General features: G+C 72.1%; 49 protein-coding genes and 1 riboswitch (2 of these 50 only partly in view). Of the genes, 17 read left to right on the top strand and 32 right to left on the bottom strand.

What is annotated here, in order from left to right; all coding sequences use genetic code 11:
• The 3 genes from ACZ4E1_RS31845 to ACZ4E1_RS31835 form a co-directional block, all read right to left on the bottom strand.
• Positions 1-1,468, bottom strand: the 5' portion of a protein-coding gene (locus tag ACZ4E1_RS31845; RefSeq protein ID WP_467546016.1) for an ABC transporter substrate-binding protein. It extends 86 nt beyond the left edge of the window; 1,468 of the gene's 1,554 nt are visible here — the first part of the coding sequence; the start codon lies at positions 1,466-1,468; the stop codon falls past the left edge of the window.
• Positions 1,469-1,695: 227 nt separating this feature from the next.
• Positions 1,696-3,015 (bottom strand): metallophosphoesterase, encoded by a 1,320-nt coding sequence (locus ACZ4E1_RS31840; RefSeq protein WP_467546014.1) that lies wholly within the window; start codon positions 3,013-3,015, stop codon positions 1,696-1,698.
• Positions 3,016-3,027: 12 nt separating this feature from the next.
• Positions 3,028-3,270, bottom strand: coding sequence for an SCO4848 family membrane protein (locus tag ACZ4E1_RS31835; protein WP_223205976.1), 243 nt, complete (start codon positions 3,268-3,270; stop codon positions 3,028-3,030).
• 166 nt (positions 3,271-3,436) lie between these two features.
• On the opposite strand from ACZ4E1_RS31835, the gene ACZ4E1_RS31830 reads away from it, so the two are divergent.
• Positions 3,437-4,738: a D-alanyl-D-alanine carboxypeptidase family protein gene (locus tag ACZ4E1_RS31830; RefSeq protein WP_467546011.1), complete on the top strand. Its 1,302-nt coding sequence runs from the start codon at positions 3,437-3,439 to the stop codon at positions 4,736-4,738.
• A 235-nt stretch (positions 4,739-4,973) separates the two neighbouring features.
• Here ACZ4E1_RS31830 and ACZ4E1_RS31825 read toward each other — a convergent pair whose 3' ends face one another.
• The 4 genes from ACZ4E1_RS31825 to ACZ4E1_RS31810 form a co-directional block, all read right to left on the bottom strand.
• A complete protein-coding gene (locus tag ACZ4E1_RS31825; RefSeq protein ID WP_467546009.1) occupies positions 4,974-5,882 on the bottom strand; it encodes a YihY/virulence factor BrkB family protein in 909 nt (302 codons plus the stop codon).
• Entirely contained in the window at positions 5,870-6,373 is a 504-nt protein-coding gene (locus tag ACZ4E1_RS31820; RefSeq protein WP_467546083.1) for a GtrA family protein, read from the bottom strand. Before ACZ4E1_RS31820 ends, ACZ4E1_RS31825 begins: the two co-directional genes overlap by 13 nt.
• Positions 6,374-6,538: 165 nt before the next feature.
• On the bottom strand, positions 6,539-7,471 hold the full coding sequence (locus tag ACZ4E1_RS31815) for a decaprenyl-phosphate phosphoribosyltransferase (protein ID WP_467546081.1): 933 nt from the start codon (positions 7,469-7,471) through the stop codon (positions 6,539-6,541).
• 206 nt (positions 7,472-7,677) lie between these two features.
• Positions 7,678-8,196: a phosphatase PAP2 family protein gene (locus ACZ4E1_RS31810; protein ID WP_467546007.1), complete on the bottom strand. Its 519-nt coding sequence runs from the start codon at positions 8,194-8,196 to the stop codon at positions 7,678-7,680.
• 178 nt (positions 8,197-8,374) lie between these two features.
• Between ACZ4E1_RS31810 and ACZ4E1_RS31805 the strand changes: the two genes are divergently transcribed.
• Together ACZ4E1_RS31805 and ACZ4E1_RS31800 are read left to right on the top strand one after the other, a co-directional pair.
• Complete coding sequence (locus ACZ4E1_RS31805) at positions 8,375-9,838, top strand: FAD-binding protein (RefSeq protein ID WP_467546079.1); 1,464 nt, start codon at positions 8,375-8,377, stop codon at positions 9,836-9,838.
• A 362-nt stretch (positions 9,839-10,200) separates the two neighbouring features.
• A complete protein-coding gene (locus ACZ4E1_RS31800; RefSeq protein WP_384621059.1) occupies positions 10,201-10,956 on the top strand; it encodes a decaprenylphospho-beta-D-erythro-pentofuranosid-2-ulose 2-reductase in 756 nt (251 codons plus the stop codon).
• A gap of 21 nt (positions 10,957-10,977) precedes the next feature.
• Here the strand turns inward: ACZ4E1_RS31800 and ACZ4E1_RS31795 are convergent, their stop codons facing one another.
• Together ACZ4E1_RS31795 and trpS are read right to left on the bottom strand one after the other, a co-directional pair.
• Entirely contained in the window at positions 10,978-11,562 is a 585-nt protein-coding gene (locus tag ACZ4E1_RS31795) for a 2'-5' RNA ligase family protein (RefSeq protein WP_467546004.1), read from the bottom strand.
• Between the two features lie 53 nt (positions 11,563-11,615).
• Complete coding sequence (gene trpS / locus ACZ4E1_RS31790; protein ID WP_467546002.1) at positions 11,616-12,629, bottom strand: tryptophan--tRNA ligase; 1,014 nt, start codon at positions 12,627-12,629, stop codon at positions 11,616-11,618.
• Between the two features lie 218 nt (positions 12,630-12,847).
• Here trpS and ACZ4E1_RS31785 point away from each other — a divergent pair, with 218 nt between their 5' ends.
• The 3 genes from ACZ4E1_RS31785 (at position 12,848) to ACZ4E1_RS31775 (ending at position 15,144) form a co-directional block, all read left to right on the top strand.
• Complete coding sequence (locus tag ACZ4E1_RS31785; RefSeq protein ID WP_467546077.1) at positions 12,848-13,447, top strand: RNA polymerase sigma factor; 600 nt, start codon at positions 12,848-12,850, stop codon at positions 13,445-13,447.
• Positions 13,428-14,258 (top strand): hypothetical protein, encoded by an 831-nt coding sequence (locus ACZ4E1_RS31780; RefSeq protein WP_467546000.1) that lies wholly within the window; start codon positions 13,428-13,430, stop codon positions 14,256-14,258. The genes ACZ4E1_RS31785 and ACZ4E1_RS31780 overlap by 20 nt, the downstream gene beginning before the upstream one ends.
• 160 nt (positions 14,259-14,418) lie before the next feature.
• Positions 14,419-15,144, top strand: a complete 726-nt coding sequence (locus ACZ4E1_RS31775) for a hypothetical protein (protein WP_467545998.1) — start codon at positions 14,419-14,421, stop codon at positions 15,142-15,144.
• Positions 15,145-15,256: 112 nt separating this feature from the next.
• Here the strand turns inward: ACZ4E1_RS31775 and ACZ4E1_RS31770 are convergent, their stop codons facing one another.
• On the bottom strand, positions 15,257-16,699 hold the full coding sequence (locus ACZ4E1_RS31770; protein ID WP_467545997.1) for a glycine hydroxymethyltransferase: 1,443 nt from the start codon (positions 16,697-16,699) through the stop codon (positions 15,257-15,259).
• Positions 16,700-16,727: 28 nt separating this feature from the next.
• Positions 16,728-16,814, bottom strand: a riboswitch (ZMP/ZTP riboswitch).
• 187 nt (positions 16,815-17,001) lie between these two features.
• Here ACZ4E1_RS31770 and rocD point away from each other — a divergent pair.
• A complete protein-coding gene (rocD, locus tag ACZ4E1_RS31765) occupies positions 17,002-18,186 on the top strand; it encodes an ornithine--oxo-acid transaminase (protein ID WP_467546075.1) in 1,185 nt (394 codons plus the stop codon).
• A gap of 117 nt (positions 18,187-18,303) precedes the next feature.
• Here the strand turns inward: rocD and ACZ4E1_RS31760 are convergent, their stop codons facing one another.
• Positions 18,304-19,500 carry a glutathionylspermidine synthase family protein gene (locus tag ACZ4E1_RS31760; RefSeq protein WP_467545995.1) on the bottom strand — a complete coding sequence of 399 codons (1,197 nt, stop codon included), beginning with the start codon at positions 19,498-19,500 and terminating at the stop codon, positions 18,304-18,306.
• A 7-nt stretch (positions 19,501-19,507) separates the two neighbouring features.
• Positions 19,508-19,885 carry a hypothetical protein gene (locus ACZ4E1_RS31755; RefSeq protein ID WP_467545993.1) on the bottom strand — a complete coding sequence of 126 codons (378 nt, stop codon included), beginning with the start codon at positions 19,883-19,885 and terminating at the stop codon, positions 19,508-19,510.
• A gap of 202 nt (positions 19,886-20,087) precedes the next feature.
• Here ACZ4E1_RS31755 and ACZ4E1_RS31750 point away from each other — a divergent pair, with 202 nt between their 5' ends.
• Positions 20,088-20,939 carry a DMT family protein gene (locus ACZ4E1_RS31750; RefSeq protein WP_467546073.1) on the top strand — a complete coding sequence of 284 codons (852 nt, stop codon included), beginning with the start codon at positions 20,088-20,090 and terminating at the stop codon, positions 20,937-20,939.
• Positions 20,940-21,207: 268 nt separating this feature from the next.
• Here the strand turns inward: ACZ4E1_RS31750 and ACZ4E1_RS31745 are convergent, their stop codons facing one another.
• Positions 21,208-22,728 carry an aminotransferase-like domain-containing protein gene (locus tag ACZ4E1_RS31745; protein ID WP_467545991.1) on the bottom strand — a complete coding sequence of 507 codons (1,521 nt, stop codon included), beginning with the start codon at positions 22,726-22,728 and terminating at the stop codon, positions 21,208-21,210.
• A gap of 46 nt (positions 22,729-22,774) precedes the next feature.
• Here ACZ4E1_RS31745 and ACZ4E1_RS31740 point away from each other — a divergent pair, with 46 nt between their 5' ends.
• Genes ACZ4E1_RS31740 through ACZ4E1_RS31730 form a run of 3 tightly spaced genes read left to right on the top strand, consistent with a single transcriptional unit; the run spans position 22,775 to position 24,575 of the window.
• Entirely contained in the window at positions 22,775-23,353 is a 579-nt protein-coding gene (locus tag ACZ4E1_RS31740) for a carboxymuconolactone decarboxylase family protein (protein WP_467545989.1), read from the top strand.
• Positions 23,350-23,799 carry a carboxymuconolactone decarboxylase family protein gene (locus ACZ4E1_RS31735; RefSeq protein ID WP_467545987.1) on the top strand — a complete coding sequence of 150 codons (450 nt, stop codon included), beginning with the start codon at positions 23,350-23,352 and terminating at the stop codon, positions 23,797-23,799. Before ACZ4E1_RS31740 ends, ACZ4E1_RS31735 begins: the two co-directional genes overlap by 4 nt.
• Entirely contained in the window at positions 23,796-24,575 is a 780-nt protein-coding gene (locus ACZ4E1_RS31730; RefSeq protein WP_467545985.1) for an isocitrate lyase/PEP mutase family protein, read from the top strand. Before ACZ4E1_RS31735 ends, ACZ4E1_RS31730 begins: the two co-directional genes overlap by 4 nt.
• A 150-nt stretch (positions 24,576-24,725) precedes the next feature.
• Here the strand turns inward: ACZ4E1_RS31730 and ACZ4E1_RS31725 are convergent, their stop codons facing one another.
• From ACZ4E1_RS31725 to ACZ4E1_RS31705, 5 genes are all read right to left on the bottom strand, one after another.
• Complete coding sequence (locus ACZ4E1_RS31725; protein ID WP_467545983.1) at positions 24,726-25,736, bottom strand: ABC transporter substrate-binding protein; 1,011 nt, start codon at positions 25,734-25,736, stop codon at positions 24,726-24,728.
• A gap of 3 nt (positions 25,737-25,739) precedes the next feature.
• Positions 25,740-27,707, bottom strand: coding sequence for an ABC transporter permease (locus tag ACZ4E1_RS31720; protein WP_467545981.1), 1,968 nt, complete (start codon positions 27,705-27,707; stop codon positions 25,740-25,742).
• Positions 27,707-29,077: a quaternary amine ABC transporter ATP-binding protein gene (locus ACZ4E1_RS31715; RefSeq protein ID WP_467545979.1), complete on the bottom strand. Its 1,371-nt coding sequence runs from the start codon at positions 29,075-29,077 to the stop codon at positions 27,707-27,709. The genes ACZ4E1_RS31720 and ACZ4E1_RS31715 overlap by 1 nt, the downstream gene beginning before the upstream one ends.
• Positions 29,077-30,621, bottom strand: coding sequence for a GMC family oxidoreductase (locus ACZ4E1_RS31710; protein ID WP_467545977.1), 1,545 nt, complete (start codon positions 30,619-30,621; stop codon positions 29,077-29,079). The genes ACZ4E1_RS31715 and ACZ4E1_RS31710 overlap by 1 nt, the downstream gene beginning before the upstream one ends.
• Positions 30,622-30,721: 100 nt before the next feature.
• Positions 30,722-32,224, bottom strand: a complete 1,503-nt coding sequence (locus tag ACZ4E1_RS31705) for an aldehyde dehydrogenase family protein (RefSeq protein WP_467545975.1) — start codon at positions 32,222-32,224, stop codon at positions 30,722-30,724.
• 232 nt (positions 32,225-32,456) lie between these two features.
• Between ACZ4E1_RS31705 and ACZ4E1_RS31700 the strand changes: the two genes are divergently transcribed.
• A complete protein-coding gene (locus ACZ4E1_RS31700) occupies positions 32,457-33,389 on the top strand; it encodes a hypothetical protein (protein WP_467545973.1) in 933 nt (310 codons plus the stop codon).
• Here ACZ4E1_RS31700 and ACZ4E1_RS31695 read toward each other — a convergent pair.
• Positions 33,380-34,312 carry a LysR family transcriptional regulator gene (locus tag ACZ4E1_RS31695; RefSeq protein ID WP_467546071.1) on the bottom strand — a complete coding sequence of 311 codons (933 nt, stop codon included), beginning with the start codon at positions 34,310-34,312 and terminating at the stop codon, positions 33,380-33,382. The two genes, ACZ4E1_RS31700 and ACZ4E1_RS31695, sit on opposite strands and share 10 nt — an antisense overlap.
• 124 nt (positions 34,313-34,436) lie before the next feature.
• On the opposite strand from ACZ4E1_RS31695, the gene ACZ4E1_RS31690 reads away from it, so the two are divergent.
• Entirely contained in the window at positions 34,437-35,366 is a 930-nt protein-coding gene (locus ACZ4E1_RS31690) for a zinc-binding dehydrogenase (protein WP_467545971.1), read from the top strand.
• Between the two features lie 66 nt (positions 35,367-35,432).
• Entirely contained in the window at positions 35,433-36,491 is a 1,059-nt protein-coding gene (locus tag ACZ4E1_RS31685; protein ID WP_467545969.1) for an alpha/beta hydrolase, read from the top strand.
• A 270-nt stretch (positions 36,492-36,761) separates the two neighbouring features.
• Here ACZ4E1_RS31685 and ACZ4E1_RS31680 read toward each other — a convergent pair whose 3' ends face one another.
• The 4 genes from ACZ4E1_RS31680 to ACZ4E1_RS31665 all read right to left on the bottom strand — a co-directional run bounded on the left by ACZ4E1_RS31680 (position 36,762) and on the right by ACZ4E1_RS31665 (position 40,743).
• Complete coding sequence (locus ACZ4E1_RS31680; protein WP_399129087.1) at positions 36,762-37,754, bottom strand: malate dehydrogenase; 993 nt, start codon at positions 37,752-37,754, stop codon at positions 36,762-36,764.
• A 366-nt stretch (positions 37,755-38,120) separates the two neighbouring features.
• Complete coding sequence (locus ACZ4E1_RS31675) at positions 38,121-39,164, bottom strand: helix-turn-helix domain-containing protein (RefSeq protein ID WP_467545967.1); 1,044 nt, start codon at positions 39,162-39,164, stop codon at positions 38,121-38,123.
• Between the two features lie 306 nt (positions 39,165-39,470).
• Positions 39,471-39,890: a DUF3017 domain-containing protein gene (locus ACZ4E1_RS31670; RefSeq protein ID WP_467545965.1), complete on the bottom strand. Its 420-nt coding sequence runs from the start codon at positions 39,888-39,890 to the stop codon at positions 39,471-39,473.
• Positions 39,880-40,743: a bifunctional methylenetetrahydrofolate dehydrogenase/methenyltetrahydrofolate cyclohydrolase gene (locus ACZ4E1_RS31665; RefSeq protein WP_188337291.1), complete on the bottom strand. Its 864-nt coding sequence runs from the start codon at positions 40,741-40,743 to the stop codon at positions 39,880-39,882. Before ACZ4E1_RS31665 ends, ACZ4E1_RS31670 begins: the two co-directional genes overlap by 11 nt.
• Positions 40,744-40,886: 143 nt before the next feature.
• Between ACZ4E1_RS31665 and ACZ4E1_RS31660 the strand changes: the two genes are divergently transcribed.
• Positions 40,887-41,552: an RDD family protein gene (locus ACZ4E1_RS31660; protein ID WP_467545963.1), complete on the top strand. Its 666-nt coding sequence runs from the start codon at positions 40,887-40,889 to the stop codon at positions 41,550-41,552.
• Positions 41,553-41,623: 71 nt separating this feature from the next.
• On the opposite strand, the gene purH is transcribed toward ACZ4E1_RS31660, so the two are convergent.
• Both purH and purN read right to left on the bottom strand, forming a co-directional pair.
• Complete coding sequence (gene purH / locus ACZ4E1_RS31655) at positions 41,624-43,198, bottom strand: bifunctional phosphoribosylaminoimidazolecarboxamide formyltransferase/IMP cyclohydrolase (protein WP_467545961.1); 1,575 nt, start codon at positions 43,196-43,198, stop codon at positions 41,624-41,626.
• A complete protein-coding gene (gene purN, locus ACZ4E1_RS31650) occupies positions 43,195-43,815 on the bottom strand; it encodes a phosphoribosylglycinamide formyltransferase (RefSeq protein WP_467545959.1) in 621 nt (206 codons plus the stop codon). Before purN ends, purH begins: the two co-directional genes overlap by 4 nt.
• A 297-nt stretch (positions 43,816-44,112) precedes the next feature.
• On the opposite strand from purN, the gene ACZ4E1_RS31645 reads away from it, so the two are divergent.
• The gene (locus tag ACZ4E1_RS31645; protein ID WP_467545957.1) at positions 44,113-44,859 is read left to right on the top strand and encodes a hypothetical protein; all 747 of its coding nucleotides are present in this window, start codon (positions 44,113-44,115) and stop codon (positions 44,857-44,859) included.
• A 100-nt stretch (positions 44,860-44,959) separates the two neighbouring features.
• On the opposite strand, the gene ACZ4E1_RS31640 is transcribed toward ACZ4E1_RS31645, so the two are convergent.
• Complete coding sequence (locus ACZ4E1_RS31640; RefSeq protein ID WP_467546070.1) at positions 44,960-46,591, bottom strand: cell division protein PerM; 1,632 nt, start codon at positions 46,589-46,591, stop codon at positions 44,960-44,962.
• A gap of 122 nt (positions 46,592-46,713) precedes the next feature.
• On the opposite strand from ACZ4E1_RS31640, the gene ACZ4E1_RS31635 reads away from it, so the two are divergent.
• Positions 46,714-47,922 (top strand): helix-turn-helix domain-containing protein, encoded by a 1,209-nt coding sequence (locus ACZ4E1_RS31635; protein WP_467545955.1) that lies wholly within the window; start codon positions 46,714-46,716, stop codon positions 47,920-47,922.
• A gap of 67 nt (positions 47,923-47,989) precedes the next feature.
• On the opposite strand, the gene sucD is transcribed toward ACZ4E1_RS31635, so the two are convergent.
• The 6 genes from sucD to ACZ4E1_RS31605 form a co-directional block, all read right to left on the bottom strand.
• On the bottom strand, positions 47,990-48,871 hold the full coding sequence (gene sucD, locus ACZ4E1_RS31630; protein ID WP_399129100.1) for a succinate--CoA ligase subunit alpha: 882 nt from the start codon (positions 48,869-48,871) through the stop codon (positions 47,990-47,992).
• A 21-nt stretch (positions 48,872-48,892) separates the two neighbouring features.
• The gene (sucC, locus tag ACZ4E1_RS31625) at positions 48,893-50,071 is read right to left on the bottom strand and encodes an ADP-forming succinate--CoA ligase subunit beta (protein WP_467545953.1); all 1,179 of its coding nucleotides are present in this window, start codon (positions 50,069-50,071) and stop codon (positions 48,893-48,895) included.
• Between the two features lie 468 nt (positions 50,072-50,539).
• Entirely contained in the window at positions 50,540-51,781 is a 1,242-nt protein-coding gene (locus tag ACZ4E1_RS31620) for a hypothetical protein (RefSeq protein WP_467545951.1), read from the bottom strand.
• A gap of 121 nt (positions 51,782-51,902) precedes the next feature.
• Complete coding sequence (locus ACZ4E1_RS31615; RefSeq protein WP_467545949.1) at positions 51,903-53,060, bottom strand: hypothetical protein; 1,158 nt, start codon at positions 53,058-53,060, stop codon at positions 51,903-51,905.
• Between the two features lie 92 nt (positions 53,061-53,152).
• Positions 53,153-54,325 carry a VWA domain-containing protein gene (locus ACZ4E1_RS31610; protein WP_467545947.1) on the bottom strand — a complete coding sequence of 391 codons (1,173 nt, stop codon included), beginning with the start codon at positions 54,323-54,325 and terminating at the stop codon, positions 53,153-53,155.
• Between the two features lie 340 nt (positions 54,326-54,665).
• Positions 54,666-55,692: the 3' end of a DUF5682 family protein gene (locus tag ACZ4E1_RS31605; RefSeq protein WP_467545946.1), read on the bottom strand. It continues 1,247 nt past the right edge of the window; 1,027 of the gene's 2,274 nt are visible here — the last part of the coding sequence; its start codon lies beyond the right edge, outside the window — the gene reads right to left on this strand; it ends in the stop codon at positions 54,666-54,668.

Below are 55,692 nucleotides of genomic sequence, written 5' to 3'. Positions count from 1 at the left end.
CGTACTCCTTGCGCTGCCACAGCGGGATCAGCGGCACGTCGTCCGCGACGTCCTCCTGGAGCGTGCGCAGGTCCCTGAGCGTGCGCCCGCGGTCCTCGTACTCCTGGCTCGCCAGGATCAGCGCGTCCACCCGCTTGCTGCTGTACCCGTTGTGCATGCCCGAGCCGGTGCGCACGAGCTGCGCCGTGAACGTGTCCGGGTCCGGGAAGTCCGGCAGCCAGCCGACCCCGTACGCGTCGAGCTTGCCCGCCGAGTACCGCTTCTGGAACTCGGCCCAGTCGTAGTACTTCGGCGTCACCTCGAACAGATCGGTCCCCCCGACCTGCCGCGCGATCTCCTCGGCCTCCGCCTTCGACGCCGCACCGCGCGAGTACGCGAACTCGAAGCGGACCGGCGTCGTCACCCCGGCCTCGGCCAGCAGCCGGCGGGCCCGCTCCACGTCCGGCTGCGGGTACGCGTCGAAGAACGCCGTCGTGTGCCCGGTGATCCCGCGCGGCACCACGGAGTACAGCGAGTCCACCGTGCCCTTGTAGGCCTTTGCGACCAGCTTGTCCCGGTCGATGAGCGAGGCCAGCGCCTGCCGGACGCGGCGCTCGTGCAGGGGCTTGCCCGCCCGCACGTTCAGCACCAGGTTGCGCGTCTCGGCGCCGTCGACCTCCGTGACCCGCTGCTTCTGGTCACCGGTCGACAGACCGGCCAGCATCGCGGGCGGCAGCTGGCGCGCGGCGACGTCCACGGCGTGGCTCTTCCACGCGGACTCGAGCGCGTCGGAGTCCTTGAAGTAGCGAAGCTCGGTGGGGTGCGTGGGGACCTTCGCGGGGCCCTTGTAGTTCTTGTTCGGCACGAGCGTGGCCCGGCTGCCGGCCTTGTACGCCTTGAGGACATAGGGGCCCGTGCCGTCGATCCGCCCGCCGGGGCGCAGCGCGTCCGCCGGGTAGATCTCCCGGTCGACGATGGCGCCCGCGCCGGTCGCGACCTTGAACGGGAACGTGGCGTCCGGCGACGACAGGTGGAACGTGACCGTCAGCCCGTTCGCCTCCACCTTGTCGAGCGTGTCGAGCAGCGAGGCCGGGCCGACCGGATCGTTGATCCTGCGCACGCGGTCGAAGGAGAACTTCACGTCCTTCGCGGTCATCGCCCGGCCGCTCGGGAACTTGACGTCCGGCTGAAGCTCGCAGCGGTACGTGCGCAGCCACTTACCGACGAAACGGCACCCCTTGGCAGCGTCCGGCTCCGGCGTGGTGCCGCCCGGCGCGAAGGTCAGCAGCGACTGGAACACATTGCTGTACAGCGCCCACGAGCCCGCGTCGTACGCGCCCGCGGGGTCCAGCGACGTGACCGCGTCCGTCGTCCCCACCCTGACGGTCTTTTCTCCGTCGCTCTTCTCCGGCAACAACTGCCAGCCGCCGAGCCCCGCCGCGACGATTACCACAACCGTCGCGATGACTCGCAGTCGAACCGCGCGCATCAAACGTCCCTCCCCAGTGACGGTTATCACTGAATCACAGTGTTTGACCTGGGGGAAGAGGGAATTTCGAGGTATCCGACGTGTGCGGGGGTCCCACCTGTTCCGAAGCGGTCCGACCGATCTCCACAGCGCGGTCTTTCCGCCTCCACAGTGTGGGCTTCCCGTGAAGCCGCACGTCAGGCTACCGCCCCTCTACGAATCCTCCTCAGTGGGCGCGGTGCCGGCTCTCAGGCCTGCTTCGACGCCAGCTCGACCACCGTGACGTCGGACGGCGCCCCGACCCGTACCGGCGGCCCCCAGGCCCCGGCGCCCCGGCTGACGTACAACTGCGTGTCCCCGTACCGCTCCAGGCCCGCCAGGGTCGGATTGGCCGCGTCCGCGATGAAGTTGCCGGGCCACAGCTGCCCGCCGTGCGTGTGTCCGGACAGCTGGAGATCGACGCCGTGCCTGACCGCCTCGTGGATCATCACGGGCTGGTGCGCGAGCAGCACGGCGGCCCGGGAACGGTCCCGGTCGCCGAGCGCCCTCGCGTAGTCGGGGCCGTCGCCGTGGTTCTCGCCCGCGATGTCGTTGACCCCGGCGAGATCGAACGCCCCCAGCTCCACCCGGGCGTTGGCCAGCGGCCGCATCCCGATCTCCCGGACGTGCTCGACCCAGGGCTCGGCGCCGGAGAAGTACTCGTGGTTGCCCGTCACGAAGTACGTCCCGTGCCGCGACCGGAACCGGGACAGCGGCGCCACCGCCGATGCGAGGTCCTCCACGCTCCCGTCGACCAGGTCACCGACGACCGCGATCAGGTCCGGCTGCGTCCCGTTCACGATCTCGACGACCCGCTCCGCGAACCCCCGGCCCAGCACGGGGCCCAGGTGGACATCGCTGACCACCGCGATCCTGAACCCGTGCGCCGCGCGCGGCAGTTTGGCCAGCGGCACGGTCACCCGCTTCACCTTCGGCCCGCGCAGCACGCCGTACGCCCCGTTCCCCACGACCCCGGCGGCGGCGACAGCCGCGGCACCCCCTACGGCCCGGGCCAGGATCAGGCGGCGGGTGGGGGCGACGCTCGGGGTGAGGGTGGGGGTGGGGGTGGGAACGGGGGTTGAGCCGGGGGTGGGGGCCGAGTCGGGAGCGCGGGCGTCGGGCTTTCCGGCAGGCACAGGCTCGGCCGCATGCTGGGCCATGACCTCAGCCACCTCGGCCGCCTCGGCCGCCTCGCCACGCCTGCCGGCCCGGCGATCGAGCAGACGCCGCAGCACGGGCCGCAGAACCTCCCCCACCAGCAAGGCCAGCACCAGGTACAGCGCGAACGCCATCCACAGGAACCCCGGCCACGCCAGCACCTGCTGCAACAGGAACGGCGCCCCCGTCCGCTCCGCGACCAACGCCGCGAACATCAGCACAGGCCCGACGGCGAACACCACCGCCCCGCCGCGCCGCACCCACCCCGGCCCCGCCGTCGTGTCCCGCACGAGGCGCCGCCAGGCGTAGTAGTGCAGCCCGCCGAGCACGCCCAGGACAAACAGGGCGATCAGCACAAAGAGAACGACCATGTCCCCGGTCGCCTACGAGGTTCGGCGCAGGGCCCGCACACCGCGGAACCCGATGACCCCGACCACCGTCCCCAAGACAAAGGAGACGACGGCCAGCGTCAGATGCACCCAGAAGTACGCGGTCGGATCCCCGGCGTCGTCGAACGCGAGGCCGCTGCCGTCCTTCCACAGGTTCTTGACGAAAGTGATCCAGATGAACCAGCTCCACACCCCGAAGGCGAGCAGGAACCAGGAGACGGGGCGGCTGAGCTTCATACCCTCAGTATCGCCAGCCGCCGCCGCGCTCCGCCGCCGGGGTGCGGAGCAGCGCGGGACCGCGGGCGGACCGGCCCCGACGCGGGACACGGCACCCGGCACAACTCCTGAGACACAGAACACCTCGGCGAAGACTTACCGACCCGCTACATGTACGTTTCCGACCGTGCCTGCCTCCCATGCGTCGTATTCGAAGAAGTCCGCGCGCGCGAACGGTCGTTTCCGTTCCACACTGCTCAATTCCGCGCTTCTGCTCACCGCCTCCGCCCTGTCCCTGACCGCGACGCTCCCGGCCGCCGCGGTGGACAAGCCGGACGACAAGTCGGGCAAGGGCTCCACCGGCCAGGCCAAGCCTCCGGCGAAGATGTCGGAGATCGGCGGCGCCCGTCTCGGCCGCCCGGGCACCCAGGTCGACCTGGGCGGCGGCGCCCCCGTCCTGCCGAAGGACCTGACGGCCAAGTCCTGGATCGTCGCGGACGCCGAGTCCGGTGACGTCCTCGCCTCGCACAACGCCCACTGGAGGCTGCCCCCGGCGAGCACCATGAAGATGCTCTTCGCCGACACGGTGCTGCCCAAGTTCCCCAAGAGCACGACCCACAAGGTCGTCCCGTCCGACCTGGCCGGCATCGGCGCCGGCTCCAGCTCCGTCGGCATCAAGGAGAACTACACCTACACCGTCCACGACCTGTGGCTCGGCGTCTTCCTCCGCTCAGGCAACGACGCCGTCCACGTCCTGTCCGCCATGAACCAGGGCGTCGGCCAGACCGTCAAGGACATGCAGGCCCACGCCGAGGAACTCCAGGCCCTCGACACCCACGTCGTCAGCCCCGACGGCTACGACGCCCCCGGTCAGACCTCCTCCGCCTACGACCTCACCCTCTTCGCCCGCTCGGGCCTGCAGAAGGCCGACTTCCGCGAGTACGCCGCCACGGCCACCGCCAAGTTCCCCCTGAAGCAGAAGAAGGGGAAGACCACCAAGCGCTTCGCGATCCAGAACACCAACCGCCTCCTCACCGGCGACCTGGGCCTCTCCCCCTACAAGGGCATCGCCGGCGTCAAGAACGGCAACACCACCAACGCCGGCGCCACCTTCACCGGCGTCGCCGAGCGCAACAACCGCGTCCTCCTCGTCACCGTCATGACCCCGCACTCCACGGAGTCCCACGCCGTCTACAAGGAGACGGCCCGCCTCCTCGACTGGGGCTTCGCCGCCGACGGCAAGGTCACCCCGGTCGGCAGCCTCGTCCCGCCCAAGAGCGCGGCCTCCACGGCCCCCGGCGCCGCAGGCACCGACGGCGACCACGGCAAGGCCGGCCCCGCCAAGCCCCAGGCCCACGCCTCGGTGGCCGACACGGAGGGCTCCAGCGGCATCGGCATCGCCCTCGCCATCTGCGGCGGCATCCTGGTCGTCCTGGCCGGAGCGGTCTTCGCAGTCCGCAAGAAGTGGCCCCTCCACCCGAAGAACTGACTCCGCCATCCTTGCGCCCCGCTCCATGCGTGACGGCCGACCCAGCCGGACGCGCCTCCCCTCCGGGCTGACGGAGGACGGGGCGGAGCGGGGTGTGTCGGTGGGTACTTCAGACGGGGTGCTTCAGGCGGGGTGTTCAGGTGGGGTCCTTCAGGCGGGGTGCCTCTGGTGGGGTGCGGACGACGGGGTGCTTCAGGTGGGCGCCGAAAGTGGGGCTGGGTGCGGGGCGCTGCCCCTACGCCCCGGCGTCCTCCTCCCCCGCGCCCTCCTCCAGCGCTTCGTCCTCCTCGGCCGCCGCCCCGCTCCTCGTAGCCGTCCACGCCGCGCAGAACAGAATCAACTTCGCCGTGAAGTTGATCCACAGCAGCAACGCGACCGGCGTACCGAACGCCCCGTACATGCTCTTCGCCGCGACGCCCCTCATATAGCCGCCGAGGAGCAGCTTGAGCAGCTCGAACCCCGCGGCCCCGATCAGCGCCGCTGTGAACAGATCCCGCCGCTCCGGCTGCACCCCGGGCAGCAAGGTCAGTACGTAGAGCAGCACCAGGAAGTCCGCCAGCACCGCCACCGCGAACGCCGCCCCCTGCAACAGCGCCCCGCCCCACCCCGCCTCGTTGATCCCGAGCTGATCCGCCGTCCAGCCGACCGCCGAGGACGCGATGGTCGATGCCGCCATGGACGCGAGCCCCGCAGCCCCGAGCCCGATCAGCACCCCGGTGTCCTTGAGCTTGACCAGGACCGGGTTCTCGTCGGTGTCCGGCAACTCCCACACGGCCCGCAGGCATTCCCTTATCGAACCGACCCATCCCACGCCCGTGAACAGAAGCAGCGCGCCAGCCACCAGCCCGACCGTCGCCGCGTTGTCGATCAACGCACCCAGATCCAACTGGTCGGAGATCCCCGGAACTTGATCGGCGATCTTCGTTTCCAACTGGTGCTGCCGCTCGGGCCCGAGCGTGCCGGCCGCGATCGCCGCCGCCACCGTGAGCAGAGGGAAGAGCGCCAGGAAGCTGATGAACGTCATCGCCGCCGCGAGTCTCGCCCAGTGCACGGCGTCCAGCCGTTCATAGGCGTGCCAGGCGTGCGTCCGCATCAGGCGGACGACCACCGGGCCGACGACGGGGAGTCTTTTCAGCCAGTCCATGATCCCAGCCTGCCCCGTTCAGCCGGTTCCATCGCATGCGGCACGACGGCACCGTCCACCGCGCCGGGTCTGGACCGGAAGACCAGAGTCCGAGTCCCCCAGAACCGCAACACCGTGGCCAGCACCATCCCCACGCCGGCCCCCGAGATCGTGTCGGCCTGAGGTGACGTGAACCCGAGCCCGTAGTGCGAGACCGCGATACACAGCAACTGAACCAACGCCCCGGCCACATTCACCGCGAAGAACACCCCGTACTGCCGCAGCCGCGACACCCCCGCAGCCGCAGCTCTTCTCCGGTAGGTCCCGAGCGCATTCCCCAGGTAGGCCACCGAGCAACCCGCCACGAACGACAACGCCTTGGCACTGATCGGACCCATCCCCACCGGCCCCCGAAGCCAGACGAACAGCCCCAGATCGGCGGCATAGGCGCAGAGACCCACCGCCGCGAACCCCACCAGCTCAGGCCCCATCGCCCGCACCCGCCCGGCCATTCCCCGCCCGAGGCCGCCCGACCGCCGATCACCACCCACCATCACGTTCCCCACCTCGCTCACCTCTCCCACATCTCCCACCTCTGTCGTCTCTCTCACCTCACCTGTGACCCACGGTGGGACTCCGGCGGCTGCTGCCCGAGCCGGCCGGGCCGGCCGGTGCCGTCACCAATCGACAACCGCGAGCGCGTACATCGCCAGCCACACCATCCCGATGACCGCCAGCGCCCGGTCCTTCAGCACCACGTCCTCGGGCTCGCCCGCCGTCCCCCGGTCCGCGAACACGGCGTATCTGAGGACGGCCAGGATGAATGCCGCCATCGACAGTTGCCGCCAAGGCAACAGGCTGCTGCGCGCCACGCCCCCCTCCTCCATCGCCCACAGGCAGTACGCGAGAACGGCGACCCCCGCCGCCAACTGCCACACGAACCGCAGGTATCCGGTCGTGTACTCGGTGAGCAGAGCCCGCGTGGCCCCGGCCTTCCCCACCATCTGGACCGCTTCCGAGTACCGCTTCGCCGAGACCATGAACAGCGCGCCGAACCCCGTGGTGATCAGAAACCAGCGCGACAGCGGAATCCCAAGCGCGAGCCCGCCGATCATGGCTCTCATCAGGAACCCGGTGGTCACCACCACCAGGTCGACGACCAGCACATGCTTGAGGCTGACGCAGTACGCCAGCTGCATGGCGACATAGGCCGTGAGCAGCACCGCGGTCATCGGATTGCAGAGCAGGGCCGCCGCGGCCGGCGCGAGAACCGCGAGCGCTCCCCCGACCGCATAGGCGACCGGCACAGAGACCCGTCCCGCGGCCACGGGCCGATTCCGCTTCACCGGGTGTGCCCGGTCGGCCTCGGCGTCCCGCGCGTCGTTGATCAGGTACACCGCGGATGCCGCCGCGGTGAACAGCCCGAAGACCATCGCGAGTTGCGTCACGGCATGCCACGAGAACAGCTCCCCGGCCGCTGCCGGCGCAGCCACCACGAGCACGTTCTTGACCCATTGCCGCGGCCGGGCCGTCCTGAGGATCCCCGAGGCCAGCCCCCGCCGCCTGGGCTCCTCGGACTCCGGCTCCACGGCCCGCGGCCGCTCGAGCAGCGCCGTGGCCGAGCCGGAACGCCGCGCCGCCCCGATCAGTGGGGTGCCGGCTCCCCGGCGCCCGTTCCCGTCCACCTCAGTGTGTTCAGCCCCCTTCCGCCCCTGCGCTTTCGGCGGGCCCTCCCGCCCGGATGTCCGGTGCCGACGCTCCCCGCCCTCGTACTGCCCCGCTTCACGCACCTGCTCCCCCGTCTCCTTGCGCTTCGTCACCTCGCCACACCCCCGTTCATCCAGCGGGCTCCCAGCCGGACCGTCAGCGCCCCCAGCGCCGCACCTGCCGCGACATCGGAGGGGTAGTGGACGCCCACGACCATCCGTGAGACACACATCGCCGCGGCCACTGGCGGAACGAACCGCGCCCCGGCCGGCCGCAACGCCCCGTACGCCACCGCTGCGGCTGCCGCCGACGCGGCGTGCGAGCTGGGGAACGAATGTCGGCCCGCCGTCCGGACCAGCGGCTCCACGCCTTCCTCCGCGCCGGGGCGCGGCCTCCGCACCACGTGCTTCACGCCCATGCTGGCCAGGTGCGCGCCCGCGGTCAGCGCGGTGCCACGCAGCCAGGCCCCACGCCGCTCCCGATCCATCGCGGCCCCTGCCAAACCGGCCGCCAGCCAGAGTGCGCCATGCTCGCCGACCCAGGACAGCGCTCGCGCGGCCGTCGCCACGCGCCGGTCCCTGCCACAGTCCCGTAGTGCCGACAGCAATCGGCGATCCATGTCGTCCATGTGGCTCACTCTGAATCCCAAAACATCAATAAACTCGGGCAATTTTGTATGACACCCGATCAATCACTCATTTCGGTGAGCAATCGCTAGATTCAGAGCAAAGCTCTCTTTATGGGGCGATACGGTCTCTTCCATGGCTGCCGACCCCGTCTCCACCCCCGTTTCCGCGTCCCCCCTCATGGCTGCACCGCCGTCCGAATCCGCATCGGCAGCCACATCCTCGGACTCGGCCCCGCGACCTCACCCCACGCCCTCGTCCTCCGCTCCCCACCCCGTACCGAGCCCCGGCTACGACTCCGTACCGGTCACCGGATGGGGCCGCACCGCCCCCACCTCAGCCCACCTCATCCGCCCCCGCTCCTACGAAGAGACCGCAGCCGCCGTCCGCGCGTGCGGAGCCCCTGGGCGCAGGGGCGGTATCGCTCGCGGCCTGGGCCGGGCCTACGGCGATGCGGCACAGAACGCGGGTGGCGCGGTGCTGGACATGACCGGCCTCGACCGCATCCACGCCATCGACGCCTCCGCCGGCACCGTGCTGTGCGACGCCGGTGTCTCGCTGCACCGGCTGATGGAAGTGCTCCTTCCTCTGGGCTGGTTCGTCCCGGTGACGCCGGGCACGCGTTACGTCACGGTCGGCGGCGCCATCGGCGCCGACATCCACGGCAAGAACCACCACGTGTCGGGTTCTTTTTCACGCCATGTACTGGCTCTGGAACTGCTCACGGCCGACGGCCAGGTCCACATCGTCGAGCAGGGAACCGAACTGTTCGACGCCACAGCCGGCGGCATGGGCCTGACCGGGATCATCCTCACCGCCACGATCCAACTACTGCCGGTCGAGACCTCGTTGATGTCGGTGGACACCGAACGCGCGGCCGACCTCGACGATCTGATGGCCCGACTGACCGCCACCGACGACCAGTACCGCTACTCGGTGGCCTGGATCGATCTCCTCGCCCGCGGTGCCTCCATGGGCCGCTCCGTACTCACCCGCGGCGACCACGCCCCGTTGGACGCCCTGCCCTCCCGCGCACGCCGCTCCCCTCTCTCCTTCCGCCCGGGCCGGCTCCCCGCGGCACCCTCCTTCCTGCCGGAGGGGCTGCTGGGCCGCACGACCGTCGGCGCCTTCAACGAACTGTGGTTCCGCAAGGCCCCCAAGTCCCGCGTCGGGGACCTCCAGAAGCTGTCGACGTTCTTCCACCCTCTCGACGGCGTCCCGCACTGGAACCGCATCTACGGGCGCAGCGGCTTCATCCAGTACCAGTTCGTCGTCGGATACGGAGCGGAGGAGTCCCTCCGCCGTATCGTGCAGCGCATCTCCGACCGGCGATGCCCCTCCTTCCTCGCAGTCCTCAAACGCTTCGGGGAAGCGGATCCGGGATGGCTCTCCTTCCCGATGCCGGGCTGGACCCTGGCCCTGGACATCCCGGCGAACCTGCCCGGCCTCGGCTCCTTCCTCGACGCACTCGACGAGGACGTGGCTGCTGCGGGCGGGCGCGTCTATCTCGCGAAGGACTCCCGCCTCAGGCCCGAGCTTCTGTCCTCCATGTATCCGCGCCTGAAGGACTTCCGCGCGCTCCGGGCCCGCCTGGACCCGCGAGGCGTTTTCCGCTCCGACCTGTCCCGGCGCCTGGAGCTGTGAGCCCCGGCGCTCGCAGGCCGGGCGCGTCCGCCGTCGTGACACGCAGGCTCACCCGCGAGCCGGCATACCGTGCGCCTTCACCGCCGAAGCCGCCCCGACCGGCGCTGCCGCCGCCCGCGACGGCCCTCAACTGCCGTACCAGAGCAACGAGATCTTTCCGACTTCCCGTCCCCATCTGACCTGCCATGTGGCTTCCCCCTCTGCCGGCGCGGGCCCTCCGCGCCGGTGTCACTTCTCATACACCGCTCGGCCCGCACAGGTTCCGGATCCGCCCCGCCGAATTCCCCCGACCGGGACACGGTCGGCCTCCGGCCCGGCGCGTCACCGCGTTCCCGGCCTCGACTCATTGGAGTTTGGATCTCATGAAGGACGCCTTCGGAACTCCCCAGTCCCTGCTCATCCTCGGCGGCACGTCCGAGATCGCGCTCGCCACGGCCCGTCGGCTCGTCACGCGCCGCACCCGTACCGTGTGGCTGGCGGGTCGCCCCTCCCCCGCACTCGACAGCGCGGCAGCCGAGCTGCGCCGGATGGGGGCCGACGCCCGAACCGTCTCGTTCGACGCCCTCGACTCGGAGGCTCACGAGGAGGTGCTCGGGAAGGTCTTCGCCGAGGGCGACATCGACATGGTGCTGCTGGCCTTCGGCATCCTCGGCGACCAGGCCCACGACGAGGGTGAACCGCTGTCGGCGGTGCGGGTCGCGCAGACCAACTACACCGGCGCCGTGTCGGCCGGGCTCATCTGCGCGCGGGCACTCCAGGCCCAGGGCCACGGCTCGCTCGTCGTCCTGTCGTCCGTCGCGGGCGAGCGTGCCCGCCGGGCCAACTTCATCTACGGATCGAGCAAGGCCGGACTCGACGCCTTCGCTCAGGGTCTGGGCGACGCACTCCACGGCACCGGCGTGCACGTCATGGTGGTGCGGCCCGGATTCGTGCGGTCGAAGATGACGGCCGGCCTGGACGAGGCCCCGATGGCGACGACGCCCGAAGCGGTCGCACTGGCCATCGAGACGGGCCTGCGACGCCGGTCGGAGACGGTCTGGGTACCGGGTGCGCTGCGCGTGATCATGTCAGCGCTGCGCCACGTACCGCGTCCGGTGTTCCGCAGGCTCCCGGTCTGACCCGGGAGTACCGGGGGCACCTCAGCTCGCGCGCAGGCGGCGCGAACGCATCGAGCGTCCGGGCGCCTGCGCGGGCAGCGACGACTTACCGAAGGTGAAATCCCGCAGGCGCCGCCACACGCCGTCGGCCCCCTGCTCGTACAGGGCGAACCCGGTGCACGGCCAGGCGGCCTCGTACTCGGCCAGCTCCGCGAACGCGCGGTCCATCGCCTCCTCGGCGATGCCGTGCGCCACGGTGACGTGGGGGTGGTACGGGAACTGCAGGTCGCGCGCGACAGGACCTGAGGCGTCGCGCACCTGCTTCTGCAGCCAGGTACAGGCCTCGGCGCCCTCGACGACCTGTACGAACACAACGGGTGACAGAGGACGGAACGTTCCCGTCCCGGACAGGCGCATCGCGAAGGGGCGCCCGGCGGACGCGACCTCCGTCAGATGCGCCTCGATCGCCGCCAGGTCCCCGCTCTCCACCTCGGTCGGCGGGAGCAGGGTGATGTGCGTGGGAATGCCGTGTGCCGCGGGGTCACCGAAGCCCGCACGCCGCTCCTGGAGCAGGCTGCCGTGAGGCTCCGGGACCGCGATCGAGACACCGATCGTTACGGTCCCCACGTCATACTCCTGTCGTCGTCTGGTGGGCGGGCGGGCGCACAGCCGGTGCGGGCTCAGTGCTTGGCGGGCAGGAAGCCGATCTTTTCGTACGCCTGGGCGAGCGTCTCGGCGGCGACGGCCCGCGCCTTCTCCGCACCCTTGGCCAGGATCGAGTCGAGCGTCTCCGGGTCGTCCAGGTACTCCTGCGTGCGGGTCCGGAACGGAGTCACGAAGTCCACCATGACCTCAGCCAGGTCCGTCTTCAGCGCACCGTACATCTTGCCCTCGTACTTCTGCTCCAGTTCCGGGATACCGGTGCCGGTGAGGGTGGAGTAGATGCTGAGCAGGTTGCTGACGCCCGGCTTGTTCTCCGCGTCGTAGCGGATGACGGTCTCGGTGTCGGTGACCGCGCTCTTGACCTTCTTCGCGGTGACCTTCGGCTCGTCGAGGAGGTTGATGAGGCCCTTCGGCGTCGACGCCGACTTGCTCATCTTGATCGACGGGTCCTGAAGGTCGTAGATCTTGGCCGTCTCCTTCAGGATGTACGGCGCCGGGATGGTGAAGGTCTCGCCGAAGCGCCCGTTGAAACGCTCGGCCAGGTCGCGCGTGAGCTCGATGTGCTGCCGCTGGTCCTCACCGACCGGCACCTGGTGGGCCTGGTAGAGAAGGATGTCCGCGACCTGCAGGATCGGGTACGTGAAGAGGCCGACCGTGGCGCGGTCCGCACCCTGCTTGGCGGACTTGTCCTTGAACTGCGTCATGCGGCTCGCCTCACCGAAACCCGTGAGGCAGTTCATGACCCAGCCGAGCTGAGCGTGCTCGGGGACGTGGCTCTGGACGAAGAGCGTGCAGCGGTCCGGATCGAGCCCTGCGGCGAGGAGCTGCGCGGCGGCGAGCCGGGTGTTCGCACGCAGTTCCGAGGGGTCCTGCGGGACAGTGATCGCGTGCAGGTCCACCACCATGTAGAAGGCGTCGTGGGACTCCTGCAGCGCCACCCACTGGCGGACCGCACCGAGGTAATTGCCGAGGTGGAACGAGCCTGCGGTGGGCTGGATTCCGGAGAGCACGCGGGGACGATCAGAGGCCATGCCCTCATTCTCTCAGGTGTCTCTCATTGCTCGGGGTCAGGTTCGCGACGTCCGGGCGTCGCGTGAGGGAATCCCCGGGTCCGGCCGGAGCGTGCCGTGACGGACCGTGAGAACTCGGGCGTTCCGAGTGGGAACCGATCACCGTCGACCGGTGTATCAAGCGTGTGAGGACACCGGGGGAAGTCCTGGAGGTGGGCCGCGTCGTCGACGAAGGTGCGGTGATCGCCCGTGTGCGCGCCGGAGAGCCGGAGGCGTACGCGGAGCTGGTTCGCGCCTTCACCGGCATCGCCCTGCGAGCAGCGAAGGCGCTGGGCGCGGGGGCCGATGCCGAGGATGTCGTACAGCAGTCCTTCTTCAAGGCGTATCGCAGCTTGGGGCGGTTCAAGGACGGCTCGGCTTTCAAGCCGTGGCTGCTGAAGATCGTCGCCAATGAGACAAGGAACACAGTGAGGTCGGCGGGTCGACAGCGGTCGGCCGCCGGCCGGGAAGCAGCGATGGTCGAGGCCGAGCCGTTGATACCGGAATCGGCCGATCCTGTGGTCGCGGCGGTCGAGGTGGAGCGCCGCGCCGAGCTGCTGGCCGCGCTGGAACTACTGAGTGAGGAGCACCGGCTGGTCGTCGTGCACCGCTATCTGCTCGAGATGGACGAGGCGGAGACGGCTCAGGCTCTGGGCTGGCCGCGTGGCACGGTCAAGTCCCGGCTCAATCGCGCGCTGCGCAAGCTGGGACAGCTGTTGCCGGCGGGCCACACGGCTCCGCGAGTCCCGGCGCCGCGGCCGGGGAAGGGAGGTGACAGGCATGAGCGAGCCTCGAGATGAACCGCCCAGGCTGCCCGAGGAGCTCCGTGCGCTGGGACGGTTCATGAACGGGCCGGACGGCGCGGGCGAGACCATGGCGGAGCGCGTGCTGGCACAGATCATCGCCGAGCAGGTGCCACCGCCTGCCACCAAAGCGCCTGGGCCTCCCGGGCCGCGTGAGCAGGCGCGTCGGACAGGGCGATGGGTACGTCGGCGGTGGCGGGTGCTGACCGCCGCCCTGTGTGGTGTGGCCACGGTCGTCGTGCTCACACCGCCGGTCCGGGCTTCGGTCTACGACTGGTTCGGCTTCGGCGGGGTCGAGGTCCACTACGATCCGCCGGTCTCACCGGCACCGGGCCCCCCTGTGCCTGGATGTGGTGCGCCGCTCGCCATGGACGAGGCCGTGGTGCGGGCGGGGTTCCGGCCCCTGGTCCCGGCCGAGCTGGGGCCTCCCGACTCGATCGCCGTGACGTACGAGCCGGCTGGTCGCCCGCTGATCAGCCTGTGCTGGCGGGAGGAGGGCGGCCGCACGGTACGTCTCGACGAGTTCCCTGCCCGTCTGGACATCGGATTCGCCGAGACCGTCGCGGGCCCTCCGGCCCTCGTGTCCGTGGGCCGGGAGACCGGGCTGTGGTTCGCACGGAAGCATGGGCCGAGTCTCCGGATGCTTGACGATCAAGGACAGCCGTGGCGTCAGGCGGAGCGCACGACCGGTCCGGCCCTGCTGTGGACCCACGGCTCGCATCTCACGCTGCGCTTGGAGGGTGTGGCATCCGAGGAGAGGGCGCTGAAGATCGCGCGCTCCACGAACGATCGGGGCGGAAGCCTGTGAGGGGGACGGGGGTGGAGCCACGGACTCGCGGCTGCCGCCGATGGCGCCGCCGGGCGGGAAGAAAAACCCGCTGGGGGCGGAACCTGGACGGCACGAGCGGTGTACCAGAAGTGAACCGGCGCGGAGGGGCCGAGCCGGTTGATCGACTGGGGGGAATCGCATGCGTACGGTACGGAATCTGGCCGCCCTGTTCACAGCTCTGGCGGCGACGCTGGGGCTGTTCCTGTGGGGCGCGGCTCAGGCCTCGGCGGGCGGGTCGACGAGCGTTCTGGTCGTGTCGCCGGAGAGCAGGGAAAGCGCGTCGCTCTATTTCAGCGACAAGAACTACAGGCGGATGGCCCGACTGCTCGGAGAGCCGGGCGAGACCGAAGAGGCCTTACCGCCGGGCCTGGGAGTCGGCGCCGGCCGGCAGCTCAACGTGACGTGGCTGCTGCACGACATCAAGCCTTGGCGCGCGGACCGCGTCTATCCGGGCACGCCGGGCAGCACGGACGTCTGGATCCACACGTCGACCGACATGAACAGCATGAACGGGGTTTGGCACACCGCCGAGAAGCCTGCTGAGCTGCGGTCTCTGATGCGCGAGCTCGGGGTGATGGGGAAACGGTCGTCGAGCGGCACCGGCTCTGGGTTGCCTGGCCCCGAGCCGTCGAAGCCTCTCGCGATGGCGAAGCCGGACACCCGGGCGACGGATTCTCCGGTATCTGCCGCCGACTCGGCCTCGGCACCGGCGGCAGCCGGCTGGTGGTGGGTGGTGCCTGGCGTGCTGGCCGGTGCCGCGTTGGCACTACTGGTCCGACCGGTGGTCGCCGGCTTGCCCCGAAGCGTGGCGGAGGTTCGTCGGCGCAGAGAGCACGGCCCACGTCAGGAACTGCGGGACATATGAAGCTCCCGTTCGCTGCCGGGCCGCCCCGGCTCGATCAGGACTGCCGACGGGCCCTGTGCACCGGGCCCGTCTCCGGACCGGCCGGAGGGAGCCCGGTGCATCGGACCTCGGATCAGGTGAGGTCGACGGTGGGGTAGAGCGGGAAGCCGGCGAGCAGGTCGGCGGCCCGGTGGGACACTTCTTCGGCGATCTTGGCGTCCAGGACGTGCTGGGCCTTGGACTTGGTGCCCTTGCTGGTGGTGCCGGGCTCGGCCGCCGCCAGCACTCGGTCCATCAGTGCGGCGATCTCGTCCATCTCGGCGGTGCCCAGACCACGCGTGGTCAGGGCAGGCGTGCCGATGCGGATCCCGGAGGTGTACCAGGCGCCGTTCGGGTCGGCGGGGATGGCGTTGCGGTTGGTGACGATGCCGGAGTCAAGGAGCGCGGACTCGGCCTGGCGGCCGGTCAGACCATAGGAGGTGGCGACATCGATCAGATTGAGGTGGTTGTCCGTACCGCCGGTGACGAGGGTGGCACCGCGACGGGTGAGGCCTTCGGCGAGAGCACGGGCGTTGTCGACGACGGACTGGGCGTAGGTGCGGAACTCGGGGCGCCGGGCCTCGGCCAGGGCGACGGCCTTGGCGGCCATGACGTGCGGCAGGGGGCCGCCGAGCACCATCGGGCAGCCCCGGTCGACCTGGTCCTTGAGGGAGTCGTCGCACAGCACCATGCCGCCGCGCGGGCCGCGCAGCGACTTGTGGGTGGTGGTGGTGACGATCTGGGCGTGCGGCACCGGGTCGAAGTCACCGGTGAGCACCTTGCCGGCGACGAGGCCGGCGAAGTGTGCCATGTCGACCATCAGGGTGGCGCCGACCTCGTCCGCGATCTCCCGCATGATGCGGAAGTTCACCAGGCGGGGGTAGGCCGAGTAACCGGCGACGATGATCAGCGGCTTGAACTCGCGGGCCTGTGCGCGCAGCGCCTCGTAGTCGATCAGGCCGGTGGCCGGGTCGGTGCCGTAGGAGCGCTGGTCGAACATCTTGCCGGAGATGTTGGGGCGGAAGCCGTGGGTGAGGTGGCCGCCCGCGTCCAGGGACATGCCGAGCATGCGCTGGTTGCCGAAGGCGTGGCGCAGCTCGGCCCAGTCGGCGTCGGTCAGGTCGTTGATCTGGCGGACGCCCGTCTTCGCCAGGAAGGGCACCTCGACACGGTCGGCGAGCACGGCCCAGAAGGCGACGAGGTTGGCGTCGATGCCGGAGTGCGGCTGGACGTAGGCGTGCTGGGCGCCGAAGAGCTCACGGGCGTGCTCGGCGGCGAGGGACTCCACGGTGTCGACGTTGCGGCAGCCGGCGTAGAAGCGGCGGCCGACGGTGCCCTCGGCGTACTTGTCGCTGAACCAGTTGCCCATGGTCAGCAGAGTGGCCGGGGACGCGTAGTTCTCGGAGGCGATCAGCTTGAGCATCTCGCGCTGGTCGGTGAGCTCCTGGCCGATGGCGTCGGCGACGCGGGGCTCCACGCCCCGGATGACGTCGAGAGCGGCGCGGTATGCGGTGGATTCAGGGGTCAGATCAGTCATCGGGCTGCCTCCGGACGCGGTCGGTTCACGGTTCGGCCCAGGCGCACGGCACATCGTTCCCGAGCCGCTCCCCGATGGTCGGTCCCATCCCAGCGCGCCAGTCACGGCCCTGGGATCACACTACCGGGCTCGCCGTCGCGCGAGGTTTCCACGTCCACCATGCGAGCGACGATAGGAAGGGGCCACATACCCGTCTCGCGCCGTAACAGCCGAAAGGCTTTCAGTGCCGTCAGAACGGAGATCCCGTGACTTCTGCGACTCCTCACCCCGCTGAAGACGCGCGGGCCGCTACGGAGCGCTACATCAGCTCCGCGGATGCCCACAGCGCGCACAACTACCACCCGCTGCCGGTCGTCGTCGCCACGGCGGACGGGGCCTGGATGACGGACGTCGAGGGGCGCCGCTACCTGGACATGCTCGCCGGATACTCGGCGCTCAATTTCGGGCACGGGAACCGCCGGCTGATCGAGGCGGCGAAGGCCCAGCTGGAGCGGGTCACGCTGACTTCGCGGGCGTTCCATCACGACCGGTTCGCGGAGTTCTGCACGGAGCTCGCCGAGCTGTGCGGCATGGAGACGGTGCTGCCGATGAACACGGGGGCGGAGGCGGTCGAGACGGCGGTGAAGACCGCTCGCAAGTGGGGGTACCGGGTGAAGGGCGTGCCGGACGGCCGGGCCCGGATCGTGGTCGCGAGCGACAACTTCCACGGGCGTACGACCACGATCGTCAGCTTCTCCACCGATCCGGAGGCGCGGGCCGACTTCGGGCCGTACACGCCGGGGTTCGACATCGTTCCGTACGGGGATCTGGCGGCCCTGCGGGACGCGGTGACCGAGGACACCGTGGCGGTGCTGCTGGAGCCGATCCAGGGGGAGGCCGGCGTCCTGGTCCCGCCGCCCGGCTACCTCTCCGGGGTCCGGGAGCTGACGCGCGAGCGGAACGTGCTGTTCATGGCGGACGAGATCCAGTCCGGGCTGGGCCGCACCGGCCGGACCTTCGCCTGTGAGCACGAGGACGTGGTGCCCGACGTCTACGTGCTGGGCAAGGCTCTCGGCGGCGGTGTGGTCCCGGTGTCGGCGGTCGTGTCGAGCAAAGAGGTGCTCGGCGTTTTCCGGCCGGGCGAGCACGGGTCGACATTCGGTGGGAATCCGCTCGCCTGCGCCGTGGCGCTGGAAGTGATCGCGATGCTGCGGACCGGGGAGTTCCAGAAACGGGCCGCGGAGCTCGGTGATCATCTGCACGCGGAGCTGGGTCTGCTGGCGGGCGCCGGGAAGGTGACTCAGGTGCGTGGACGCGGGCTCTGGGCGGGTGTCGACATCGATCCGTCGCACGGGACGGGCCGGGAGATCTCGGAGAAGTTGATGGACCGGGGCGTCCTCGTGAAGGACACGCACGGCTCCACGATCCGAATCGCCCCGCCCCTGGTGATCAGTAAGGAGGACCTGGACTGGGGGCTCGACCAGCTCCGTGCGGTACTCGGCGCGTGATCGACAGCGCCTGGAGAGTTCTCTTCGTTCCTTGACAACTGAAGAGTGCGATGGTTCCGGCCCGGCCTCTGGCCGGTCGGGCCGGAGGCCGGGGCCGGCTTCTGCCGGGGCCGGCGGCTAGAGGATGACGTGGGGCAGGAAGCGGGCGTACTCGTCCGTGACCAGGCCCGCGGACTCGCGGATTCCCAGGCCGGCCGCTTCGTTCTCGACGACCCAGGCGCCGAGGACGACACGGTTGCCGTCGAAGTCGGGCAGGGGCTTCAACTCCTGGTAACAGCAGGCCTCGCCGCGCGGCTCGGGCTCCGCCTGCGCACCGGCCTCGTGGAGGGTGACTCCCGCTCCTTCGCGCCCGAGGAGCGGCTTGGTCACGTAGCCGGTGGTGTGGGCGAGTTCGCGAGGGCCGTCGAGGTAGGCCGGCAGGAGGTTCGGGTGGCCGGGGAAGAGTTCCCAGAGCACGGCGAGGAGTGCCTTGTTGGAGAGGAGCATCTTCCAGGCGGGCTCGATCCAGAGGGTCGTGCCGGTGCCGCCGCCGTTGTCGAGCGTGTCGAGGACGTGCGGGGCGAACCGGTCCGTGGTGAGCCACTCCCAGGGGTAGAGCTTGAAGCAACTGCGGATGAAGCGGAGCTTCTTGTCCACGAAGCGGCGTGACAGCCGGTCCCAGCCGATGTCCTCGACGGAGATCGCTTCCGTGTCCAGGCCGGCCTGTTCGGCGGTCTCCCGGAGATAGGCGACGGTCATCAGGTCCTCGCCGAGTTCATCGGCGGCTGAGTGCGCGAAGTACAGCGGGCTGCCGGGCGGGAGGAGGGCTGCCTGCTTCTTCCAGGCGTCGACGAGTCGTTCGTGAAGGGAGTTCCACTGGTCGGCGCCCGGGAAGCGTTCCTCCATCCAGAACCACTGCGGCCCGGCGGCCTCGATGAGGGAGGTGGGGGTGTCGGCGTTGTACTCCAGCAGTTTCGCCGGGGCCCCGGTGCGGCCTTCGTAGTGGAGATCGAACCGTCCGTAGACGGAGGGCAGTTCGTCGCGTCGGCGCCAGGACTCACGGACCAGGTCGGCGAGGCGGGCGTCGGTGATGCCCAGGTCGGCGAGGCGGTCCTCGGTGACGAGATGGTCTGCTGCGGCCAGGCACATCTCGTGGAGTTCCTCGACGACCTCCTCCAGGGCCTCCACCTCCGGGAGGGAGAACGCGTAGTAGGCGCTCTCGTCCCAGTAAGGGCGCAGGGAATCGTCCGGGTATCGGGTCAGGGGGTAGATGAGGCCCTGCTCCTCGACGGTCTGCTGCCAGCCGTCGCGGGGTTCTATGGTGTGGCGTTCCATCCTGGGATCAGCCGCCTCCGGAGCCGGAGCCCGAGCAGCCGAAGCCGCCCCGGTCGACGGCCTCGCTGCGGCTGAAGGTGCCGTAGTCGGCGTGCCGGCCGCTGACATCGGCGTCGTAGTACCAGTCGCCGTCGACGCGGCTGCCGCGTCCGGTGCCGCTCGCGCTGCCACCCGTTCCGGTCTTGCGGCCCTTGCCGGCCGAGCTCGAACCGGACTTGCAGTACTGGTCGCTGACGATCTTGTAGCCGTTGACCACGTCGTAGCTGTCGCGGTCGACGCAGCGCCGGTCCGGCTCGGACCCGCACGAGGTCAGAGCCGTCGCGAGCACGCCCATGCCGCCGAGCACGACCGTGCTGGAGCGCAGTCGTCGTCTGTTCTCCGCCATTGGTTGAACTCCCCCGTTTCGCAGGCGCCGTCCGGGTGCAGGTGGCCGGCGTCCGCATGATGCGGCGCACTGATTCTCGGTTCGGTACGCCGCGGTCGGTGATGGTCGGCGGCCAGCGTAGAAGAACACGTCGGCGGTCCGCACCCTGGCTCCCGGGGTCGGGTCCGCATTGTTCCTCTAGGGTCGCTCCGTGCCTATGGGAATGATTTGTGCGCTGGGTTCCGCGTTGTGCTTCGGGACGGCGTCCGTGCTTCAGGCGATGGCGGCACAGGCCACGGCCCCGGGTACGGGGTCGGGAGTCGATCCGGCGCTCTTGGTACGGGCGTTGCGGCAGTGGCGGTATCTGGCGGGGCTCGGCCTCGACGGGCTCGGGTTCGTCCTGCAGGTCGTGGCCCTGCGGTCCCTGCCCATCTACGCCGTGGGCGCCGCGCTGGCAGCGAGCTTGGCCGTGACGGCGGTCGTGGCCGCCCGGTTGCTGCATGTGCGGCTGAGCGGGGCGGAGTGGGGTGCGGTCGGGGGCGTGTGCGCGGGGCTGGCGATGCTGGCACTGGCATCGGGGGCGGAGGGTGATCGCGATGGGTCGGACGCGCTGCGGTTCGCCATGCTCGGGGTGGCGGTGGGCGTGTTGGGGCTCGGGGCTCTGGCGGGTCGATTGCCGGGACGGGGACGGGCGCTCGCGTTGGGGCTGGGGGCGGGCTTCGGGTTCGGGGTGGTCGAGGTGAGCGTGCGGCTCATCGATGAACTGTCGCCGGGGGCGTTGCTGACCAATCCGGCGTTCTACGCGCTGCTGCTGGGCGGGGGTGCGGCATTCCTGCTGCTGACGTCGGCCCTCCAGCGGGGCTCGGTGACGGTGGCGACGGCCGGGATGGTGGTCGGGGAGACCGTGGGGCCGGCGTTGGTGGGGGTGGTGTGGCTGGGTGATCGGACCCGGCCTGGGCTGGAGTGGCTGGCGGTGACGGGGTTCGTGGTGGCGGTGGCGGGGGCACTCGCACTGGCGCGGTTCGGTGAGGCGCCGGCCGTCGAGAAGGTGGATCCGGTGCGGGTCAGTGACTGATCGTTGCCGCACCTGCCCGGCGGCCACGACTCGGGCACGGTTCTGAGTCTGAGCCGAAGCCTGGGGCGGGGCGGTCGGGGCCTGACTCTGCGGCTCGGGGCAACTGCGGAGGGATCCGGGAGACGGTCCAGAGACGCCCGGCGCAAGGGCAGTTGCCGGTGCTTCCGTCCCCCCATGGATAAGGGGGCGGGTGGCTGGAGCAGCCCGGCGGGCCGAAAGCAGGGCTCGGTCCTGGGGCGGGAGGGGCGCCCCGCGCGACGTGCGACGTCTACGGCAGGACCCGGCAGAGGGCGTCGAGGGCTCCGGACCAGGCATGGTCGGCGGGGGTTCCATAGCCCACCACCAGGGCGTCGGGGCGCGGGACGGACGGGGCGGCATCGGGGTGGCGGTAGGTGGAGAGGCCGGTGACTCCGAGGCTCTGCCAGGCGGCGGCGCGGACCACGGACTGTTCGGTGCCGGGCGGGAGTTGGAGGACGGCGTGGAGGCCGGCGGCGATTCCGGTGGCGTGGACGGTGGGGGCCCGAGACGCGAGGGCTTCGACGAGTTGGTCGCGGCGGCGGCGGTAGCGGAGGCGGGCGCTGCGGAGATGGCGGTCGTAGGCACCGGAGCGCAGGAACTCGGCGAGGGTGAGCTGGTCGAGGACGCCGCAGGACCAGTCGCTGGGCCCCTTCGCGTCGGCGACCTCCTGGACGAGGGACTCCGGCAGCACCATCCAGCCCAGACGCAGGCCCGGGGCCAGGGACTTGCTCGCGGTGCCGAGGTAGACGACCCGGTCGGGGTCGAGGCCCTGGAGGGCGCCGACGGGCTGCCGGTCGTAGCGGAACTCGCCGTCGTAGTCGTCCTCGAGGATCAGGGAGTCGGTGCGGCGGGCCCAGTCGACGACGGCGGCGCGCCGGTCGGGGTGGAGGGGGACACCGATGGGGAACTGGTGGGCAGGGGTCAGCAGAGCCGCGCCCACGGCCGGGAGGAGAGAGGGGGAAGGGGAAGGGGAGGGGGCCGGTGGGGTGAGTGGGGGGCTGGTGGGTGTGAGGGCGTGGCGGGCGGGAGGTGGGGGCCCTGGGCAGGCATCCAGGTCGGCGGTGTTCGTGCCGAGTTCGTCGAGCGGGAGGGGGTGGGTGCGCAGGGACGTGCGGCGGAGGATGTCCCAGTGGGCGTCGAGGCCGTAGCTCTCCACGGCGATGTCCCGGACGCCGCGGCGGTACAGGACCTCGCCGAGGAGCCTCAGGGCGTGGACGAAGCCGGCGCTGATGACGATGCGGTCGGGGTCGGCGTGGACGCCGCGGGCGCGGGCGAGGTAGTCGGCGAGGGCGGTGCGGAGTTCGGCGCGGCCGCGGGGGTCGCCGTAGCCGAGGGCGTCGTTCGGGGCGGCGGACAGGGCGCGGCGGGCCGCCTTGAGCCACTCGGCGCGAGGGAAGGAGGCGAGGTCGGGGCTGCCGGGTTCGAGGTCGTGGCGCAGGGGGCCCGGGGTGCGGCGGGCGGGGGCGCGGGGCGGGCGGGGGGCCTCCACGGGGCGTTCGGCGACGCGGGTGCCGGAGCCCTGGCGTGCGGTGAGCCAGCCTTCGGCGACGAGGTCGGCGTAGGAGTCGGCGACGGTGTTGCGGGCGATGCCGAGGTCGACGGCGAGGGTGCGGGAGGACGGTAGTCGGGTGCCGGGGGCGAGGCGGCCGCTGCGGACGGCTTCGCGGAGCGCGTCGGTGAGGCCACGGCGCAGGCCGGAGCCCGTGGGCTCGATGTGCAGATCGATGCCGAGTGCCTGCCGGGAGGCCGAAGTGGCCCAGGAATCCACCATGGAAATGGACCATACCCCTGGGCTAATGCGTTCGTAGGGTCGTGGCATGACCACGAGCGAGACGGACCAGGTGATCGGGATGAACGAGGCCGGCGAGAGCGGTGCGGCGCGGGAGGGTGGCGGCGGGGTCGACGCGGGGGCAGGGCGCGCCCTCGTGCATGAGCACAGCCCGCGGCTGGACTGGGCGCGGCATGCGCCGGAGGTCTACAAGGCGATGGTCCGGTTGGACGCGGCGGCCCGTAAGGGGCTGGACCCGGTGACGTACGAGCTGGTCAAGATCCGGGCGTCGCAGATCAACCACTGCGCGTTCTGTGTCGACATGCACAGCAAGGACGCGCTGGCCGCCGGGGAGAGCGTGGAGCGGATCGTGCAGCTCAGCGCGTGGGAGGAGTCGAAGCACTTCTACACGGCGAAGGAGGTGGCGGCGCTTGCGCTGACGGAGGCGATCACCGTGCTGACGGACGGGTTCGTGCCGGACGGCGTGTACGAGGAGGCGGCGCGGCTGTACGGGGAGGAGGAGTTGGCGCAGTTGATCGCGGCGATCACGACGATCAACGCCTGGAACCGGTTCGGAGTGTCGACGCGGATGGTCGCGGGGCACTACAAGCCGGCGGCGGCCAAGTGACCGCGCGGACCAGCGTGTTGGCGCCGGCGGTGCGGGACGCGTTGGTGGCGGCGGGGGCGGCGGCGAAGAAGGGGCTCGGGGATCCCGTGCTCGCCGAGTTGGTGATGATCCGGGCGTCGCAGATCAACGCGTGTGCGTTCTGCCTGGACATGCATGTCGCTGTCGCGGTGGAGAAGAACGGCGAGGGGGCCGGGCGGATCGCGTTGCTGAGTGCGTGGCGGGAGGCCGGCGAGCTCTACAGCGAGCGGGAGCGGGCGGCGCTGGCGCTGACCGAGGCGGTGACGGTGCTGACGGACGGGTTCGTGCCGGACGACGTGTTCGAGCAGGCCGCGAAGCATTTCGGCGAGGCCGAACTCGCGCATCTCCTCGGGGTGATCACGGTCATCAACAGTTGGAACCGGCTGATGGTCACCCGGCGTATCGAGCCTGGAGGGCCGGCCTGGTGAGTGCCGTAGAGACGTTCCGCGCGTTGCATCACGGGCGCTCCCCCGCCGATCCGCTCGTGCTGCCCGGGCCGTGGGACGCGGCCAGCGCGCGGGTCTTCGAGGAGGCGGGGTTCCCTGCCCTGGCGACGCCGAGCGCGGGGGTCGCGGCGTCGCTCGGGTACGAGGACGGGCGGACGCCTGCGGAGGAGATGTTCGCGGCGGTGGCCCGGATCGTGCGGTCGGTGTCGGTCCCCGTGTCGGCGGACATCGAGGGCGGGTACGGGATGGCACCGAAGGAGCTGGTGGAGCGGCTCCTCGCGACGGGGGCGGTCGGCTGCAATCTGGAGGACTCGGAGCCGGCGGACGGTGGTTCGGGGGCTGGTGGTTCGGGGGCTGGTGCAGGTGCAGGTGGCCGGGTGGGTGCGGGGCTCAAGGATGCGGCGCGGCACGCGGACTGGCTGGCCGAGGTGCGGGCCGCGGCCGGTGCGGAGATTGTGTTGAACGCGCGCATCGACACGTTCATCCGGGGTGCTGAGGATCCGGTCGGGGAGGCCATCGAGCGGGCCCGCCTGTACGTCGCGGCCGGGGCGGACTGTGTGTATCCGATCGGGGCGCCGGCCGAAGTGTTGCCGCTGCTGCGGGCCGGGATCGAGGGGCCGGTGAACGTGGGGGCGCCGCCGGGTGGGCCTTCGCTGCGGGAGTGGGGCGAGTTGGGGGCGACGCGGATCACGTTCGGGCCGGGGCTTCAGCGCAGGGCGACCGCGGCGCTGCGGGAGATCGCCGACCAGCTCCGCTGAGCAGCACCAGCCCCGGCGCCGGCACCAGCCCCGCCCGCACACAAGATGGCGCCGGGTGCCCCCGTCAGGAGGGGCACCCGGCCATGGGGAATCTGCCCCGTCGGTGGGGCGGCCACGCCTCGGGGGCGGGGAGTCGGTCCGGATGTGGGGCTACTTGGGGAGCCAGGCCTGCCACGTGGAGCGATGGCGGTCGACCCACTTCTTGGCGGCCTGCTCCGGGGTCAGCTTCTGCTCGGCGATCATGAGGGAGACCTCGTTCTGGTCCTCCGTCGTCCAGCGGAAGTTCTTCAGGAAGGCCGCGGCCTTGCCGCCGTCCTTGGAGAAGTCGGCGTTGAGGTACTTCTGCAGCGGCGTCTTCGGGTAGGCGCAGGTGATCGCGTCCGGGTCGGCGTCGCAACCGTCCTTGTACGGAGGCAGCTTCACCTCCGTCATCGGCACCTTCTTGAAGAGCCACTGCGGCTGGTACCAGTACGTCAGGAACGGCTTCTTCTGCTTGGCGAACTGCTTGATCTGGGTGATCTGAGCGGCCTCGGAGCCGGAGAAGACGACCTGGTAGTTCAGCTTCAGGTTCTTGACCAGCGCCTTGTCGTTGGTGACGTAGGACGGGGAGCCGTCCAGGAGCTGGCCCTTGCCGCCGCTCTCGGCGGTCTTCAGCTGGGAGGCGTACTTGTTGAGGTTCTTCCAGTTCGTGACGTCGGGGTGCTGCTTGGCGAAGTACGTCGGGACGAACCAGCCGATGTGTCCGGTGACGCCGAGGCCGCCGCCGTTCACGATGGTCTTCTTGTCCTTGACGTAGCGGGCCTCCTGGTCGGGGTGGCCCCAGTCCTCCAGGATCGCGTCGACGCGGCCCTGGCTGAGGGCGTCCCAGGCGGGGATCTCGTCGACCTGGACGGTGTCGACGCGGTAGCCGAGTTCGTGCTCCAGGAGGTACTGGGCGACGGCGACGTTGGACTGGGCGCCGACCCAGGACTGGACGGAGAGGGTCACCGTCTTGGCGCCGTGGGCGTTGGCGTACGGGGAGGACTGCTTGGTCATGTCGGCGGCGCCGCAGCCGGTGACGACCAGCAGGGCGCCGGCCCCAGCGACGGCCGCGAGCGTCCTGCGGCGGCGGGTGCCGAGGAGACGGCTACTGAACGGACGGTTGTTGAAAGGGCCTCGCATGGTTCAGGCCCCCTTTCCGGTGGTGCGGCGTTCCGTCGGCTGGGTGACGCGGTCGAGCATGAGGCCGAGGCAGACGATCGCCGCGCCGGCGACGAGACCGGTGGCCAGTTCGCCGCGGGCGAGACCGGCGATGACGTCGTAGCCGAGGGCGCCGCCGCCGACGAGGCCGCCGATGATGACGACGGCGAGGACCAGGACGACGCCCTGGTTGACGGCGAGCAGCAGGGCCGGGCGGGCGAGCGGGAGTTGGACCTGGCGCAGTTGCTGGCCGGTGGTGGCGCCCATGGAGCGGGCCGATTCCATCGCGGCGGGGTCGACCTGGCGCAGGCCCTGGGTGGTGATGCGGACGACGGCGGGCAGCGCGTAGACGACGGCCGCGGCGACCGCGGGGGCGCGGCCGACGCCGAAGAGGGCGACGACCGGGATGAGGTAGACGAACTGCGGGAGGGTCTGGAAGACGTCGAGGACGGGCCGCAGCAGGCGTTCGAGGCGGGAGCTGCGGGCCGCGGCGATGCCGATGGCGAAGCCCAGGACCAGGGTCACCGCGACGGCGGCGAGGACCTGGGAGAGCGTGTCCAGCGAGGGCTTCCAGACGCCGAGGACACCGATCGCGGCCATGGCGAGCACGGCGGTCAGGGCGGTGCGCCAGGTGCCGATGAGCCAGGCGAGCGCGGCGACGATCAGCAGGACGGACCACCAGGGCAGCCAGGTCAGGCCCGAGCGGAGCGGGTCGAGGATCCAGGTGGTGAAGTGCGCGGCCCAGTCGGCGGTGCCGCCGATGTACGGGACGCCGCTGTAGAGGTGGTCGGTCATCCAGTCGACGGCGTCGTTGACGGGGGCGGCGATGCCCACCACCCAGGAGTCGGGCCAGTCGAGCCGGTCGGCGAAGCGGGAGGCGAGCGCGACGAGGACGGTGCCGGCCGCGACGACGCCCCACTTCCAGGGGGCGGGGGCGTGCTCGTTCGAGCCGAGGCGTTCGCCGGCCGCGCCGGTGACGCGGTCGAGGACGACGGCGAGCAGCACGATCGGGATGCCGGCGGCGAGTGCGGCGCCGACGTCGACGGAGGCGAGCGCCTGGTAGACGCGGTCGCCGAGGCCGCCCGCGCCGATGACGGAGGCGATGACGGCCATGGAGAGGGCCATCATGATCGTCTGGTTGAGGCCGAGCAGGAGTTCCTTGCGGGCCAGCGGCAGGCGCGCCGTGAGCAGCCGCTGGCGGGCGGTGGCGCCGAGCGAGGCGACGGCCTCCATGACGCCGCCGTCGGCGGAGCGCAGGCCGAGCGCGGTGAGGCGGGCCATCGGCGGGGCGGCGTAGACGACGGTGGCGAGGACCGCGGCGGGGACGCCCATGCCGAAGATCAGGACGACGGGCAGGAGGTACGCGTACGCGGGCAGCACCTGCATGGTGTCGAGGACCGGGCGCAGGGCGCGGTGCATGGTGTCGCTCAGGCCCGCGGCGAGGCCGAGCAGGGCGCCGAGGATCACCGAGGCGAGCACGGCGACGACCATCAGCGCGAGGGTCTGCATGGTCGGCACCCACATGCCGAGGACGCCGCAGACCAGGAACGCGGCGACGGCGCCCGCGGCGAGCCGGAGGCCTGCGACGCGCCAGGCGATGAGTCCGGCGGCGGCCGTCACTCCGGCCCAGCCGGCCGCGAGCAGCACCAGGTAGACGACGCGTACGGAGACGATGACCGCGTTGCTGATGTGGCCGAAGAAGTAGAGGAACAGCGGGTGGCTGTCGCGGTGGTCGAGGATCCAGGTGCTGGCGTCGGTCAGCGGCTGGGTGAGGTCGACCGTGAGGGCGTGGGGCCAGCTGCCGCTGGACCACTGGGCGTGCGCGAGCGGTACGAGGACGGCCGCGACGACGGCGAGCAGCAGGAGCTTGCCGAGGGCGCGGTGGCGTCGCAGGCCCGCGAGGGGACCCGCCCCGGTCTTCTCGAAGGGGGCGGTGGTCACGGCGGCTGCCATCAGACCGCCTCCTCGCCCTCGGGGGCCCGGTCCGTCGTGGCCCGGTCACCCGCCACGGAGGAGGCCTCGCCGGCGGAGGAGGCCTCGCCGGCGGAGGAGGTCCCGGAGCCGGAGGCGGTCCCGGAGCCGGAGGCGGTCCCGGAGCCGGAGGCGGTCCCGGAGCCGGAGGCGGTCCCGGAGCCGGCGTCAGCACCAGTACCACCGGCGGAGCCAGAGCCAGAGCCAGAGTCGGAGCCGGAGCCGGAGCCAGCGCCAGCGTCCGCGTCGGAGTCGGTTCCCGCCGGGGCGGCATCCGTGCCGGCGACGACGTCGATGAGCCGCTCGTGGTCGACGACGCCGAGGCAGCGCCCCTCGTCCATCACGCGCACCGCGAAGCCGGAGCGCGCGACGGCCTCGATGGCCTCGGAGACGGTCGCGTCGGGGGCGATGGCGGGGCCGCGCCCGGCCTCGTCGCTGTCGGCGGGGCGCATGGCGCGGCGCACGGTCATGACCTGCTCGCGCGGCACGTCGCGGACGAACTCGCGGACGTAGTCGTCGGCGGGGGCGCCGACAATCTCCTCGGGGGTGCCGAGCTGGACGATGCGGCCGTCGCGCATGAGGGCGATGCGGTCGCCCAGGCGGAGCGCCTCGTTGAGGTCGTGGGTGATGAAGACCATCGTGCGGCCCTCCTCGCGGTGCAGGCGCACGACCTCCTCCTGCATGTCGCGCCGGATCAGCGGGTCGAGCGCGCTGAACGGCTCGTCGAACAGCAGGACCTCGGGGTCGACGGCGAGGGCGCGGGCGAGGCCCACGCGCTGCTGCTGGCCGCCCGAGAGCTGCCCGGGGCGGCGCGATTCGAGTCCTTCGAGGCCGACCTTGGCGACGACCTCGGCGGCCTTGGCCCGGCGTTCGGCGCGGGAGACGCCCTGGATCTCCAGGCCGTAGGCGACGTTGTCGAGGACGGTGCGGTGCGGCAGCAGGCCGAAGTGCTGGAAGACCATGGCGGCACGGTGCCGGCGCAGTGCGCGCAGCCGGGTCTTGTCCATGGCGAGGACGTCCTCGCCGTCGATGGACAGGTCGCCGGAGGTGGGCTCGATGAGCCGGGTCAGGCAGCGGACGAGGGTGGACTTGCCGGAGCCGGACAGGCCCATGACGACGAAGACCTCGCCGCGCTTCACGTCGAAGGAGACGTCGCGGACGGCGGCGGTGCAGCCGGTGCGCGAGCGCAGCGCGGCGGCGTCGAGGCCGGCCAGTTCGGCGTCGGCGGGGACGCGTTCGGCCTTGGGTCCGAAGACCTTCCACAGGTTGCGGACGGCGAAGACGGAGTCCGACTGCGCGGACTGTCCGTCGTTGCGGGGGGCGGGGTCCTTGACGATGGTCTGCGTGTTCATCAGGCATGACCCCCCATCAGCTCGGCGCATTTCTCCCCGACCATGAGGACTCCGATCATCGGGTTCACCGCGGGCATCGTCGGGAAGACGGACGCGTCGGCGATACGGATGGACTTGAGGCCGCGGATCTTCAACTCGGGGTCGACAACAGCGAGTTCGTCGTCCGTGGCACCCATGCGGCAGGTGCCGGCGGGATGGTAGACGGTGTGGGCGACCTTGCGGGCGTACTCGCCGAGTTCCTCGTCACCGGTGATGTCCGGGCCGGGGCAGACCTCGCGCTTGAGCCAGCCGGCGAGCGGCTCGGTCTTCGCGATCTCGCGGGCGATCTTGATGCCGTCGACGAGGGTGCGGCCGTCGTAGTCGTCCTCGTCGGTGAAGTACCGGAAGTCGAGGGCGGGCTTGACCTCGGGGTCCGCGCTGGTGAGGTACACGCGTCCGCGGCTGCGGGGCTTGGGGATGTTCGGCGTCATGGACACCCCGTGCTCGGGCTTCTCGTAGCCGAGGCGCTCCGGGTTGTCCGTGAACGGTATTTGGTAGAAGTGGAACATCAGGTCCGGGCCGGCGGCCTCGGGGTCGCGCTGGATGAAGAGTCCGGCGTCGCTGTCCATGGCGCTGTTGTCGGGGATCGGCCCGTCGGTCTCCCAGACGATCACCGACTCCGGGTGGTCGAGCAGGTTCTCGCCGACGCCGGGCAGGTCGTGCAGGACCGGGATGCCGAGCTTCTCCAGGTCGGCCTTGGGGCCGATGCCCGAGTGCATCAGCAGGCGCGGGGTGTCGACGGCGCCGGCGCAGACGACGACCTCGTTCCGCGCGGATATCAGCGTCTCGACGCCGTCCTTGCCCCGCACCCACACGCCGCGGGCCGCGAGAGCCGCGTCGAACTCCAGCTTGTAGGCCCAGGTCTCCAGCAGCAGCGTGAGGTTGGGGCGGTCGCCGGCCTCCATGTGAGGGTGGAGGTAGGCCACCGAGGCGGAGGAGCGCTTGTTGTTCTCGGGGTGGTAGGCGAGGTCGAAGAAGCCGACGCCGTCCTTGAAGGGGCCCTTGTTGAAGCCCTCGACGCGCGGCACGCCGGTCGCGGCCTGCGCGGCCTCGACGAAGTCGCGGGCGATGGCGTTCCGGTCCTTCTCGTCGACGGGGACGATGTTGTTGCGCAGCTTGGTGAAGTACGGGTCCATCGCCTTGTGGTCCCAGCCCTCGGCGCCGGCCGCGGCCCACTCGTCCCAGTCGCCGGGCAGCGGCTTGAAGGAGATGAGGGTGTTGTGCGACGAGCAGCCACCGAGCACCTTGGCGCGGCTGTGCAGGATGTGCGAGTTGCCGCGCGGCTGCTCGGTCGTGGTGTAGCCGTAGTCGAGGTCACCGCCGAGCAGGCCGAGCCAGCGGCGCAGGGTGAGCACGTCGTCGCGGTCGATGTCGCTGGGGCCGCCCTCGATGACGGCGACGGTCACGTCGGGGTCCTCGGTGAGCCGGGAGGCGATCACCGATCCTGCGGTGCCACCACCGACCACGACGTAGTCGTACACGGACTGTTCGGGCTTCTCGGACATGCTTCAACTCCTAGGCGCTGCAAGGTTCTGCGCGTAATGAGGACGTACGTCGTTCAGGGCCGGGGGCGCGGCGGGGCGCCCCCGGCGAAGGCGGCGGGGGTCAGCCCGCGAACCACCGCACCGGCTTGGGCGCCAGGTTCTGGTACACGTGCTTGGTCTCGCGGTACTCGGCGAGTCCGGCGGGGCCGAGCTCGCGCCCGACGCCGCTCTTGCCGAATCCGCCCCACTCCGCCTGCGGCAGGTAGGGGTGGAAGTCGTTGATCCAGACGGTGCCGTGGCGCAGCCGGCCGGCGACCCGGCGGGCGCGGCCCGCGTCGGTGGTCCAGACGGCGCCGGCGAGCCCGTACTCGGTGTCGTTGGCGAGGGCGACGGCCTCGTCCTCGGTGCGGAAGGTCTCCACGGTGAGGATCGGGCCGAAGGTCTCCTCGCGCACGACCCGCATGTCGCGGTGGCACTGGTCGAGCACGGTCGGCTCGTAGAAGTAGCCGGTCGCGGGGCGGACCTCGGAGGGCTCGGGGCGCTTGCCGCCGCTGCGCAGCACGGCGCCCTCGGCGAGGGCGGAGGCCACGTAGGACTCGGTCTTGTCGCGCTGCTGCTCGCTGACGAGCGGGCCGCACTCCACGCCGTCCTCGGTGCCGCGGCCGAGGCGGATCTTCCCGGCGCGGCGGGCGAGTTCGGTGACGAAGCGCTCGCGCACCGACTCCTCGACGATGAGCCGGGCTCCGGCGGAGCAGACCTGGCCGCTGTGGATGAACGCCGCGTTGAGCGCCTGGTCGACGGCGGTGTCGAAGCCGTCCTCGGTCGCGCAGGCGTCGGCGAAGACCACGTTGGGGTTCTTGCCGCCGAGCTCCAGGGCGACCTTCTTGACGTCGGCCGCCGCGGCCTGGGCGACCTTGGTGCCGCTGACCAGTCCGCCGGTGAAGGAGACGAGGTCGACGCCGGGGTGGTCGGACAGGCGGGCGCCGACGGTGGCGCCGGGGCCGGTGACGATGTTGGCGACGCCCTCGGGGAGCCCCGCCTCGACCAGCAGCTCGACGAGGACGACCGTGGTCAGCGGCGTGATCTCGCTCGGCTTGATGACGAAGGTGTTGCCCGCGGCGAGCGCCGGGGCGATCTTCCAGCTGGCCTGGAGCAGCGGGTAGTTCCAGGGGGTGATCATCGAGCAGACGCCGACGGGCTCGTGCACGACGACGCTGTGGATCTCGTCGGACCCGGCGTCGACGACCCGGCCCGCGCCCTCGCCGACGACGAGGTCGGCGAAATAGCGGAAGGCGTCGGCGACGCAGTCGACGTCGATGCGGCCCTCCTCGACGGTCTTGCCCGCGTCGCGGCTCTCCAGGAGGCCGATCTTCTCGCGGTCGCGGACCAGGAGGTCGGCGGTGCGGCGCAGCAGCGCGGCGCGCTCGGCGACCGGGGTGTGCGGCCAGGGGCCCTCGTCGAAGGCCCGGCGGGCAGCCTCGATCGCGGCGTCCGCGTCCTCGGTGCCGCCTTCGGCGATCACGGCGAAGGGCTTGGCATCCGCCGGGTCGAGGATCTCGCGGGTCGCCCCTGAGGCGGCGCCGCGCCACTCTCCGCCGACATGGATGGTGTGTTGTGCTGACACGTCCTGCTTCGCCTTCCGTTCCAGATCAGTTCCCCCGACCACCGCACAGGTCGTTCGTACGCACTGAAGTCGCACTCCGCGGTGATGTCGGAAGCCCCTGCCCGGGGGTGGGCAAAGCATGCGCAACCCATGGCCAAAAGTGCGCTGTGTCACCGCGCGCGTCGGCGAAACCGGCGAAACGTACCCTGAGGAACGTTCTGTCCGGAGGGGTACGCAACTGAAGACGACGCGCATGAAGACGCAGCAGAAGAAGGCCCGCGGGAAGCCGCAGAAGAAGGCACAGAAGCAGGTGCGGAAGCAGTCGCGGAAGCAGGCGCCCGGCGCGGAGAAGGCGGGAAAGGCAGGTCAGACGGGCCAGGCCTGGGTTCTGGTCCTCGCCGTGGTCACTGCCGCGCTCCTGGCCGCCACCGCCCGCTCGGGCGGTGGCGACGGCGGCACGGACGGTGACCGCCGCGACGCGAAGGCGGCCGCCGCGCCCCGCGCCACCACCCCCGGCGCGCTCGCCGCGCAGGCCCGGCAGGCACTGCTGACCGCCCCGTCACTGCATGTGACGGTCACGGACCGTTCCGAGGGCGCCGGCCGCTCCGCGCCGTCCGCGCTGGACCTCTCCCTGGACCGGGAGGGCGACTGCAGCGGCACGGTCACGTTCGGTGCCCGCGGCGCGGCCTCCGTCCTGCGCCGCGGCGACCGGGTGTGGCTGCGGATGGACGCGGCGTTGTGGCGGGCGCGGGTGCCGGGCGCGGCGGGCCGGGCCCTGGCCGAGCGGATCGACGGCCGTTACGTCACCGGCCCCGCCGCCGACCCGACACTGAAGGACCTCGCGAGCGTGTGCGACCTGGACGCCCTGCGGGCCCAGCTTCGCGCGGACGCGCGGGACGAGACGATCACGCAGCGGGGCCGGCCGCGCACCCTGCACGGCGTCCGCGTCGTCCCGCTTAGGGGACACACCCTGACCGGCACGGGCACGGGCGACCGCGGCACGGACGTCACCCTGTTCGTCACCGCGAGCGGCCCGCCCCGCCTGATCGAGTACTCCCGCACCGGCGGGCGCACCGACCTCGCGACGCGTTACGCGGACCAGGGCGCGCCGGTACGGGTGACGGAGCCGCCCGCGTCGGACACGGTCGAGGTCTCCCGGCTCGGGAAGGCGAAGGGTCAGGGCTGATCGAGGTCCGGCAGCCAGTCCCGTACCGGATCGTGGTCGAGCCATCGCCGCCGCCCCGCCAAGTCGGCGCAGGCCCGCAGGAGTTCGGCGATCGCGGGATGCTCGCGTCCGGCGGGCCACACCAGGGACCAGGCGTACAGCGGGGTCGGTTCGACGAGGGGGACGACGCGCAGACCGGGATCGCGGGGCAGCGGGACGTCCGCCGGGAAGAGGGTGAACTGATCGGGCTGGTCCCGCAGTTGAGCGAGGAACGCGTCGAGGCCGAGATTGGGCCCGCCCTGCCGCGCCTCGATGCCGAACCGGTCGGCGAACCGGGTCAGGAAGTCGAGCCGTACGGTCTCGGCGGGATAGCGCAGCACGTACGGGCGCAGGTCGGCGGGGCGGAGGGCGTCCGCGGCGGCCAGCGGGTGCCGGGCGCCGAGCACGGCGTCCACGGGTTCGAGCCGCACCAGCCGCCGGACCAGCCCCGCGTCGGGCAGGGCGTGCACGCGGCCGAAGCCCGCGTCGATGTCGCCGCGCGCCAGCGCCTCGGCGACGGACGGGTAGTCGCGGCCCGCCCCCGATTCCACCCGGAGTCCGGGCGCGGCCTCGATCATCGCGGCGACGGAGCGCAGCGGTGCGTACAGGTGCCCCCAGACGTCGATGCGCAGCGGGCCGGGCGCGGCGCCGCGTGCGGCCTCGACGGCGGTGCGGCCCGCGTCGAGGAGCCGCCGGGCCGGTTCGAGGAACCGGGCGCCCTCGGCGGTGGGCGCCACCGCCTGGGCTCCCCGCTCGAAGAGCCGGACCCCGAGTACGCCCTCCAGCCGGGCGACCCGCTTGGACAGGGCCTGCTGGGTGATCCCGAGCCGGCCGGCGGCCCGCCCGAAGTGCCGCTCGTCGGCGACGGCGGCGAAGGCGCGCACCTGCGCGAGATCGAGGTCCAGGTCGAGGTCGCCGTTCACACCGTTCACACCGTTCACACGAGGCACCCTACGGAACAACCACCGGTTGTCGCCCCCGTTCACCGGTTGTTGGACCGCCCCGGCCCGCCCCGGGTCCACTGGCCGCATGAGAGCCTACGCACCCACCGGCCTGGCCCACACGGGCGCACCGCACGTCGTCCTCACCGAGCGCCCGCAGCCCCGCCCGCGCCCCGACGAGGCGCTGATCAAGGTCGAGGCGTACTCCGTGAACCGGGGCGAGACCTTCAAGCTGGAGGAGCCCGGGGCGACTTGGCTCCCGGGCAAGGATGTCGCCGGGCTCGTCGTGCAGCAGGCGGCCGACGGGAGCGGGCCGGAGGCGGGGCGGCGTGTCGTCGGGCATCCGATGGACGGCGGCTGGGCCGAGTACGCCGCGGTGCCGACGTCGGCGCTCGCCGCGCTCCCCGACAGTGTCGACACCGTGCGGGCCGCGGCGCTGCCCCTCGCCGGGCTCACCGCGCTGCGGCTGCTGCGGGCGGCGGGTCCGGTGGGCGGCCGTCGCGTCCTGCTGACCGGCGCCTCGGGCGGGGTCGGCCATTACGTCACCGAGCTGGCGGCGGCCGCCGGGGCCCGGCTGACCGCGGTCACCTGTTCGCCCGAACGCGGGGCGCGGCTCCTGGAGTTGGGCGCGGAGCAGGTGGTGCACGACGTGGCCGCGGCGACGGGCCCCTACGACCTGGTCCTGGAGTCGACGGGTGGCGGCGTGCTGCCGGCCGCCCTCGCGCGCCTGCGCCGCGGCGGCACGCTGATCTGGTTCGGCCAGGCCTCCCGCACCCCGGTCACCCTCGACTTCTTCGACTTCTTCAAGGGTCCCGAGTCCGCGCGGCTGCGCCACTTCCACTACATGGACTTCCCCGAGTCGTTCGCCGACGACCTGGCCGCGCTGGTGCGGCTCGTCGCGGGCGGGCGGCTCCGCCCCGAGCTGGGCCGGGTCACGGACTGGGCCGACACCGCAGCGACGCTCGTCGACCTGCGCGAGCGCCGTATCCGCGGCAACGCCGTCCTCACCCTCTCCTGACGCCCCCGAAGACACCCGCGTACGCCCCACTGCACCCCAGTACACCCTGAGAATCCCGGAGCACTCATGCCCACCCCCTTCTTCCGCCAGCCCGGCGTCCTCCCCGACTTCATCGCCCAGAACCGCTCCCGGACGTACGGCGCGGGCCTGGACCCGTACGCGTACGAACGCGTCACGAGCGAGCTCACCGACCTCTTGGACTGGCCCGGTGCCTTCATCGGCGAGGGGCGTCGGCAACGCGCGGACGGGGAGCGGTTCGAGGCGGGCGGTGCGGTGCGCTCGGCCGGGGAGGCGTACCGGCGGGCGGCCCGCTGGTTCCACTGCGCCGTGCTGCTGCCGCACCCCGACCGCGAGGAGGCCGCGTACGCCGCGCAGCAGGCGGACCAGGCGATGGACCGCGCGCTCGCCCTCCTCGAACCGGACGCCGTGCGCATCGAGGACCACTCGTTCGCGGGCCGGCTGCGCGGGGCCGCACACGCGGGGCGGGGCGTGGCCGTCGTGGTCCCGGGGCTCGACTCGTCCAAGGAGGAGTTCCACGGCCTGGCGGACGCGCTGCTCGCGCGCGGGGTCGCGGTCTTCGCGATGGACGGGCCGGGGCAGGGGGTGCGGGCTGCGACGACCACGGTGGACGCCGACTACCACCACGTCGTGGCGCGGGTCGTCGACGCCCTGCACGCCCGTCCGGGCGGCCCCGTCCCCGTCGCCGTCGTCGGGCTCAGTCTCGGGGGCTACTACGCGGCCTGGAGCGCCGCGCACGAACCGCGGATCCGGGCTGCGGTCACGGTCAGCGGGCCGTACCGGCTGACGGGGTGGGACGACACGGTGCCGTTCGTGCGGGAGACGCTGGCGCTGCGGAGCGGTTCGGAGCGGGCCGGGCGGGAGTTTCTGGCCCGGGTCGATCTCCGGGAGGCGGCGCCGCGGATCGGGGTGCCGCTGCTCGTGGTCGACGGGGCGGAGGATGTGATCCCCGGGGTCGAGAACGGGGCGGGGCTTGCCGCGGCGGCGCCGTTCGGGGAGTACCTGTCGGTGCCGGGCGGGGATCATCTGCTCGGCACGGTGCGGGAGCGGTGGTTGCCGGTGGTGGGGGACTGGATCGCGGGGCGTCTGCGGGGTGCCGGTTCGTAGGCGGGTGCCGGCCGGTGGGGGCTGGTCGCGCAGTTCCCCGCGCCCCTGAAATGCATGGCGCTGCGCGCCGCATTTCCCCGATGCCTCAGCGCCCGATGAGATCGCGCACGCAGTGCGCATCTCAGGGGCGCGGGGCTGTGCCTGTCAGCGGCTCCGCCGCGGGGCGCGACCAGCCACGACGCACCCGCACCCTCACCACACACAAAAGCCACCCGCGGTGGGTCGTGACGAACCGCCGCGGGTGGCTACCGCTCCGTGGAGCGGCCGGGATCAGATCAGGCCGAGCTCGCGGACGGCGTCGCGCTCCTCCGCCAGCTCCTTCACCGACGCGTCGATCCGCGCGCGCGAGAACTCGTTGATGTCCAGGCCCTGGACGATCTCGTACTTGCCGTCCTTCGTGGTGACGGGGAACGAGGAGATCAGGCCCTCCGGGACGCCGTAGGAGCCGTCCGACGGGATGCCCATGGAGGTCCAGTCGCCCTCGGCGGTGCCGTTGACCCAGGTGTGCACGTGGTCGATCGCGGCGTTCGCGGCCGAGGCGGCCGAGGACGCGCCGCGGGCCTCGATGATCGCGGCGCCGCGCTTGGCGACGGTCGGGATGAACGTGTCGGCCAGCCACTTCTCGTCGCCGCCGATGGCCTCGATGGCCGGCTTGCCCGCGACGGACGCCTGGAAGATGTCCGGGTACTGGGTGGCCGAGTGGTTGCCCCAGATGGTGAGGCGCTTGATGTCCTCGACCGACGCGCCGGTCTTCTGGGCCAGCTGCGTCAGCGCGCGGTTGTGGTCCAGGCGGGTCATCGCGGTGAAGCGCTCGGCCGGCACGTCCGGGGCGGCGGCCTGGGCGATCAGCGCGTTGGTGTTGGCCGGGTTGCCGACGACGAGGACCTTGATGTCGTCCGCGGCGTGGTCGTTGATGGCCTTGCCCTGCGGCTTGAAGATGCCACCGTTGGCGGCCAGCAGGTCGCCGCGCTCCATGCCCTTGGTGCGCGGGCGCGCGCCGACGAGCAGGGCCACGTTCGCACCCTCGAAGCCCTGGTTCGGGTCGTCGAAGATGTCGATGCCCTTGAGCAGCGGGAAGGCGCAGTCGTCGAGCTCCATGGCGGTGCCCTCGGCGGCCTTGACGCCCTGCGGGATCTCGAGGAGGCGCAGCTTGACCGGCACGTCCGCGCCGAGCAGGTGGCCAGAGGCGATGCGGAAGAGCAGTGCGTAGCCGATCTGGCCGGCGGCGCCGGTGACGGTGACGTTCACAGGAGTGCGGGTCATGGCGTTCTCCGTAGGACAGCGGGGTTTTGATCGATCTCTCTACATCAAGAGATCCGCCGGTCAGGCTATCGCGCCCCAACCCGGGCGGACCTACCGGTTCGTGTGGCTCAGCCCACAGCCGCACCGTAGTGCACTCCTGCGAGTCACGGACCGCAGGCCTGTTCACACCGAAGCGGCCGCCGGCCCGATGTCGTCGGGCCGGCGGCCGCCGTGGGGGTGCCACTGAAGTGACCGATCCCGTGGGGGTACTGCGCGCCTTCCCCGAAGGCGCGCCCCCATGCGCATCGCCCGCACATCGCCCGCGCAGCACGCGCGCGTCCCCTCGCCGCGATGGCCCGGCCGGGTGACCCGCGCAGGAGCCCGGAGCTACTGCGTGCAGACCTTCGTGCCGGTGGCGAGGGTCGCGCAGGCCTTGGCGTCCGCGGCCGAGCCGACGGCCAGCATCGGCGTGTACGCGTCCGTGTCCGCCTTGCCGACCAGTCCCTTCTTCGAGGACTCGGTGCCGGACTGCAGGAGCACGCTGTCGCCGGGGGCCGCCCCCTGGACGCGGGCCCAGGCGGCCTTGCACGTCTTGCTGTAGCGGACCTGGACGACGGTGGTGCCGGACCTGGCCTCCGCCCCGTTGGACGCGAGGTCGCCGCCGCAGCCCATGGCCTCCGGGTCCTTGCCGGTGCAGCTCTCCCCCACGCACTCGACGCCCGCGGGCAGCTTCGGCGCGCTGGTCGTCGGGGTGGGTGACGGCTCGGCCTTCTCGGGCTTGTCGCCGCCGTTGGTCAGTACGTAGGCGAGGGCGACGACGAGCGCGGCGCCGACGAGGCCCGCCACGATCATGGTGATGCGCCGGCCACCCCCGTTGCCCTTGCCGCCCCCGTTCCCGTCTCCACCGCGGCGGCCCCCACCGCCGGGCGCGGCCGGGGCCGCGGGGGTCGCGGAGGGGCCGAAGCCGTCGGAGCGGTGCCCCATGGCCGGCGAGACGCCCGCCGGGCCCGCGACGCCGGTGGGCCGGGCCGCGGTGGCGCTGCCGCCCCGGCCGCCGCCCTGGGCCGCACGGCTGCCCGGCGCGTCACCGCCGAACTCTCCCAGTGCCGCACGGGCCTGGGAGATGCGTATCGCCTCCATGGTCATGTCGTGGCGCATCTCCGAGCGGCTCCAGGCACGCTCGGCGAGCTCCCACATGGTGGTCAGATGCATCGGATTGGTGCCCGTGACCTCGGCGAGCGCGACGATCGCGCCCTTCGGCGGGAGCAGCCGCCCGTTCAGATACCGCTCCCACGAGGTCTTGCTGTAGCCCGTGCGGTCCGACAGCGCGGCGATCCCGAGCCCGCTGCGGTCGACCAGCCGGCGCAATTGGCTGGCGAACTCCTTGACCTGCGGATCGAGTTCGTCCGGTAGCGCCTTCCAACGAGGCATTGCCTTCCCCCTATTCCCCCCGTTACGTGCCTGATTCCCCCGCGCCGCACCAACGCTTCGGCCCCCACTGCCTACCCATTGGGATGCGGGTAGCCAGGATGTCAGTTCCCCGGCAGGGGGCGCACGGGGGCATCCGGCCCCACCCGCGCCGCGTCGCGCCCCCGCGCGCCGCACCAGGTCCGGGACGTCCGGGACGCTCCCTATTTTCCAGGCTATGTGCGCGATCCGCCCCCGTGCGGCCAAATCCCCGATCCTGCCCGGAGATCACCACACAGGGACGGACTCGCTCCGTTCGTCACCGGCCGGTCAGCGCACGGTGAAGTGCAGGGTGTCCTGAAGGAAGGGGATCTTCAGCCACGGTTCGGGCTGGGCCATCAGCGCGAGCAGCACGATGACGGCCCCGAGGATCCCGTAGGTCAGCAGGTCGGTGAAGCGGGAGCGTACGGCGAGCATGCCGACGCTCGGCAGCACCCAGCGCATCACGGCCCCGCCGAGCAGCGCGACGCCGACCAGGATCGTGCCGATCCGGAACAGGTCGAAGGCCGTCAGGAGCAGCCCGAGGCCGGTCACCGCGAGGACGGCGATCAGCGGCCACTGCCGGGCGGGCGCCGGGGCGCCGCCCGGGGCGGCGCGACCGCCGCCCTCGGGGCGCGCCGTGTCGCGGGTCCACCGCGGGAAGCGGCGCGTGCCGTGCTTCTCCCCGCCGGTGGTCACGTCAGCCGACACCGTTCGCGTTCCGCTCCGCGGCCTCGACCACGTTGACGAGGAGCTGGGCGCGGGTCATGGGGCCGACACCGCCCGGGTTGGGGGAGATCCAGCCGGCGACCTCGGCGACGCCGGGGTGCACGTCGCCGACGATCTTGCCGCTCTCGTCGCGGGAGACGCCGACGTCGAGGACGGCCGCGCCGGGCTTGATGTCCTCGGGCTTGATCAGGTGCGGCACACCGGCGGCGGCCACGACGATGTCGGCGCGGCGCAGGTGGGCGGCGAGGTCACGGGTGCCGGTGTGGCACTGGGTGACCGTCGCGTTCTCCGACTTGCGGGTGAGCAGCAGCGGCATCGGGCGGCCGATGGTGACACCGCGGCCGACGACGACGACCTCCGCGCCCTTGATCTCCACGCCGTGCTCGCGCAGCAGCGTGATGATGCCGTACGGAGTGCAGGGCAGCGGAGCCGGCTCGTTCAGGACGAGGCGGCCGAGGTTCATCGGGTGCAGGCCGTCGGCGTCCTTGGCCGGGTCCATCAGTTCGAGGATGCGGTTCTCGTCGATGCCCTTGGGCAGCGGGAGCTGGACGATGTAGCCGGTGCAGGCCGGGTCCTCGTTGAGCTCGCGGACGACGGCCTCGATCTCCTCCTGGGTGGCCGTGGCCGGCAGCTCGCGCTGGATCGAGGCGAGGCCGACCTGCGCGCAGTCGCGGTGCTTGCCCGCCACGTACTTCTGGCTGCCGGGGTCCTCCCCCACGAGGATCGTGCCGAGGCCGGGCGTGACGCCCTTCTCCTTCAGCGCCGCCACGCGGGCGGTCAGGTCGGACTTGATCGCGGCTGCGGTGGCCTTGCCATCGAGAATCTGGGCAGTCATGCCGCCATTGTTCCAGGGCGGCCCTCGTTCACCCAAGTTGCACTTGCACAACGGCCCCCGTAACCGGCTGGACAGGGGCCCGGTCCGTTGAGAAGCATGATCGGCACCGCTCTCTCCTTGTCGTCCCCGGAGGAAAACCCGCCATGAGTTTCGGCGACCCGAACAACCCTTACGGCCAGCAGCCGCCCCAGGGCAACCCGTACGGACAGCAGGCCCCACAGGGTGTGCCGCCGCAGGGCTACGGCTACCCGCAGCAGCCTGGCCAGCCCTACGGCGCCTATCCGCAGCAGCCGGGCGGCCCGATGGGCCCCGGCGTCCCGCCGCTCGCCTCGATGGGCCGCCGCTTCGGCGCCCGGCTGATCGACGGTGTCCTGTTCTTCCTCGTCTACGCGGTGTTCCTCGCGCCGAAGTTCACGGACCTGCTCGACCAGGTGACGGCGTGCGACGCGAGCTCGCCGACGTACGACACCTGCGTGAACGACGCGGTGTCGGACTTCCAGTCCGGGGTCCTGCCGGTCGCCGCCCTGTTCATGGTCGTCGTGCTCGCCTACGAGGTGCTGATGATCGCCTTCGCCGGCGCCACGCTGGGCAAGCTGGCGGTCGGCATCCGCGTCCTGAAGGTGGACGACGGGCAGAAGCCGGGCATCGGCGGCGCGTTCCTGCGCTGGGTCATCCCGACCGTCGGCGCGTTCGCCTGCGGCATCGGCCAGCTCCTCGTCTACCTCTCGCCGTTCTGGGACAAGTCCGGCCGCATGCAGGGCTGGCACGACAAGGTCGCGAGCACCGTCGTGGTGAACGTGAAGGGCTGACCGCCCCGCGTCGCGACGAGGGCCCGCCGGTCGGTGACCGGCGGGCCCTCACCCGTTCACTGCTCCGTGCGTCAGTGGAAGAAGTGACGCGTGCCCGTGAAGTACATCGTCACGCCCGCCTTCTTGGCGGCCTCGACGACCTGCTCGTCACGGATGGAACCGCCGGGCTGCACGATCGCCCGCACGCCGGCGTCGAACAGGATCTGCGGCCCGTCCGGGAACGGGAAGAACGCGTCGGAGGCGGCGTACGAGCCGCGCGCCCGCTCCTCGCCGGCCCGCTCGACGGCGAGCTTGCAGGAGTCGACGCGGTTGACCTGGCCCATGCCGACGCCGACCGAGGCGCCGTCCTTGGCGAGCAGGATCGCGTTGGACTTCACGGCGCGACAGGCCTTCCACGCGAACGCCAGCTCGTCCAGCTCGCTCTGAGAGAGGGCGTCGCCGGTCGCGAGCGTCCAGGTGGCCGGGTTGTCGCCGTCGGCCTGGAGGCGGTCGGCGACCTGGAGGAGCGCGCCGCCGTCGATCTGCTTCGTCTCGACCTTCGCGGACGGGCCGTTCGGGGCGCGCAGCACGCGGATGTTCTTCTTCTTGGTGAGGGCTTCGAGCGCGCCGTCCTCGTAGTCGGGCGCGACGATGACCTCGGTGAAGATGTCGGCGACCTGCTCGGCCATCTCCTTGGTGACCGGGCGGTTCACGGCGATGACGCCGCCGTAGGCCGAGACCGGGTCACAGGCGTGGGCCTTGCGGTGGGCCTCCGCCACGTTCGACGCGACGGCGATGCCGCACGGGTTGGCGTGCTTGATGATCGCGACGCACGGGTCGGTGTGGTCGTACGCGGCACGGCGCGCGGCGTCCGTGTCCGTGAAGTTGTTGTACGACATCTCCTTGCCGTGCAGCTGCTCGGCCTCGGCCAGGCCGCCGGTGCCGTCGACGTAGAGGGCCGCACCCTGGTGCGGGTTCTCGCCGTAGCGGAGCACGTTCTTGCGCTCGTAGGTGGCGCCCAGGAAGTCGGGGAAGCCGGAGGAGTCCGCGGCGGCGTAGTCGTCGGCGAACCAGGAGGCGACGGCCACGTCGTAGGCGGCGGTGTGCTGGAAGGCCTCGGCGGCGAGCCGCTTGCGGGTCGTGAGGTCGAAGCCGCCGTCCTTGGCCGCCGCGAGGACGTCCGCGTAACGGGCCGGGCTGGTGACGACCGCGACCGACGGGTGGTTCTTGGCGGCGGCGCGGACCATCGAGGGGCCGCCGATGTCGATCTGCTCGACGCACTCGTCGGGGGTGGCGCCGGAGGCGACGGTCTCCCGGAACGGGTACAGGTTCACGACGACGAGGTCGAAGGGCTGCACGCCGAGCTCGTCGAGCTGCTTGCGGTGGTCCTCCAGGCGCAGGTCGGCGAGGATGCCGGCGTGCACCTTGGGGTGCAGGGTCTTCACGCGGCCGTCGAGGCACTCGGGGAACCCGGTGAGCTCCTCGACCTTGGTGACCGGCACCCCGGCACCGGCGATCTTCGCGGCGGTGGAACCGGTGGACACCAGCTCGACGCCCGCCTCGTGGAGCCCGCGCGCGAGGTCCTCCAGACCGGCCTTGTCGTAGACGCTGACCAGGGCCCGGCGCAGGGGCCGCTTGTTGCTTCCGGCGGTGTTTTCCGCGGTCACGGGATGACTACCTTTCGTCCCTCGATGGTGAAGCCGTCACGGGCCAGACGCCCCACGACCTCCACGAGCAGGGTGCGCTCGACTTCCTTGATGCGCTCGTGTAGAGCGCTCTCGTCGTCCTCGTCCCGGATCTCGACCACTCCCTGGGCGATGATCGGGCCGGTGTCGACACCGTCGTCGACGAAGTGGACGGTGCATCCGGTGACCTTGGCGCCGTACGCGAGGGCGTCGCGCACGCCGTGCGCACCGGGAAAACTGGGCAGCAGGGCGGGGTGCGTGTTCACGAACCGGCCGCCGAACCGGGCGAGGAATTCCTTCCCCACGATCTTCATGAAGCCCGCGGAGACCACGAGGTCGGGCTCGTACGCGGCGGTCGCCTCGGCGAGGGCGCGGTCCCACTCGTCGCGCGAGGCGTGGTCCTGCACGCGGCAGACGAAGGTCGGCAGTCCCGCGCGCTCGGCGCGCTCCAGACCGGCGATGCCCGGGCGGTCGGCGCCGACGGCCACGATCTCGGCCCCGTACGCCTCCGCGCCCTGCGCCGCGACGGCGTCGAGCAGTGCCTGCAGATTCGTGCCTGATCCGGAGACCAGCACGACGAGGCGCTTGGCCTTGGCCACGACGGGGCCCTTTCTCGGGAACTGAGCGTCTTGCGACTTTGTATGGTCGTACAAAGGCTTCGGTGTCCCCGATACGGGGAACCCTACGAAGCGGCCGACCGCCAGCAACGATACCGGCACTCCGGACAGCCCCCGCGGGACGGGGGCCGGGGCGGGAGGTAGCGTCAGCGTTCAGGATGCGCCGGTGAAGACCGGCGCGGGACGGAACGCCGGGCGGTTGTGGGACGTTGACGTGACGAGCACACCGCCCGACCGACGTTCCACCTCGCCCACGACCTAGGGGAAGACGCACACCTGATGCCGGATCGAAGCCTTCGCCTCCCGCTGCACGCCGGCGCCGTCCTGTCGCGCGAAGGCCGACCCACGGAGAAGGAGCCGGAGGCACCCGAGTCCTCCGGGTCCTCTTCCGGTGACGACAATCCCTTCGCGCCGCCGCCCGAGGGCACGCCCGACCGCCCCTGGCAACCGCGCCGCCCGGAGGGCTCCGACGACTCCGAGGGCCAGGCGCCCTGGGGTGGCCAGTGGAGCGACCGCCAGCCCGGCCGCACCGGCGGCGGCCGCTTCGGCGAGCGTCCCGGCGGGGGCGGCGGACAGGGCGGCCCCGACGGACAGGGCCCCGGCCCGGGCGGCGGCATGCGCTGGGACCCCACGGACCCGGTCCAGCGCCGCGCGCGCTACGCCCTGCTGTCCGGCATGTGGGGCTTCTTCTTCGCCCTCTTCAGCTGGCCGTACGTGGCCCTGTTGCTCGGCGCGCTCGCCCTGTACTGGGGCATCAGCGCCCTGCGCGGCAAGGGCGGCGCCCCGGACCCGGACGCCCCGAAGCCGGCGCCCGCGCCGGAGCCGACCCGGTCGCCGACCACGGCGGCGGTGGGCGGCCTGGTGACCGGCGGACTGGCCCTCGCCCTGGTCGCCGCGATGTTCAGCTTCAAGCTCGTGTACGCGGACTACTACGAGTGCCGGGCGGACGCCCTGACGAACGCGGCGGAAAAGTCCTGCGAGCAGCAACTCCCGGAGCAACTCCGCCCCCTGCTGGGCACACGCTGACCCAAACGGAACAGCGACACCGGCCTCACCTTTCAGGGACCGCCCGACACTTCGGGCGGTCCCTGAGTCGTAGGGGGCCGGGCGGGCGAAATGCGGGGGGCTAGCGGGGCTGCTGGTACTCGTCTGGTGGCTGCGTGGGCTCGGTGGGCTCCGAGAGGGCGGTGTCCGGGGTGGCGGAGGCCGGGCTCGGGGTGGGCGGGCTCGGCTCTGGGGCGGCGGCTGTCTGTGGGGCCTCGGGTGTTTCCGCGGCAGCGGACGTGTCCTCCGTCCGCTCGGTCGCGTCCGGGAGCGGTGCGATCGGGTCCGCCGTTCGTGCCGCGTCGTAGAACTCGCGGTCCTGCTGGTCCTGGCCGTGGAAGAAGTCGTAGGGCTCGAAGCCGGCGGAGGCCTCCTTCGCCGCCCGGGCGGTCTCCTTGGCCTCGGCCGCGGCGCTGCGGCGGTCCTTCCAACCCGCGGCCCAGGCCGACAGGCGCGGGCGGACCGAGGACTCTCGGCCGCGCCACCAGCAGATCCCGAGCGCCACCGGCAGCCCCGGCACCGCGATCCAGGCCACCGCCGCCGCCCCGGTCAGCCAGCCGACGGGGCCGAACGCGGACAGGGCGTGGACGCCGAGGGCCCCGCCCGAGGCCATGGCCAGCCCGGCGAGGGCCGCCCCGCACAGGCCCGCCGCCGTGCCGACGGCGCCCGCGACCCGCTTCAGCGGCCAGTCGGCGTCCGCCCCGCGCACCACGAACCGGGCCACGGTCAGCGCCGCCACCACCGGCACCGCCCCGACGGCCCAGGTCAGCGGCGACCCGGTGGCCCGCGACGGCACTGCCTCCAGGAGCGGGAACGCGGGCAGGAGCGGCCCCGCCGCGCCGCCGAGCGGGCCGACCTGGTGCCCCGTACCGAGCAGGAAGCCGGGGCCGAGTGCGTAGGCGGCGCCCCAGATCATCGCGTTGGGCAGCAGGGCGAGACACAGCAGGAGCACGGCGAACCGGCCCGGCCAGGCCGCCGTGAGCTGGAGGAGCGAGTCACGGACCGCGCCCCCGTGCCAGACCAGGCCCGCGCCGAGCACCAGCGTGCCCCCGGCGAGCAGCACCACGATCCCGGCGGCAGCCGCCCGCGCCCCGACCGGCAGCACCTCGTGGACGACGGTGCGCGGCAGCCGGTCCACGGGCCGGGCGAGCCGCTCGGGCAGCGGGCCGCGCGGCCTGCCGTGCGCGGTCCACACCCCGGCGCCCGCCGCCAGAACGGTGACGGCCACCAGGTGGAACGCGCAGCTCGGCCAGGAGGGGCGCAGCTCGCCGCCGGAGGCGTAGACCGCGGCACCGGCCCCGGCCAGCAGATAACCGAGCGTGACCCCGGCCCATACCCCGCCGGCCGGCGGCTGGGGCCGCCCGTCGGTGCCCTCGGCGGCGTCCCGTGCGGCCCGGTGCACGAGCCACACGGGCAGGGCGAGCAGCAGCAGCGGGCTGACGCCCATCGGCGCGGGCACCCCGGACAGCGTGTCCGTGCGGACCAGGTCCGCGCCGTGGGCGAGCAGCCACAGCGCGGCGGCGGTGCGCAGGGCGCCGTCGGGCCCGCTGTCCGGGTACGGGGAGCTGATCCAGAGCACCGTCACGAGCACCGCGCAGCCGCCGAGCCCGAGCCCGGCCGCGACGACGCCGCCGAACGCCCCGGCGGCGGGCCCCGGTGATCGTTCCCGCACTCGGGTGAGGAGGAGGGGCAACGAGGTTCCACGGCCGGTCATCTGGGTCACCGGGCCATGCTCCCAACGACACGCGCTTTCGCGGCGTAACAGGCGAAGTACGGATGTGTCGCCCAAGATACGTTTATGTACTTTTTCCCGCGAAAGGGTGTGTGGAGTTCACCATGACGCAGGGCGCTGCCACCCCACTCCCGACGCCGAAGGAGCGCCGCAGGCTCCGCGAGTCGGGGTCGCTGACCCAGGCTCAGGTCGCCACGAAGGTCGGCGTGACACGTGAGACGGTCCGCTCCTGGGAGTCGGGCCGCACCACCCCGCGCGGCCGGAAGGCAGAGGCGTACGCACGCCTCCTCTCCGAACTCGCCGACCGCGCCGAACTCACCGAATCCGTCGAGCCCGTCGCACCTGTCGAGCCGGTCGCACCTGTCGAGCCGGTCGAGCCCACCAGGACCGCCGAGCCCGAACTCGTGGGTGCCGGCGCCCCGGCCGGCGCCGCGCGCGAGAACCGCCGGGCCCCCTCCCCCGCCCGCCCGGCCCGCCGCAGGACCCCGCGGCGCGAGCCCGTACCGCCGGACCGTCCCGGCACCCCGCCCGAGGCCTTCGACGCGCTCTACGCCCACTGCGCGCCCTATCTCGTGCGCCAGACCTACCTTCTGACGGGCCGTCGCGCGCTGGCCCGCGAGTCCGTCGAGCGGGCGTTCCAGCTGGCCTGGGAGCGCTGGCCCGAGGTCGCCGTCGACCCGGACCCGGCGGGCTGGGTGCGGGCCGCGGCGTACGAGTACGCGATGTCGCCCTGGCACCGGCTGCGCCGCGGCCACCGCGTCCCGGAGGCCCCGCCCGCCGACCCGGAGGACCGCAAGCTCCTCGACGCGCTGCTCAGCCTGCCCCCCGCGTACCGGCGCACGCTGCTGCTCTACGACGGCGTGGGCCTGAACCTGCCGGAGACCGCGGCCGAGACGGAGGCCAGCACCCCGGCCGCCGCCAACCGGGTGCTGCACGCCCGGGAGGCCGTCGCGGAGCAGCTGCCCGACCTCGCCGCGCCCGAGCAGCTGCACCAGCGGCTCACTGAGCTGGCGGGCTCGGAGAAGCTGGACGCGCCCCGGTCGACGACGGTGCGCCGGGGCGGCGAGAAGCGCACCCGCTTCTGGACCCGGGCCGCGATCGCCGTGACGGTGCTGATCGTCGGCGCGACGGCGCTCACCGTGCGGGTGGCGCCGACGAAGTACGAGCCGGTGCCCGCGCCGGGCGCCCCCATCACCGGCGTACCGCCCCTGACCGGCCCGCAGCACATGACCGAGCACGACCGGAAGCTGCGGCAGCGGCTGCGGGCCGAGCTGAGCGGCGGACCGCAGCGCCTGGCACCCGCGGCGGAGTGAGACGACAGCGGGCCCGCACCGGAGAGCTCCGGTGCGGGCCCGCTGTCGTACGCGGCCTGAGTGCGAACTAGGAAAGCAGCTCGCGCGCCAGCTTGGCGGTCTCGGTCGGGGTCTTGCCGACCTTGACGCCCGCGGCCTCCAGGGCCTCCTTCTTGGCCTGTGCGGTGCCGGAGGAGCCGGAGACGATGGCGCCGGCGTGGCCCATGGTCTTGCCCTCGGGGGCGGTGAAGCCCGCGACGTAACCGACGACCGGCTTGGTGACGTGCTTGGCGATGTAGTCCGCCGCACGCTCCTCGGCGTCGCCGCCGATCTCACCGATCATGACGATCAGGTCGGTGTCGGGGTCGGCCTCGAACGCCTCGAGGGCGTCGATGTGCGTCGTGCCGATGACCGGGTCGCCACCGATGCCGACGGCGGACGAGAAGCCGATGTCACGGAGCTCGTACATCATCTGGTACGTCAGCGTGCCGGACTTCGAGACCAGGCCGATGCGGCCCGGCTTCGTGATGTCGCCCGGGATGATGCCGGCGTTCGACTGGCCCGGGGTGATGAGACCGGGGCAGTTCGGGCCGATGATGCGGGTCTTGTTGCCCTTCGACTGCGCGTACGCCCAGAAGGCGGCGGAGTCGTGGACGGCGATGCCCTCGGTGATGACGACGGCGAGGGGGATCTCGGCGTCGATCGCCTCGACCACGGCGGCCTTGGAGAAGGCCGGGGGCACGAAGAGGACGGAGACGTTGGCGCCCGTCGCCTCCATGGCCTCCTTGACCGTGCCGAAGACCGGCACCTCGGTGCCGTCGAAGTCGACCTTCGTGCCCGCCTTGCGCGGGTTCACGCCGCCGACGATGTTCGTGCCGTCACCCAGCATGAGCTTGGTGTGCTTCATGCCCGTGGCACCGGTCATGCCCTGGACGATGACCTTGCTGTCCTTGTTGAGGAAGATAGCCATGGCTGTTCTGTCCCTCGTCCCTTACTTCGCGGCCGCGAGCTCGGCGGCCTTGTCGGCCGCACCGTCCATGGTGTCCACACGCTGCACCAGCGGGTGGTTGGCGTCGGAGAGGATCTTGCGACCCAGCTCGGCGTTGTTGCCGTCGAGGCGGACGACGAGCGGCTTCTCGACCTTCTCGCCCTTCTCCTCGAGGAGCGCCAGCGCCTGGACGATGCCGTTGGCGACCTCGTCACAGGCGGTGATGCCACCGAAGACGTTGACGAACACGGACTTGACGTCCGGGTCGCCGAGGATGATCTCCAGGCCGTTCGCCATCACCTGGGCGGACGCGCCGCCACCGATGTCGAGGAAGTTGGCCGGCTTCACGCCACCGTGGTTCTCACCGGCGTACGCGACGACGTCCAGGGTCGACATGACCAGACCGGCACCGTTACCGATGATGCCGACCTCGCCGTCGAGCTTGACGTAGTTGAGGCCCTTGGCCTTGGCCGCGGCCTCGAGCGGGTCGGCCGCGTCCTTGTCCTCAAGGGCCTCGTGGTCGGCCTGGCGGAAGTCGGCGTTCTCGTCGAGCGAGACCTTGCCGTCCAGGGCCAGGATGCGACCGTCCTTGGTCTTGACCAGCGGGTTCACCTCGACGAGGAGCGCGTCCTCGGCGACGAAGGTGTCCCACAGGGTGACCATGGCCTCGGCGACGCCCTCGGCCACGTCGGCCGGGAACTTCGCCTGGGCCACGATCTCGCGGGCCTTGGCGATGTCCACGCCGTCCACCGCGTTGACCGGGACCTTCGCGAGGGCCTCGGGGGTCTTCTCCGCGACCTCCTCGATGTCCATGCCGCCCTGCACCGAGGCCATGGCCAGGAAGGTGCGGTTGGTGCGGTCGAGGAGGTACGAGACGTAGTACTCCGCCTCGATCTCCGGAGACAGCTCGGCGATCATCACCTTGTGGACCGTGTGGCCCTTGATGTCCATACCGAGGATGTCGGTGGCACGGGCCACGGCCTCGTCGGCGTTCGCGGCCAGCTTGACGCCGCCCGCCTTGCCGCGGCCGCCGACCTTCACCTGGGCCTTGACGACAGACTTGCCGCCAAGACGCTCGGTGGCCTGGCGCGCCGCCTCAGGCGTGTCGATGACTTCACCGGCCAGCACCGGTACACCGTGCTTGGCGAAGAGGTCCCTCGCCTGGTACTCGAACAGGTCCACGCGCGTCCGTCCCTATCAGTGATCTCGCGGTTCAGCGTTCTGAAATATCTGCTGTCTGCGTGGGCGTGCCGCGAAGGGCAACGTGACTCCGCTGTCACAAGGGAGGCGTACGAGGCGTACACAGTGGCCGGGTACGCGGCATGTCCGTCTCGCAGGTTATCGCCGCTGCGCGATGCCTTCTAATTCGCAGATCACACCTGAGCGGTGATACCGGTCACAGAGCGTCCTGTTTGCGGCACTGATCAGCACTTGTTTCCGGGCTCGGGGGGCGGTATACGGCCTCACCGTGCTGGGGTGCGCACGGTGAGGCCATCCGAGGGGCCCCCTGTTCAGAGGCCCGGTCGGGGCGGTCCCGTCCCCGACGGGGACCGCCCGGACCGGCCGCCGGTTGTCCCCCGCCCGTCCGATGGTTTTCGGCCGTACGGGGGTCGGCGGCGTCGGTCTGTGGACGCCTGGTCCGCTACGGGATCAGACGCCGGTGCCGTACGGGAGGTAGCTCGGGGCGACCGAGTCGGCCAGGCCCTGCACGCCGGTGACGGCGTTGCCGGCGAGCGGGTCGGCGTCCGCGACGACGGTGCCGGTCAGGTCCTGGGCGAACGGGCCGACCTGGCCCGTGACGCCGGTGACCAGCGGGTCGACGTGCTCGCCGACCACGTTCTGGACGAACGGCGCGACGTTGTCGCCGACCACGGCGCCCGCGAACGGGGCGACGTCGCCGGTCACGCCCTGGGTCAGGCCGTGCGCGCTGGTGCCGACGCCGTACACGACCGGGCTGACCTGGTCGACGACCGTCTGGACGAGCGGCTGCACGGCGCCGACCACGCCCGTGGCGAACGGCGCCACGTCGTCGGCGACCAGACCCTGCGCGAACGGGCCGACCTCGCCGACGACACCGGTCGCCAGCGGGTGGACCTGACCGGTGACACCGGTGGCGAACGGCGCGACGTCGTCACCGACGACCGTGCCGACGAACGGCGTGACGTCACCGGTGACCCCGTCCGCGAGGACGCTCACGTCGCCGACCGCCTGGCCGGCGACGGGCAGCACGCCGTGCACGGCGGTCGCGGCGACGGGCGGCAGCACCGATCCGGTCGCGTCCGCGGTCACCTCGCCGACCGTCTGCCCGACGACGGGCAGCACGCCGGCGACGGCGTGCCCGGCCACGGGCGGCAGCGCGGCGGCGACCGTCTCGTCGGCGATCGGGCCCGCGGCCTGCTGCGCGGAGGCGGCCGTCGTGCTGATGGTGCCCGGGGCCTGCGCGATCCGGGCGTGGAGCTGCTGCTGGAGCTCGGGGGCGAAGTCGGACAGCGGGCCGAAGAGGTAGTCGACCTCGGCCTGCTTCGTCTGCTCGGCGACCTGTGCGACGTGGTCTCCGTGCCCGCGCAGGGTCGGAGCGGTCTGCGGGGCCTCGGCCTTGTCGGCGAGCTTCTTCACGGTGCGCTGCGTACCGGCGACGGCGTCACCGGCCTGGTCCTGCACCGGGACGTCCGGGGTGGACAGCTCGGGGGCGGAGACGTCGGGGGCCGAGACGTCCGGGGTGGTGGCGTCGGGCACCGACAGGCCGGCGTCCGAGAGGTCCGGCACCGAGAGGTCGGGGACCGACAGGGAGTGGGCGGGCAGCTCGTCGGCGCTGGCGACGGCCGAGCCGAGCGCCCAGGCGCCCGAGACACCGGCGGCTATGACGATCGAGCGGCGGAGGTTCTTGTTCATGGCGTACGTGCTTCCTTCACATTCCGGCTGGGGTCCGGCGGGCCGGGTGTTCCGGCCTCCGGATACGGGGCAGACCTGTTCCGCCCCCGCGCGACAGGTCACGAGCGGGGAAGGGGCTGCCCTAGCCGGGGAATGCGGGAATGTCCTGGTGCCGGTCGATGACGGCCGGGCCGGACCCGGGCGCGACGACGCGGGCCGGGAGGACGACGGGAAGGCGGTCGCCGAACGCCGCCGCGTGGAGATCGCCGTGCCGCGGCGCACCCCCGTCCCCCGCGACCGCACCGGCCGAGGGGACACCGTCGGGACGCGCCGGTGCGCCGGGCCCGGCGGGCCCGGCAGCCTCGGGGACGGCGGTGGCCGCGGCGCGGGCGCCGTGGCCGTACGCGCCGCCGAACGCCGCCGTCGTCGAACATGCCGCCGGGGCTGCCGACGGGGTGCGGTGCGGGCGGTCGCCGGACCGGTCCGCGTGCGGGTGCGTGCCGGAGTCCGGTGCCGGCGTGGTGCCGGGCTGCGCCGGTACGGGCGTCCCGGGAAGCTCGTGCAGTCCGGGCAGCCCGGGCAGTCCCGGCCATTGCGACGCACCGGAGGCCAGTGCCGCGGGGGCCTCGGCCAGTCCCTCGACGACCTCTTCACCCAACTCCCGGACCGGCCCCGCGACATCGCGCACGACACCGAGCAGCGGCTCGGTCACGGTGGTCCGTACGGGGGCCGCGGCGTCCTGGACGAGTGCCGCGCCGGGTGCGAGACCGGCGTGCCGCGCGGCACCTCCGGCGGTGTCCCGGAGCACGGGCCCGACGACCTCGGTGCGGACGGGATCGGCCACCCGGTGCTCCACGGGCCCGGCGACGCGGCCGAGCGCGGGCTCGACGACCCGGTCGCTCGCGGGGGCGGTGCCCCGCTCACGGACGGGCTCGACGAGCGCCTCGCGGGCCGGCTCGGTGACCTGGTCCCGCACAGGCTCCGAGGCCCGCTCCAGCGCGGGACCGGTGAACTCCTCGCCCACCGGCCGCGTGCCCCGCTCCCGTACGGGCTTCACGGCCCGCTCGGAAACGGTGTCCGTGCCGGACGACGCGTGAAGGGGCTGGGGGGCGGGCTCCGAGACCGTGTCGCGCAGGGCACCGGCGGCGTCTGACGCCTCGTCCGCGTGAGCCCGGCCGCCGCACAGGACGGCGAGGGCGACCACACCGATGACGAGCAGCGCCAGTTGCAGCGCACGCCGACCGGCCACCGCACGCGGAGCGCGCACGGCGGGGGCGGAGACGGTCATCGGGGAAGTCACGGTGAGCCGATCCTCGCACGGCACGAGGGCGCCCGCGCAAGCCCCTCGTTACCGATGGGTAGGCATATCCGCTTCGCCGTGGCTCCGCCGGTTTAGGCCCCCAAGTCCGGTATCGGCAGCGGTCTCTTCTCCAGGGCCGCCGCCATGACGTCCGGGAACAGATCGGGTGTGCAGGCGAACGCCGGCGCCCCGAGCGCGGCCAGCGCCGCCGCGTGCTCCCGGTCGTACGCGGGGGCTCCCTCGTCGGACAGCGCGAGCAGCGTCACGAACTGCACGCCCGACGCCTTCATCGCGGCGACCCGCTTCAGCATCTCGTCGCGGATGCCGCCCTCGTAGAGGTCGGAGATCAGCACGACGACGGTCTCGGCGGGGCGGGTGATCTGCGACTGGCAGTACGCGAGCGCCCGGTTGATGTCCGTGCCGCCGCCGAGCTGGGTGCCGAACAGCACGTCGACCGGGTCGTCGAGCTGGTCCGTCAGGTCGGCGACCGCCGTGTCGAAGACGACGAGCCGGGTCCGGATCGAGCGCATCGAGGCGAGCACCGCCCCGAACACCGAGGCGTAGACGACCGAGGCGGCCATCGAACCCGACTGGTCGATACAGAGCACGACCTCCTTCTTCACCGCCTGCGAGGCCCGCCCGTACCCGATCAGGCGCTCGGGCACGACCGTGCGGTACTCGGGGAGGTAGTGCTTGAGGTTGGCCGCGATCGTGCGGTTCCAGTCGATGTCGTGGTGGCGGGGGCGGGTCACCCGGGCGCTGCGGTCGAGGGCGCCGGTGAGGGTGGCGCGGGTGCGGGTCGCCAGCTTCTTCTCCAGGTCCTCGACGACCTTGCGGACGACGGCGCGTGCCGTCTCCTTCGTGGTCTCCGGCATCGCCTTGTTCAGGGACAGCAGCGTGCCGACGAGGTGGACGTCCGCCTCGACCGCCTCCAGCATCTCCGGCTCCAGCAGCAGGGCGGAGAGGCCGAGCCGGTCGATGGCGTCGCGCTGCATCACCTGGACGACGGAGGACGGGAAGTAGGTACGGATGTCTCCGAGCCAGCGGGCGACGTTCGGGGCACTCGCCCCCAGACCGGCGGTGCGGGTCCCCCGGGTTTCGGGTTTTCCCTGGCCCGGGGCGCCCCCTCCGTACAGGGCGCTGAGTGCGCCGTCCATCGCGGCGTCCTGGCCCGTGAGTTGGTGCCCTGTGCCGTCGGCCTGATCTCCGCCCAACACCATCCGCCATCGCCGCAGCCGCTCCGTCTGATCACTGACCACGCTCATCTCCCCACCTCCGCTGGTCGGTTGTCCGCACACTCGTCTGCCATGTCCTCGCGGTCCGGCGAGCGCGCCTCTCGTCGTGGCTGGTCGCGCAGTTCCCCGCGCCCCTGGAAGGCGCACTCCGTGCGCCCCAGGGGCCCTCCGGTCGCACCCCGCGACGGAGTCGCTGATCGGGCACAGCCCCGCGCCCCTGGAGATGCGCACGTCGTGCGCGATCTCCATCGGGCGGTCACCCGTCGGGGAAATGCGGCGCGCAGCGCCTGCATTTCAGGGGCGCGGGGAACTGCGCGACCAGCCCCCACCGGGCCCGCACCCGGCGACGCACCCCCGGCCACCCCACCCCTCATCCGCCCCCCGCCCCCACCCCGAGCAGCAGCCGAACGACCGGTACCACCGCCTCCGCCCGCTCCAGGTCCACCGATTCGACGCCGCCGAACCCGAACCCGGGCTCGGCGGAGCCTCCGGGACCGCGCCGGACGAGCTCGCCCAGAGAGCGCCGCACTCCGGGCTCGAACACCGAGAACGTCCGCCGCAGCAACGGCAGTACGTCCGTGAACGCCTCCGCCCCCACCCCCGACAACCACGCGTCGACCAGCCCGAGCAACCGCTCGTCGTGCAGGAGCAGCAGTCCGCCCCCGGCCCCGCCCCCGACGAACCCCTCGATCCACGCCGCCGCCTCCCCCGGCGGCGTCCCGGGCGACAGTGCGAGCCCCATGAGCCGCGCCGCGTCCTCGTCCCCGAGCTCCCCCTCGTCGAGCAGGATCCGCGCGCACCGCCCCCGGATCGCCCCGGCCACCCCGTCGCGCCCCGCGAGTCCGCGCAGGACGGTGCGCCAGCGGGCCCGCATCCCGGCGTCGTCCAGGAGCCCGACGGCCGCGTGCACGGCGTCGACGTGCCCGCGCATCGCGGTGGCCGCGTCGGCGTCGAGTCCGGCGCAGGCGGGCGGCAGTCCGACGAAGACGCGCTCGGCGAGGCCGGCCGCGACCTCGGTCAGAGCGCCGGTGTCCGTCCCGCGCACGTCCCCGTACCGCAGGGCGCGCACCAACGCGGGCAGCGCCTGCGCGAGATGGCCGACGTCCGCGTCCAGCGCGGCCCGGTCGGCGAGCACCCGCATCACCACGGGCAGCGCCTCGGACAGCCCGGCGAGCAGGCAGTGCTCGGCGAGCGCGGTGACGTCGGCGAGGGCGCTCGCGCCGATCGCGTCGGCCTCCGCCTTCGCGGTCGCGGCACCGAGCACGGTCGTCCCCCACACCCCGGCCTCGGCGACCCGCACCGACAGTTCGGGCTCCCAGCGCAGCCGCCAGGTCTCGCGGAACGTGCCGGTGGAGCCGCGCGCGGACCGTGCCGGTTCGCCCCAGTCGACGGCGAGC

Source organism: Streptomyces sp. NPDC025806 (assembly GCF_055558275.1).
This window is presented reverse-complemented; position numbering and strand designations above follow the sequence as displayed.

Excerpts from the sequence above, each read along its gene's own strand:
- ACZ4E1_RS31685 (WP_467545969.1), top strand. The coding sequence starts at position 35,433 with ATGCCCACCCCCTTCTTCCGCCAGCCCGGCGTCCTCCCCGACTTCATC.
- ACZ4E1_RS31840 (WP_467546014.1), bottom strand. The coding sequence starts at position 3,015 with ATGGTCGTTCTCTTTGTGCTGATCGCCCTGTTTGTCCTGGGCGTGCTC.
- ACZ4E1_RS31745 (WP_467545991.1), bottom strand. The coding sequence starts at position 22,728 with ATGGTGGATTCCTGGGCCACTTCGGCCTCCCGGCAGGCACTCGGCATC.
- ACZ4E1_RS31715 (WP_467545979.1), bottom strand. The coding sequence starts at position 29,077 with ATGAACACGCAGACCATCGTCAAGGACCCCGCCCCCCGCAACGACGGA.
- ACZ4E1_RS31800 (WP_384621059.1), top strand. The coding sequence starts at position 10,201 with ATGAAGGACGCCTTCGGAACTCCCCAGTCCCTGCTCATCCTCGGCGGC.
- ACZ4E1_RS31725 (WP_467545983.1), bottom strand. The coding sequence starts at position 25,736 with ATGCGAGGCCCTTTCAACAACCGTCCGTTCAGTAGCCGTCTCCTCGGC.
- ACZ4E1_RS31610 (WP_467545947.1), bottom strand. The coding sequence starts at position 54,325 with ATGAGCGTGGTCAGTGATCAGACGGAGCGGCTGCGGCGATGGCGGATG.
- ACZ4E1_RS31740 (WP_467545989.1), top strand. The coding sequence starts at position 22,775 with ATGACCACGAGCGAGACGGACCAGGTGATCGGGATGAACGAGGCCGGC.
- ACZ4E1_RS31720 (WP_467545981.1), bottom strand. The coding sequence starts at position 27,707 with ATGGCAGCCGCCGTGACCACCGCCCCCTTCGAGAAGACCGGGGCGGGT.
- ACZ4E1_RS31710 (WP_467545977.1), bottom strand. The coding sequence starts at position 30,621 with ATGTCCGAGAAGCCCGAACAGTCCGTGTACGACTACGTCGTGGTCGGT.
- trpS (WP_467546002.1), bottom strand. The coding sequence starts at position 12,629 with ATGGCCTCTGATCGTCCCCGCGTGCTCTCCGGAATCCAGCCCACCGCA.
- ACZ4E1_RS31770 (WP_467545997.1), bottom strand. The coding sequence starts at position 16,699 with ATGACTGATCTGACCCCTGAATCCACCGCATACCGCGCCGCTCTCGAC.
- ACZ4E1_RS31675 (WP_467545967.1), bottom strand. The coding sequence starts at position 39,164 with ATGCCTCGTTGGAAGGCGCTACCGGACGAACTCGATCCGCAGGTCAAG.
- ACZ4E1_RS31755 (WP_467545993.1), bottom strand. The coding sequence starts at position 19,885 with ATGGCGGAGAACAGACGACGACTGCGCTCCAGCACGGTCGTGCTCGGC.
- ACZ4E1_RS31640 (WP_467546070.1), bottom strand. The coding sequence starts at position 46,591 with ATGACCGGCCGTGGAACCTCGTTGCCCCTCCTCCTCACCCGAGTGCGG.
- ACZ4E1_RS31635 (WP_467545955.1), top strand. The coding sequence starts at position 46,714 with ATGACGCAGGGCGCTGCCACCCCACTCCCGACGCCGAAGGAGCGCCGC.
- sucD (WP_399129100.1), bottom strand. The coding sequence starts at position 48,871 with ATGGCTATCTTCCTCAACAAGGACAGCAAGGTCATCGTCCAGGGCATG.
- ACZ4E1_RS31805 (WP_467546079.1), top strand. The coding sequence starts at position 8,375 with ATGGCTGCACCGCCGTCCGAATCCGCATCGGCAGCCACATCCTCGGAC.
- ACZ4E1_RS31760 (WP_467545995.1), bottom strand. The coding sequence starts at position 19,500 with ATGGAACGCCACACCATAGAACCCCGCGACGGCTGGCAGCAGACCGTC.
- ACZ4E1_RS31690 (WP_467545971.1), top strand. The coding sequence starts at position 34,437 with ATGAGAGCCTACGCACCCACCGGCCTGGCCCACACGGGCGCACCGCAC.
- ACZ4E1_RS31665 (WP_188337291.1), bottom strand. The coding sequence starts at position 40,743 with ATGACTGCCCAGATTCTCGATGGCAAGGCCACCGCAGCCGCGATCAAG.
- ACZ4E1_RS31810 (WP_467546007.1), bottom strand. The coding sequence starts at position 8,196 with ATGGACGACATGGATCGCCGATTGCTGTCGGCACTACGGGACTGTGGC.
- ACZ4E1_RS31820 (WP_467546083.1), bottom strand. The coding sequence starts at position 6,373 with ATGGCCGGGCGGGTGCGGGCGATGGGGCCTGAGCTGGTGGGGTTCGCG.
- ACZ4E1_RS31780 (WP_467546000.1), top strand. The coding sequence starts at position 13,428 with ATGAGCGAGCCTCGAGATGAACCGCCCAGGCTGCCCGAGGAGCTCCGT.
- ACZ4E1_RS31680 (WP_399129087.1), bottom strand. The coding sequence starts at position 37,754 with ATGACCCGCACTCCTGTGAACGTCACCGTCACCGGCGCCGCCGGCCAG.
- ACZ4E1_RS31835 (WP_223205976.1), bottom strand. The coding sequence starts at position 3,270 with ATGAAGCTCAGCCGCCCCGTCTCCTGGTTCCTGCTCGCCTTCGGGGTG.
- ACZ4E1_RS31660 (WP_467545963.1), top strand. The coding sequence starts at position 40,887 with ATGAGTTTCGGCGACCCGAACAACCCTTACGGCCAGCAGCCGCCCCAG.
- ACZ4E1_RS31700 (WP_467545973.1), top strand. The coding sequence starts at position 32,457 with ATGAAGACGCAGCAGAAGAAGGCCCGCGGGAAGCCGCAGAAGAAGGCA.
- ACZ4E1_RS31750 (WP_467546073.1), top strand. The coding sequence starts at position 20,088 with ATGATTTGTGCGCTGGGTTCCGCGTTGTGCTTCGGGACGGCGTCCGTG.
- ACZ4E1_RS31825 (WP_467546009.1), bottom strand. The coding sequence starts at position 5,882 with ATGGACTGGCTGAAAAGACTCCCCGTCGTCGGCCCGGTGGTCGTCCGC.
- ACZ4E1_RS31645 (WP_467545957.1), top strand. The coding sequence starts at position 44,113 with ATGCCGGATCGAAGCCTTCGCCTCCCGCTGCACGCCGGCGCCGTCCTG.
- ACZ4E1_RS31620 (WP_467545951.1), bottom strand. The coding sequence starts at position 51,781 with ATGAACAAGAACCTCCGCCGCTCGATCGTCATAGCCGCCGGTGTCTCG.
- ACZ4E1_RS31775 (WP_467545998.1), top strand. The coding sequence starts at position 14,419 with ATGCGTACGGTACGGAATCTGGCCGCCCTGTTCACAGCTCTGGCGGCG.